Source organism: Streptomyces sp. NPDC054849 (assembly GCF_053610945.1).
The window spans coordinates 1-57,671 of sequence record NZ_JBSGZI010000025.1 but is presented as its reverse complement, the minus strand read 5'-3'; the positions used below and the strand labels follow the sequence as shown (position 1 = coordinate 57,671).

Genomic DNA, 57,671 nt, shown 5'->3' with positions numbered 1-57,671 from the left:
GTCCGATGATGCTCTCCTGGACGAGGATCGGGTCACCGTCCGAGATGCGGTAGCGCTGCAGGAGCGAGACGTCATCCTTCCAGTCGGTACGGACGGCCAGCTGATCTCGGACGAACTGCTGGTTGGGGACGTCGTCGAAGGTACCGAACCCGCCCGGCCGGGTCTGGCCTTGCGAGATCACCATGTTGAACTCCTCGCCCGGCTTGGCGAAGCGCGCGAGGATCGGCGACCCCTCGAGGTGCGGGGGTTCACGCCTGGCCGGGGGAAGGGCCTTCTGTTCCTCACCCTTCTCCGGGCAGGGGCTGAGACCCAGCGGGTCCGCCCACACGAGCGGGTTGGTGACGTAGGCGACCGGGTTCGGGGCCGGCGCGAGCCCCAGCGGGTCACCCGTCAGGTAGCGGGCCGTCTCCGGGTCGTAGGTGCGGAAGTAGTTGTGATGGAGGCCGGTCTCCGGGTCGTGGTACTGGCCCGGAAAGCGCAGCGGGGTGTAGGCGGAGGCGTCCCGGTTCCAGCTCGTCGTGCCCCATACCGTCGAGCGGGTGCGCCAGGCGACCTCGCCCTGCTCGTCGATCAGCTCGGTCGGCGTGCCGACCAGGTCGGTGACGATGGCGAAGAACCGGCTGTCGATCTCCTCCTGCGAGACCTGTGAAGCCCTGCGTATGGACTCCACCTGGGTGAGCGCGTGCAGGCCGGAGTGCGTCCAGCTGAGCGTGACCTCGTGCGGGTTGCCCGCGGAGCGCGTCGTCTGCTCGATGAGGGTAGGGCCGTCCCACGTGAAGACGGTCTCCTCCACGACCTGGTCGAGCCCGTCCGGCTGCGCCGATGCTTCACGTGAAGGATCGGTCGACGCGAGCCGCTGCTTCGCGGCACGGCGGCCCAGCGCGTCGTAGCGGTAGCGCCAGCGCGTCCCGTCCGGGGTGGTCACCTCCGTGAGCCGATCGTCCGCATCCCACGTGTAGTGCCATGTGTCCGGCTTGCGGGAGAGCCGGGTCTTCTGCCGCAGGATCACGCGGCCCTGGGCGTCGTGCTCGTAGCGGACACGGCCCGCGCGGGTGATCCGCGTCCCGGTGTAGGCACGTTCACCGGTGGCCTCCGCGCCCAGCTGCTCCGGCCAGGCGGCCGAGGTCTGGTTGCCCGCCTCGTCGTAGGCGTAACGCTCCGACCAGGAGGCGGCGTTCACGGCCGTGACCCGGGAGGCCGCGTCCAGGGTGAAGGTCCGCGGCCCCGTCGCCTCGTCGTCGATCGCCAGCAGATTGCCGTCGGCGCGGTAGCTGTAGCCGCGGCGCAGCAGGGTGCGCTGGTCCGAGCCGGTGACGTGCCGGGTGGTGAGCCGGCCCACCGCGTCGAAGGTGTGGTGCAGCGCCGTGCTGTCGCCGATGCGCCGAGTCAGTTCACGCCCTGCCGCGTCCCGCTCGAAGGTCAGGGTCCGGCCCGAGGCGGTGATCTCGGTGCAGTGGCCGCCCGCGTCGTACGTCCAACGGGTCTCCGCCCCGGTGGGGGTGGTCATGCCGACCGGCCGGCTCAGCTCGTCGTACGCGTAGCGGACCGTACGGCCGTCGACCTGCTCCTCGACGAGCCGTCCGTGCCGGTCACGGATACGGAGCAGCCGGGTGCCGTCGGAGGAGACCGCCGCCGCCGGCAGGTCGAAGACGTCGAACTCGAACGTCGCGGTACCGGTGGGGGAGGTCTTGCGGATGATCCGGCCGAGCACGTCCCGCTCGTACGCGATCTCCTCGCCCAGCCCGTTCACGCGCGACCGCAGCCGCCCGGTCGGGTCGTAGGAGTAGGTCAGCGTCAGGCCGTCGAAGTCGGTCTCAGAGGTCAGCCGCCCCGCCGCGTCGTACACGTACTCCCAGGTCAGGCCCTGGGGGTTGCGTACGCCCGTCACCCGCAGCAACGCGTCGTAGGTGTACTCGTACCGTACGCCGTCGGGCCCGGTCCGGGCCGCGAGCAGGTCGAAATGGGTGTACTCGAAGCGGGTCACCCCGCCTGCCGGATCGGTGTAGGCGGTGCAGTTGCCCTCGCCGTCGTACGTCCACACCGACTCGGCGCCGTCCGGGTCCACCCGGCGGGCGGGACGGCCCTCCGGAGTCCACTCCACGGTTGTCACCCCGCCGAGCGGGTCGGTCACGCGCACTGGGCGGCCGAAGGCGTCGCGTTCGAACCGGGATGTAGCGCCGAGTGGGTCCGTGATCGTAACCGGCAGACCGGCCGCGTCGGTGGTGAAGCGGGTGACGGCGCCCAGCGGGTTGGTCACCGTGACGACGTGGCCGCGTTCGTCGTAGCCGAAGGTGGTGACGGCACCCGCCGAGGTGGTGAGCGAGGTGCGGTTGCCGCGTTCGTCGAAGGCCTGGCGGATGATCGTGCCGTCGGCATTGGCCACCCGTACCGGCAGGCCCAGTTCGTCGTACTCGGTGCCGGCGGTGCGGCCGTCGGGACGGATCGAGCGGGTGATACGGCCCGCCTCGTCGTATTCCTGGAGGGAGGTTGCGCCCAGCGGGTCGGTACGGCTGATCACACGCCCGGCGCTGTCGTACCGGTAGCGGGTGACGGCACCGAGGGGGTCGATTTCGGCGACGACCCGGCAGTGGTCGTCGATCACATAGCGGCGGGTGTGTCCATCGGCGGTGGTGACCGTGGTGACGCGGTGGCCGGTCTCCGGGTCGCGCGTGTCGTAGGTGAGGGTGAGGGAGAGGTGCCCCTCCGTACCGCCTTCCGCGATGCAGCGGTCCCGGTCGTCGTAGGCGTAGTCGTAGCGGCTGCCGTTGGTGTCGGTCCAGGAGGTGATCCGTCTGCGGTCGTCATAGGCCAGCTGCAGGGGCAGGCCGGAGGAGTTGGTGACCTCCGTCAGGTTCCCGTCGGTGTAGCCGTACGTCAGGACGCGCGGGCCACCGGTCAGATGGAGGGCGGTGATGCGGCCCTCGGCGGTGTCGAAACGCAGATGGTAGCCGCTGGAATGGGCTATCCCCAGTGGGGTGCCCGCGTGGTCGTACTCGAAGGTGATGAGGTTTCCGTTGCGGTCCTCCAACTGGGCGATCGGCGCGAGACCGGCCCCCTCACCGTCCCAGCCCGCCGCCGGCGAGAATCGGCGGATCCGGCCGGTCGCCGGGTCGGTCAGCGTCCAGTCGCCGTCCGGTGTGCGCTCCAGCGGATGGCGCGGCCCGGTCGCCGGAAGCACCGGGAGGCCGGGCGCCGGGTGCGGGTAGGCGACAAGGAGACCGTCTTCAGAGACCAGGACGACGCCCTCGGCATCGATCTCCAGGTGCTGGTCGATGGTGGAGGCCCACGACGGGCCGAACCAGCGGCCGGCCGTATACCCGGACTCCGCACGGCGCGTGAAGAGCAGTGGGAGCGTGCCAGGAAGGACCAGGTCGGTCTGCGGCAGGTACATCCGCCCGGTGGCGAGGTCGACCGGGTCGGTGGGGCCCTTGGTCTTGTCCCCGTCCGGGGTCTTGTGCACGTCCGGGCTGTCGCTGTCCAGCCCTTCGCGGCCAGGCCCCGTGGGTACGTCGTCGGCGAGTTTGGCGACCGACGCCGTCTTCTTGAGTGCGCCCAGGCCCTTGGTGCCAACGAGTTCGGGGATGAGTTTGCCGATGCCCTCGCTGGGGTCCTTCATGAACTCGTCGAGCATCTTCTTGCCCGCGCCCATGGGGTCGTTGGCCACCACGGCCAGGCCGGCGACCGTCGAGTTGAGGCTGGTCAGGTACTCGGCGGGGTGGGTGAGGTTGTACGGGTCCATCGGATTGACCGAGCGGACGAAGTTGGCCAGACCCGCCGTTCCCTTGATGACGCCGCCCGCCAGGTGGGTCTTGGCGAGGTCGAGGTAGTCCATGCCGTCTTTGAGCTGCTCTGCGTACGAGGGCTTGGGCGGGGCGGCGTCGCGGGCCGCGCGGACCGCAGTACGGGCCGTCTCGGCGACCTCGTTGCGCTGCTTGCGCGCGGTGTCGAGCTTGTCCTGGGCGGCCTTGGCCAGCGGAACGCCGGGGTCGGTGAATTGGTCCGACGGCCGCGGCGGCAGCGTGTCCTTCTTCGCCTCGACCGCGTCCTTGTAGTCGTCGATCGACTTGTTGTAGGCGTTGCGCGCGTCCTGCGAGACCTTCTTGGCCTTGTTGTACTCCTCCAGGGCCTCCTTGGCCTGGCCCTGTGCCCACTCCACGGTGTCCGCGAAGCGGCCCATCGCGTCACCGGCCTTGCCGAAGGCGTCGGCAGCCTTGAACCAGCGCGGCGGCTCCTTGGCTATCGCCTCGCGGAACGCGTCCGCCGACGCACCTTTCAGACCATCACCTCCCAGGCCCTTCAGCCCGTTGCCGACCATGGTGAAGGAGGACTTGAAGTCGTTCAGGTGCGAGACCTGCGCGCGGATCTTCGACACGCTGCCGTATACCAGCTTGTTCGGGTCCTCGGTCTGACCCAGCTCCAGCTCCGCGACGTCCGCACCGAGCTGGTTGGCGGCCGACCGGCTCTTGTCACGAATCCAGTCGCCCGCCTGGTCCAGACCGACGTCCTCCGCCACGTCGGCGACCTTGTCGCCGGTCCACTCGATCGCATCACCGACGTCCTCGGCCCGGTCCTCGACCCAGTCCTCCGCCGAGTCCGGTACGAAGTCCCTCCACCCCATCAGTTACCGCCGCCGCCGGCCTGGTCCAGCAGGTCCTTCAGTGAGCCGATCCTCCCGCTGGTGGTCACCTTGTCGCCGGTGTCCGACCAGGTCTGCTCGATGTCCTGCCGGCTCTTCTCGAAGGACTCCGCGCTGTAGTCCGGCTTGTAGACGTCCGCCCGCCAGATGTCGTCCCAGCTCTTCTTCTCGATCTCGTCCTCGCTCGCGTGCGGATTGCCGTACGCGGCGTTCGCGATGACTTTGAACGACCCCTCGAGGTACTGTTCTTCCTCCCACACCGTGCCCGCCGCGATCCCGAGGTTGCCGGCCAGCGCGCTGGCGTTCTGCACGAGACTGCGCACGCCCCATTCCCAGCGCTCGCAGAAGTCCTCGAAGTCGGTGGCCAGACCCATGTGCCCGGCCTCCATGCCCGTCATCGACAGATCACTGAAACCGGCGCCCTGGGAGGCGCCCGCCGCGTCGGAGGACTCGCGCAACTCGGCAATCGCCTTGCGCAGACCGTCCTGGACGTTCTTGACCGCCGCCGGCGAGACCTCGAGGTCCCCGTCACCCGCCATCAGACGGCATCCGCACGGTCGGGCTCGGCATCCACGGCGTACGCATCGGGCACGATGCCCACGACGGGCGGGAACAGCATCGAACCGGCCTCGTCCGCCACATCGACCGCCACACCGGTCGGGCCGTCGACCGTGGGAATCACCGCGTCGACGAGGCGGGCACCGAGGATGGAGAGGTACTCCCATTCGTGGGCGTTGGCACCGGCCCCGCGTGCCTCCGCGAAACGGGCCAGGGCTTCCTCGTCCGTGAAGGCGTAGATCCAGCGGACACCTCCCTGCCAGCCCGACATCAGACCGGCGTCCTCACCCTCGGACAGCGGCACGAGCAGTGCGGTGCGGCGGAATTCGCCGAGCAAGCGGCCCGAATGCCCCGATCCACCGCGCACGGCGGATATTTCCTCGGCCAGTCCCATGAAGCGCCCCGTTCTCCGAGGGCACCCGGCTCGGCAGCCCCCCATTCGCACTACGCTACCCAGGTGGGCAGCTCTCACCGAGCGCCGCCCCCTCCTCTGTACGATCGCCGTGCTTCGCGGCACGACCTTCGTCCCCGAGTCGCGCCGGGCCAGGAGACGGTTGACCTGTCCGAGGCGTTCCGTTCCTACGACCTACACCGCTGCCCACCCCAGCCCGAGGTCGGACAGCGCCTGGAGCTTGTCGGTGCTGGTCGGGGGCTGTTTCGAGGCGTGCGGCCACTGTCATGAATGCGGTAGGCGGGCCGCTTGGATGGTGGCGGGTGCTCCGAGGCGGTGATTGTCGGCGTGTTCCGGTGGGTGCGACGGGGATCGAGTGTTGGCGCGTCAAGCTTCCTGGGCTAGTGCCCCTGCTGTCCTGAGAAGAATGCATGCGTTCTGATCGCCGTGTGAGACGACCGCCGGGACGCCACCGGCGGGCAGCCAGGTCCCGACCCGGATGCGGGCGCGGCCGGACTCCCCGCCGATCTCGAAGGCGAGCGGCACCTTGCACTGGTAGAGGCTGACCGGCAGGTCCCGGGTGGGAGGTGCGGCGGCGGGCCCGTCGGTGCCCCGTCCGCGGGTGTCGGGGCGCACGGCCTCGTCCTTTGCGCCGCCGTCCGATGCCGTTGACGCGCATGAGCTCGCGCAGGACCACGGGGGCTCGGTGAAGCGGGTTCCGGGGCCGGGCCGGGGAGGCTCGAAAACCGCGCTGGAGGTCGTCGGGGTCCTCGGCGGTGAGTTCTTCGATCCCCATGGTCGATGTCCCTCGGTGCCCCTCGTGTCCGTGGGCCCCTTGGTGCCTCGCCGGCCCTCGCCAGCCTTCGCCGGCCCTCGCCGGCGCTTCGCAGCCCCGGGTGGGTCACTGCCTATGGCGGCCAGTCCGGCGGCGGCCCCGTGGGTGCGGTGAAGATTTGGAAGGCGACCCAAACGATCCACAGCGCGATGGCGGCCATGAAGACACCGGCGATGACCAGGAGGACCTTGGGGATCCCCTTGGCGGTGACGACCGCGCCGGTGGTCTGGTTCTCGACCCGCTTGACGCGGAAGGTCCCGGCTTTCATCGTGCCCTGGGCCCGCACCCAGTCGCCCTCGCCGAGCGCGCCCTCGAAGGTGAGGCCGCGCATCTCCACCGGGACGAGAGTCACCCGCTGGCCCGCGGCGTCGTAGCGCTCCACGCGGAAGGTCCAAACCGACTCGTAATCCGACTGTCCGCGCCGCTCGTTGCGCATCTGGAGGTTGCTTACCCGGCCCTCCACGGTGTGCCCCGCCGGTACCATCAGCTGGCGCGGCATGTCCTCGCGGCGCGGCGGGTCCTGACCACGGGGCGGGTCATGGCTGCCGGGCGGGTGGTCCGGGCGCGGCGGGTACGTCCCACCGACAGGTCCGCGGTCCGGGTTCCAACTGCCCCCCTGCGCGGTGTTCCCGCGGGGCGGATCGGCCGGGACGCCGAGGAGGGTACTGCCACAGCCGGGGCAGAACCGGGCGGCGGGCGGGGACTCGACCCCGCACTGACCACATTTCGCCGTGAAGTCGCCCATGCCGGCACCTGCCCCGTCCGACCCCCGGGCCCCCTATCGGTTCGGCACCATTCTATTCCCCGGCCGCGCCCGCCGCGCGAGCTGTCCCGCCCGCCCCCCGGTGCCGCCCGGCCGTTGCCCTTGAGTCTCCTCAACGGTCCCTGACCGATCAGCCGTTGATCACGGCGGGCCGGGCATGCATCGTGGGAGCCACGCGTCGGGCGGAGTTCCCTCCGCCGATCGGCGCGTACCTCACTTCCAGCTGCCTCCCGTCGTCGAAGGACGACATGACCGGCTGCCTGGCCTCATGGGACGCGCTGCGCGCTCCCGCTCTGGGACGACGCCCCGCCCGGTCGCGACCAGCACCAGCGCCTCGGCGTAGGTGCGGCAGGGTTCGGCGCACCTGCCGATCAGCCGTCCGCCCGGCGTTCCCCGGGGGGTGTGGACGTCGGTTCAGTGGTCGTACTTCCTTCGAGGACCTCGCGGGCGAGACTTTCATCCTCGTGGCCGGGTCCGCCCGCCGTCTCCCGCCCCGCCAGGGGGTGGCCCGCGGCCACGCACAGGTAGCGCGCACCGCGCGTGACCACGGCGCCGACCGTCAGATCCGGCTCGACGCCGAGCAGGAGCAGGCCAACCCGTGCACATCGTTCCTGCCGCGCGCCCGTCTGGCCGGTTTATCGTCGGGCAGTGCATGACGACCACTGCGGAGCAGATCGCCGGCGAGACGGCGGCTCTGGACCTGATGTGCGGCTACCTCACTCCGGATCCGGAGTGAGGCAGCGGCAGCGCTGAAGGCCGGGACGGTGTGTACGACGACGGCCGCGTACATGCGGCAACATGCCTCCGAGCTGCTGCGCGATGCCGTGCTCGCTGATCCCGACTTCTCGCCGCACCGGCGCGCGGTAAGAGGCCCGCGGGGATCACGTGGCTGGAGGGCGACGCGGACACGCGCCGGGTCGCGGTTGTCGGCCACGGGCGGCTACACCCGCGACGGCTACTGGAACGGCATCACGGTCGTCGACCTCGACGCGGGCGCCAGCCCTCTGTACATCGCCGTCCTGTGAGCCCGCTCAGGCGGAGCGGCCGCGGCGCAACCAGCGCCGCGGGGCGGGCGGTTCGGCGGCGGGTTCCGCGGGCGGTGCGGCAGCCGGTAGGGATGCCGTGAAGGGCGGCAGGGAGGTGAAGCCGTCGTGCAGGACCACGGTCGGAATGATCCGCGCGAGCGTCGTGCGTACCTGCGTGAGCGGATGGTCGGGGAACTGCGCGTCCCACTCCTCGCCGTCGGCCACGTGGTGCGGGAGCCCGCCCGCGATGTCCGCTCCATAGGGATGAGGGGTGAAGTACCGTTCCGGCCCGACCTGGTTGAGGACGCCGGCCTCCCGCATCCCGGTCATCCGGCCCTCGCCGGCCTGGACCTTCACCACCGTGCTGCAGCCGGCCTTCGGCACCGTCCAGGAGCCCAGGAAGACCTGGCCCTGCCCGTTCGGCCGCCGGACCTTGACCAGCTGCCGGACGGCCGGGACGGAGTCGACCTCACCGATCACGGCCTCGATCAGGCCCCCGCCGGCCTGGGCGACGGATCGGGCGAGCCCGTGCCGGAGGAGGTCGGGGCGGTCGAGCGGCGCCGGGAGGTCCGGTACGAGGTCGAAGAAGTGGACCGACAGGACGAGGCCCCGCTCGTCGGTCCACACGCCCGGTTCCCGCTCGGTGAAGCCGGTCAGGTCCATGCTGGTGATCGGAGTCATGACGGACATCATCACCGTAGCCGAGCGCATGGCCTCATGCGGGTCCGGTGCCCGGTGCCCCGGCCCCGCCGCCCGCGCGGATCGCGGCGAGGGCGGCGGCGTGCAGGGCGGCCGGGGCCCCGCGATGGGGCAGGGGGCTGCCCGTGAGGGTGTACCACTCGTCGGCGTCCTTGTACTGCACGTCGAACCGGACCAGCTCCCCGTCCGCCACGGTGGTGCGCAGCGTGAGAGGACCGGTGATGACGCCGACCTCGTCGGTCATGGCGCCGCCCGGGCCGGCGAGCACCTCGTCCTGCCACTGCTGTTCGTGCCGTCGGCTCATGAGGTACAGGTGTCCAGCATCGTGGTGAGCATCTTCTTCTCCGGCTCGGTGACGGTCAGCTCGTAGGTCGATTTGACGGCGGTCCAGGCCCGCCCGTACTGGCACCAGCTCGCGCGCTCCGGCGGCTGCCACAGGTCGGGGCTCTGGTCGCCCTTCGAACGGTTCGAGGACGCGGTGACCGCCAGCAGCTGAGGGTGGGTCAGGTCGTTGGCGAAGGCCTTGCGTCTGGCGGCGTCCCAGCGGGCCGCGCCGGAGCGCCAGCCCTCGGCGAGCGGCACCATGTGGTCGATGTCCATCTTCTTCGCGTCGGTGACGACCGCCCCGTCGTACAGGCTCTTCCAGGTCCCGGAGACCGCCTGGCACTCGGCGTCCCGCGCCACGTCGGCTCCGTCCCGCTCGAGCACCGTCTCGCGGGTGTCGCACTTGTCGCCCTGCTCCGACCAGTGCGTGAACTTGGCACGGCTGTAGCCGGCCATGGTGCCCGCCGGAGCGACCTTCAGGGCGGCCAACTGCGTACGGGCAACGGCGGTCGTCACCATGCCGGGCAGCACGTCCCCGCCGGCGGGTGCCCCGGCGGGCGGGGCAGCGGACGGGACGGCCTGAGTGGCCGACGGCTTCGCGTCCCCGCCGCCCGGCGCGGCCGGATCGGAGCAGCCGGCCGCGGCCGCCAGCAGCAAAGCCGCCAGGACCGCACCAGACCTGCGTATATGACGTCCCATAACCCACCCCGAGCCGGTACCGCTTCGCGCGCTGTCCCGGAAAGGCTACCCAGAACCGGACATTCAAGGTACCGAGGGCCCTCCGGCGGGCGTTGTCAGTGGCCCTCGCTAGTCTCCCGACATACCGCAGCTCACGGGGGGTCTGGCTCCCCCTGTCCGGGCTGCGTGAAACCGAACGGGACAGGCGGAGGGGCACGGCTGATGGCATGGCTGGCGGCGGGCGAGGGGTACGAGATCGCCCTGGTGGAGGGACGGGTGGCGGCGAGGTCCGCCACCGGCCGGACGGCGGGACGGCAGTTGAAGACGCTGCCCAAGGCGCTGAAGGACCATCCCGAGGTGGACCGGCTGCGACGGCTGGCCGAATGGCTCGACCGGCACGCCGCCGCCTGCATCGCCCAGGTCGACAGCTGGATGGTGTCCTCGCTGCCGGTGCCGACCGAACTCCTCGCCCGGGTCTGGCCGGACGAGGCCTGGCAGAGCGCCCTGCGCGACCTGGCCGTCGTCGGCGACGACCCGGACGAAGTGGGCTTCCTGCGGGACGCCACGGCGTCCGGTGAGCTGAAGGTGGTCAACCTCGACGGCGAGACCGTACGGCTCTCCCCGCGCACGGTGACCCTGCCCCACCCGGTGCTGCTGCCGGACCTCGACGACGTACGGGAGTTCGCGGCCGAGCTGGGCATCGTGCAGCAGGTCGAGCAGATCCACCGCGCCACCTGGCGCAAGCCGGCCGAGATCGGCGCCACCGCCACCGAGGTCCGCGACTACGCGGGCGGGGTCTTCCCCACCCGCTTCAGCCTCGCCGCCCGGGCGACCGGCCTCGGCTACCGGGTCTCCGGCGGCTACGCCACCTGCAAGGTCCGGGACTCGGGGTCCGCCGCGGAGGCGGCGGTGTGGATCGGCGAGCCCTACTACGAGGACGAGATGACGACCGGTGCCCTGAGCTGGCACGACGAGAACGGCCGGGCGCTGCGCCTGACGGCGGTCGGACCCGTGGCGTGGTCCGAGGGAATGCGGATGGCCGCGGCACTGTACGCCGGGCGCAAGATCGAGGAGGGCAAGGACGCGTGAGCACCAACCCGAGAGACACCGAGATGAACCAGGCCGAACTGCTGCTCCAGGCGGGCGCCGTACTGCCCCACGGCACCACGGGCGCCGGACCCGCCGCCGTCGCACTGACCGCCCGCTCCTACCGCCACCCCGGCCTCGGCGACGACCGCGTCGTCGTCCGGCTCGCGCCCGCCGAACTGGGCGCCGCCGAGGACCTCGCCGCCGGCTTCCTGGGACTCGTACGCGACGAGGGCGAGCCGCCCGTCGTGGGTCTGAGCCGGCGCCAGGCACTCGGCTTCCCCGAGTGGGTCCTCGTGCACCACCCCGAGGACGGCCACCACGCCCTGGCCGTGGTCCCCGAACTCGACCGGATCGCCCGGCAGGCCAAGACCAAGCCCAAGGCAGCCCTCGACGCCTGCCTCGAACTGGCCGGCCGCCTCGCCGCGTCCGTCCCGCACTTCCTGCCCCTCTTCCACGAGCAGGCGGCGCGCATCTTCCTCGCCGTCGAGAACACCACCTACGCCGCCCAGCTGTTCGGCCGCGCCCGCACCGCCGAGGCCCAGCACGGCCTTGCCATCGACGAGGACCGCCTCGACTCCGTCTTCCTCGAATTCGCCCTGGCCGGCGCCCTGCCGGTGAAGGTACTCACCGGTTACGGCAAGGCGCTGGCCGGCCGCGTCGCTCCCACCGAGGCCTACGAGCGCTTCCGCCGCCTGTGCGTACGCCGCACCGCCGGCGGCCTGCCGCCCTCCGCCCAGGCCGCCGTCGAACTGCGCCGCCTCGCCCGAGCCGCGGGCCTGACCGGCACCGAGGCCGAGCAGGACTACCTCGCGGAACTGCTGCCTCTGCCCGCCACCCTGCGCGCCGCGCTCGGCTGGTGGAAAGCCCACCGCAGCGCTCTCGTGGCCCTCGCCCGCCGCGTTCCCGCCGTACGGGGCACGCTCCTGGGGCTGACCCCGCCCAGCGGCGACGGAGGGGAGCTCACCGACCTGTGGCTGGACATCCTGGAGGAGTCCGGCGCCACCGCCGGACTGACCGGTGAGGACCTGCCCTCCGAGGAGCGCTGCGCCGACGGCACCACCGGGTGGCTCGAGCGCTTCCACACCGCCCGCCACGCCGGCTGGGGCCGGCGCTGCACGGCGCCGGTCCTCCTCGACGTCGTCGAGCGCTGCGCGGAGCAGATGCGCACCGAACTCGCCCGGCCCGGCCGGGAAGCGGGCCTGCGGGTGGGAGTCCAGGACGCCGACCTCCTCGACCTGCTGCTCGCACTCGAGCTCCCGGTCGCCGACCCCGCCCCCCAGGGCAGGAACAACCGGTACGACGCGCTGAACCTGTCGGGCTGGGCCGACTCCGAGCAGCGCCGCGACCTGCGCGCCCTCGCCGCGGACGAGCGGTTCCACCCGGCCTTCCGGCAGGCGCTCAACGCGCTGGGCGACGGCGGCGCCGACATCGTCCGGTGCGTCGCCGCCTCGGCCGGCGGCCGCCCCCTGCTCGCCGAGTGGGTGCGCGGTGTCGCCCGCGACTCCACCGCGGCGGGCCTGCCCGGAGTTCCCCAAGCCATCTCGCGCCTGGCCTGGCTGCCCGCCGAAGCCCTGGAACTCGCCCCCGGGGAAGTGGCCGCCGCGGCCGCCGCCGACCTGGCCGAGACCCTCGCCCGCACCCTGCGCGGCGGTCTCTTCGAAGAGCTGGTCTGGCCCTCCTGGGAGAGCGCGGTCGCCGAACTGGCCCCGGACAAGAACCGGAGCGGCCTGAGGGTGCAGGAGGCCTGGCCTTACCTGATCGTCGCCAACGCGGCCCAGGTCCGGGTCATCGACGCCGACTCCACCGTCCTCACGCACGACGTGCGTGTCCCCGCAGGCCAGCAGAACCGGTACGCATGCCACTACGTCGACGGTGAACTGCTGGTCTTCTGGGTCGACTGGAGCACCAACGAGGTCCAGGGCTACTGGCACACCTCGCCGGGCACCGTGCTCACCCTCGACGCCCGCCGCACCTACTGGTCGCTGCGATCCGAACACCTCAGCATGCCGCTCCCGGGCGGCGGCCGGGCAACCGGCGGTGGCGTCCTGCACCGCGGGGACACGAAACTGCCGGACGAGCGGCCCCTGCTGTCCGACGGCACCTCGTACTGGGCGTGGCAGCCCCGCGACCAGACGAACGAGAGCGGCTGGCGCGAGTACGACCCCGCCACCGGGACCCACGGCCGGTTCTCCCTGCCCGGATTCCTCGCCGACGCCCTGCACGGGCACCCCGACGACTCCCGGACCGCCGGGCACTCCAGCCTGCTGCGGCCCGTGCCCACCGTGGCGGGCTCCGTACTCGGCGCACCCGCCGGCGGACTGCTCGGCTGGCGTGTCGTCCGCATCCCCGGACACGGCTGGCAGGGAACGGACACCGGCGGCCGTACCGTCACCGTCCCCGAGGGCAGCGACAGGCCCGTGGCGGCACTCACCTTCCCCGGTGACGAGCGCCCGCGCGCCCTGACGCACCGCTGGCGCGAACTGAGCATCAGCGACCCCGACGGAGTCGTCACCGCCCAGTCGCGCGGCGACAGGCACAACGCTCCCTTCGCCACCGGCAGCGTGGACCTCCCGCCGCTCGACTTCTGGTACGCGCTGCGCCCGCGCGACGCCGAGGGCTCGGCAGCCCTCCGCACCGCCGACCGGGAAACCGTCGCCGCGCTGCTCAAGGCGGCCGCCGCGGCCGAGAAGGTCACCGACCTGCCCGGCCTGGTGAGTGCGGCCCTGCCGCAGGTCACCGCCCCGGAGCTGATCGGCGGCATCATCGAGGTACTGCGCTTCACCCTCATCCAGCAGAAGGCCCTGGACGCGATCGCCGCCCGGCTCCACCAGGACACCGCCCCCGCCGAGCGGCGCGAGCAGGGGCCCAGCGACCGGCTCCTCGCGGACGCGCTGAACGGGCTCATCGGCTCCGGCTACTACCACTGGGGCCCCGAGGGCGACTGCGCCCACCAGATCCTGAGCGAACTCGGCGCCGCCTGCGCGCGGACCGACGCCCCAGCGGTGCCCGGCAGGCTCCACTTCGACGCGCCCGCGCTGCCGTCCTACACCTTCCCGTGGACGCAGCTGCTCGACCAGCCCGCGGCCGTCGCCTACCGCGCCGTCGCGGCCTCGTCCACCGACGAACAGCGGGCGGCCCTCGTCACCCTGCTCGGCGCGGTGGACGCCCTCGGCCTGGCCTCCGCCGAGGGCTCGGCCGACCGCTGGCGCAGGGTGGTGATCCACCTCGACCGGCCGCACCTGACCGCGCCCGACGGCCTCGAACGCAACTCGTACCACCGCAGCATGCTCCCGCTCGGCGGCGGAGCCGTCCTCATGCTGACCGAGCACAGCCAATCCGTGCCCGACGGCCAGGAATACGGCGCCCTGTTCCACGACCCCACCGGCCGCTTCACCGTCCCCGGCCCCTACACCGCGCGCGGCGACGCACCGCTCGGCGACCGCGTCCGCGGCGCCCACTGGCTGGCCTCATTCCTCGACGCGGCCGCCGAGCACGGCCCGGCGCCCTTCCGCCCGGAGGCCGCGGAGGAGTTCGCCCGGCTCACCGGCGTCTCCGGCGCCCTCGCCCGCCTGGTGCTCGCCGGGCTCCCGCACGTCGACAGCCACGGGCGCAACTTCCTGCCGGCCGAACTGCGCGCCGCCCTCGGCGTCAAGGCCGCCGACGCCGCGTGCGCACGCGACGAACTCAAGAACCTCGACGCCGACGTGCGGCGTGCTCTGGTCGCGGCCCTGCTGCCCGCCGATCCGGCCCGGCTGTGGAGCGAGGGCCCCGACGTGGCCGCCGCCGCGCAGGTGTGGAACCGGTGCGTGGGCCGGCGTACCCCCGTACCCGACTGGCTGGCCACGGAGGCCGCGCGCGCCGTCCGCGGCGGATGGCCCGCGCACCGGGTCCTGGCCGCACTGCTCGACCCGGCGGCCTCCCGTGAGCTCTCCGTCGACGTGGCGTGGACCGTGAAGGGCGACCACGTGGAGCCCCGCGAGCCGGCCACCGGCGCCTTCACCGCTCCCGTCCTGACCGGAACCCTGGCCATGGCCGCCTGGCTGGCACACCGGCTGCCCGCCGGCGACCCCGTACGAGCGGCCCTGCCGCCCGTACTGACCGCCGTACGGCAGCGGCTCGCCGCACCCGAACTGCTCCTGGAGATCGGGCACTACACCAGCCTTCCCCACTTCAGGAAGGCGGCGGGCACCCCGACCGAGACCGGCGAGGGCTACGAGCGCTACGGCGCGGTCGTCATGGCCACCCACGACGACCAGCCCAAGCCCGCACTGCGCCCGGCGCTGCTCGACTCCACCGGCTCCGACCCCTACCTGCCGGCGTTGCGCGGAGACGACCAGCGGCCCTCCGGTGTCGAGTCCGCCCTGCGGACCGCCCACGACCCGCGCTTCGCCGCGCTGCTCGCCGACCCCGGAGCGCCGGCGGCGGGAACGGTCGGCAAGGACGGCACCTGGTGGCCGCAGGACCCGACCCGCTCCGTTCCCGAGCTGGTGGAGGAGGTGAGCGCCGAGTACGCTCTCGGCGCCGACGCGGCCGCCCTGTACCTCGCGCTGCTCGCCATGCCCGACCCCACCGACCGCAACATCGCGCGGTGGACGGGCTGGAAGCCCGCCCGGCTCAAGGCCGCCCGCGCCGCACTGGCCGCCACCGATCTGGTGGTGGAGGCAGGGCGGAGCCGGGCCGGACGCACGCTGTTCCTGCCGGGCGGGTGGACCGACCTGTCCTCCCCGACGCTGCCGGTGGAGCAGTGGAAGCTTCCGATGTACGGCCTGACCGCCGGCGACCGGCCGCTGCTGGGAGTCCTGGTGCCGGCCGAACCGGCCGCGGAGCTGTACCGACGGGCCTGGCAGCGGGTGCGCGAGGGCGACGTACCGCGCTTCGCGGAACTCAAGGTGAAGCGCACCCGGACCCGCCGCCGCTGACGTCAACCGTCCGCCTCCGGCGCGGCGCACCCCACCGCGGGTGCGCCGCGCCCTCCGGACCACCTCGCCGTCCACAGAGCCACACAGCCACAGAGCCACACAGCCACAGCCCTGAGCCCAGAGCGCACAGCACACATCCAGAGGAACCTGATGACCGTCACCGCACCATCCGTACCCGCCTCCCGGCAGGTGCTCCCCGCCGAGGAGCGGTACGCCGCCGAGCTCGACTTCCTCGCAGCGCAGGACCCCGGCCCCCGGCCCCCCGGCTGGGCGCTGACCCCGCGCGCCGTCGTCACCTTCGTCTGCGGCAGCGACGGAGCCGAGCTGGCCCTGCCCAAGCGCCGCGCCGGCCTCCCCGCCAAGCTGGCCATCGCCCCCAAGTTCGTCGGCGAGCGCGCCCTCGTGGAGCGTTGCGTCGTCACCCTCGCCGGAGAGCGCGGCCTGCTCCTCACCGGCGAGCCCGGCACCGCCAAGTCGATGCTGTCCGAGCTGCTCGCGGCGGCCGTCAGCGGCACCAGCGCCCTCACCGTCCAGGGCACGGCCGGCACGACGGAGGACGCCTTCCGCTACGGCTGGAACTACGCGCTGCTGCTGGCCCAGGGGCCGAGTTCGGGAGCGCTGGTCGACTCGCCGGTGCTCTCCGCCATGCGCACCGGGCGGGTGGTCCGCGTCGAGGAGATCACCCGCTGCCTGCCCGAGGTGCAGGACGCCCTGGTCTCGATCCTGTCCGACCGGCGGGTCAGCGTGCCCGAACTGACCGCCACCGAGGACGCGGTGGTCTCCGCCGCCCCCGGCTTCACCGTCATCGCCACCGCCAACCTGCGCGACCGCGGCGTCTCCGAGATGTCCGCCGCCCTCAAGCGGCGCTTCAACTTCGAGACCGTCGCGCCGATCGCGGACGCGGACGCGGAAGCCACGCTGATCCGCCGCCAGGCGGTCGCCGCCGTCCAGCGGGCCGGCGCCGCCTTCGGGGTCGACGACGCCGTGCTCGACGCGCTCGTCACCGTCTTCCGGGACCTGCGCTCGGGACGTTCCGCAGAGGGCTGGGACGTGGAGCGCCCCGGTACCGTCATGTCCACCGCCGAAGCCGTGCAGGTGGCCGCCTCCCTGGGGGTCGCCGCCGCGTACCTGCCGGGCGGGGACGTACTGGACCTGCTGCCGGGGCACCTCCTGGGGGTGGTCCGCAAGGACGACCCCGCCGACCACGGCCGCCTCCTCGGCTACTGGGACGGCCCGGTCCGCCGCCGGGCCGAGGACGGCTCGGCGATGTGGCGCCGTCTGTGGGACCTGCGCGGGAGCCTGCGTTGACGCACACCGACCCGCGTGCCGCGGTGGACGCCCTCGCCGCGGCCCGTGAGCCCTACCTGATCGGGGTGCGCCACCACAGCCCCGCACTGGCCGCGGTGGTCCCCGCCCTGCTGGACGCCTCGGGCGCCGACCTGGTCTGCGTCGAAATCCCGGCCGACTTCCAGCCGTGGCTGGAGCAGCTGGCCGACCCGGAGACCGTCGCCCCGGTCGCCCTGGCGGGCACGGGCCAGGACGGCCGGCTGGCCTTCTACCCGTTCGCGGACTTCTCCCCGGAACTGGCCGCGATCCGCTGGGCCCGCGAAACGGGCGCGTCCGTCGTCTGCTGCGACCTCCCGCTGACCGACCGGGGCTGGACCGCGGAGGCCTCCCTGTCGGCCCCCGCCCCCGGCAGAACCGGTGCCGCCGGACCGGACACCGGCACGGCACCGGACCCGGACCAGGCGCCCGACGCGCCGAGCGTCCCGGCAACGGACCCTGCGGCGGGCACCCGCACGGATTCCGGTGCGGCCCCGGGGCCGGAGGCGGTCGTGGACCGGGTCGGGGATTCCGGCTCCGGTACGGACTCGGGCCCGTCTTCCGACCCGGAACACGAGGCGCGGCGGCGTTCGTTCGCGGAGGCACTCACCGCCGCCGGAACCGGCCGCGACGGCGACGATCTGTGGGACCGTGCCGTCGAGGTTCTCGCACCGGGCTGCTCCCCGGAGGCCGTACGACGTGCGGCGCTCGGCGTCGGCTGGGCGCTGCGCGCGGACACGACCGCCGTCCCGGCGACGGACCTGGCCCGCGAGGCACACATGCGGAGCGTGATCGCGGGCGCCGTCGGCGCGGGCCGTCGCGTGGCCGCGGTGATCGGCGCGTTCCACGCGCCGGCGCTCCCCGGAATCGATCCGGCCGATCCCCATACTCATACCCATCCCGCTATCGATTCCGCCGCCGACTCCGAGCCCGCCTGCGGCGCTGGCACGGCCCTCGGGCCGCATGCGGCGTGCGTTCCGGGGACGGGGACGGGGACAGGGACGGGGACCGAGGCAGGGGCCGCGTCAGGCACGCGCCCCGCCGCCGCCGACACCCCGGCCGTGCCGGGACCCCGGCACGGCCGAATCATCGCCTCCGGCGAGCCTCCTGCCGCGGCGCCCGGGCGTGCCGGCGAGCCTTGCGGCACAAGCGCCTCCGGTCCGGCGTCCCCGGGGGCCGGTGAGCCGTCCCGCGTGGGCGCGGCCCGTACGGCGATCCCAGACTCCGGTGAGCCGTCCCGCGCGGGCGCCTCCGGCACGGCCGGCGTCGGGTCCGCCCCGGCGGGCGGAGCCGGCGGGGCCGGCGCGGACGTGGACCGGCCCGTCACCTCCTTGGTGCCGTACTCCTTCGACCTGCTCGACTCCCGCTCCGGCTACCCCGCCGGAATCCGGGACCCCCTCTGGCAGCAGGCCGTCATGGAAGCCGGCGGTGACCCCGGTCGGGTCCGGGAGGCGGCCTCCGTCGCCCTCACCCGGCTCTGCCGGGAGCTGCGCCGCGCCGGGCACACCGCCGGCACCGGCGAGGCCGCCGAGACCCTGCGGCTCGCCTGCGACCTCGCCGTCCTGCGCGGGCTCCCCGCACCCGGCCGCGGCGAACTCCTCGAGGCCGTCACCACCGTCCTCGGCCAGGGCGAACCGCTCGGCCGCGGCCGCGCGCTGGCCCGCGCCCTCGAGGCCGTGCTCGTCGGCACCGCCCGCGGGCGGATCACCCCGCACGCCCCCCGTTCCGGCCTCGGCCCCTCCGTCGAGGCCGAGCTGACGGAACTGCGGCTGCCCGGCCCCGACGAGCCCGCCGCCCGCGAGATCCGCCTCGACCCGCTCCGCTCGGCCCTCGACGGCCGCCGCGAGGTCCTGCTGCAACGGCTCCTGGTGTGCGGCGCCTCCTACGGCGAGCCCCTCACCGTCGCCGCCACCGGCGACGGCACCGCCCTCGGCACCAAGTGGCGGCTGTCCTGGACGCCGTCCGTCCCGGCCCGGCTCGACCTTGCCGGAGTCCGCGGTGTCACCGCCGCCCAGGCGGCCGCCGGAACACTGCGCGACACCGCCCGCCGCGCCGCCGCCGACGGCGGCCCGACCCCGGCGCAGATCCTCGCAGGGCTGGCCGCCGCCGCGCGGTGCGATCTGCCCGCGCTGGTCGGCGTACGCCTCCACGAGGCGGCCACCGCCCTGCCGCAGACGGCGACGCTGCCCGAACTCCTCGACGCCATCGACCTCCTGGAAGCCCTCCACCGCGGCCACCTACCCGGTACCTCCGCCGCGTCCCGGGCCGCTTCAGCCGCCCTCACCGGTGACCTCCTGGAGGCGGCCGTGCGCTCCCTGCCCGGCCTCGCGGGCAGCGACGACCCGGCCGACGCGGCCGCCCTCGTGGCCCTCGCCGACCGCGCCGCCGCCCACCACCTCGGTCTGCGCACGGACGACGCCCTCGCCGCCCTGGCCGCCTCCGCGTCCCCGCTGATGCAGGGCGCGGCCCTGGCCGTACGGGTCCTGCTCGACCTCGACGCGGCCGCCGAGCTCGGTGGCCGCGCCGCCGGATGGATCGACGGCGCGGGCACCGCCGACAGCCGGCGCGCCCTGACCCGGCGGCTCGCCGGAGTCCTCACCGCCGCCGGCCCCCTGCTCCAGTCCTCCCCGGCCGCCCTCACCCCGCTCCTCGACCGCGTCGAGCACCTCGCCGACCAGGACTTCCTCGACCGGCTGCCCGCTCTGCGCGGCGGCTTCGACGCTCTCTCGCCCGCCGCCCGCGACCGGCTGCTCGACACCGTCACCGAGCGGCTCGGCGACCGGTTCGACCTCACGCTCGACGCGTCGCCCGCCCTGCTCGCCCTCTGGGCCGCCGCCGACGCCGCCGGACTCGCCGCGCTCAAGGCCCTCCCGCTGCCCGGGACGGGCGCACCGGCCGCCGCGGCTCCGGAAATCCCCGACGCCCCCCGCCCTGCGGCCCCCGAAGCCGACGGCCGGCGGCTCGCCCCCGCCGACCGCTGGCGGCTGCTGCTCGGCCGCGAGCGCGACCGGCTCCCCACCGGCGCCCGCCGCTACGCCCACGCACTGGACGAGCTGTACGGCGCCGGGCGCGGCGAAGGAGCCGGCGACCTCGACGGAGGCCAGGGACCGGGCCGGGGCGGTGGCCAGGAGGCCTCCTTCCCCACCGCCCGGGAGTGGTCGCAGGAGCTGGAAGCACTGTTCGGCGCCGACGTACGGGAGGAGGTGCTCGCCGGAGCGGCCGAAGCGGGCCGCACCGACGTGCTGGCCCAGCTCGACCCGGCATCCGTACGGCCCTCCGTGGAACTGCTCAGCTCCGTCCTGTCCCTCGCCGGCGGGCTGCCGGAGGCCCAACTCGCCTCGCTGCGCCCCCTGGTCAGACGACTGGTCGACGAACTCGCCAAGGAACTGGCCACCCGACTGCGACCGGCCCTCTCCGGCCTCGCCACCCCGCGCCCCACTCGCCGCCCCGGCGGCAGACTCGACCTGGACCGCACCCTGCGCGCCAACCTCGCGCACACCCGGCGCCGGGCCGACGGCAGCGTGGTCGTCGTACCGGAGCGGCCCGTCTTCAGCACCCGGGCGAGCCGCGAGGCCGACTGGCGGCTGGTCCTGGTCGTCGACGTCTCCGGCTCCATGGAGGCGTCCGTCATCTGGTCGGCCCTGACCGCGGCCGTGCTGGGCGGCGTACCGACCCTGTCCACCCACTTCCTCGCGTTCTCCACGCAGGTCGTGGACCTCACCGACCGGGTCGACGACCCGCTCTCGCTGCTCCTGGAGGTCCGCGTCGGCGGCGGAACGCACATCGCCGCCGGTCTCGCGCACGCCCGCTCCCTGATCACCGTCCCGAGCCGCACCCTTGTCGTGGTGGTCAGCGACTTCGAGGAGGGCGCCCCGATCGGCGGGCTCCTCGGGGAGGTCCGCGCGCTCGCCGCCTCCGGCGCCCACCTGCTGGGCTGCGCCGCGCTCGACGACGCGGGCACGCCCCGCTACTCGGTCCCGGTCGCGCGGCAACTCGTGGCGGCCGGCATGCCCGTGGCCGCCCTCAGCCCCCTCGCCCTCGCCCGCTGGGTGGGCGACCGCCTCCGTGGAGAGTCCCGTTGAGCACCGAACTGCCACCCGTCGCCCCCGAGGTGCTCGCCGAAGCGGTCGAGAACCTCACCGCCCGCCTGCGCAAAAAACTGGACGATGCCATCGCGGGCTGCACGGCGGCCGCCACCCGCGCGGCGGACGGAAGCGTCACCGTCCGCTTCGGCGAGGACGCCGTCGTCACCCTGCGCCCGGGTCCGGCGGGCACGGTCACCGAGGCCGGACTCGCCACGTGCACCTGCCTGTTGGCGCCCCGCTGCCTGCACCGGGCCGCGGCCCTGGGCGCCGCCCCGATCGCGGACGCGGCGCCGCAGCCGGACCCGGAGCCGGAGCCGGCCACCGCGGCCGAGTCCACCGGGCACGCCGATCCCACGGCCCACGCCGCGCCGGCCGCGCCCGCGCCGTCGCTCACCGAAGCCCAGCTCGGAGCAGCGGCCGCCCTCTGGCAGGTGGCCGCCGAAGCCCTCGCCGCCGGCGTCACGGCCGGGGGAGCCGTGGTCCAGGCCGAGCTGCTGCGCGCCGCGCACACCGCCCGCCTCGCCGGGCTGCCGCGCGCCGAGGCGGCCGCCCTCCGGGTCGTACGCGGGCTGCGCGCCGCCCGGGAACGCCGGGCCGCCCAGCGTCTCGCGGCCCTCACCGAAGCCTTCCGCGAACTCCTGCACACCGCCGGAGTCCTGGCCTCCGGCTCGGCGGACCCCGCGCTCACCGGCACCGCCCGCCGCGCCTACGCGCAGGGCGGCAGCCTCCAGGTACTCGGCCTGTGCCGGGAACCCGTGCTCTCCGCCACCGGATACGGCGGAGTGGTCACCCACCTGCTGGCCCCCGACGGCGCCCGCTACTCGGTCGCCGACGTCCGCCCCGGCGGCCTGGCCCGCGCCCGCGGAGCCGGCCGCGCCTCCGTCGCCCTCGGCGGCGCCACCCTCGACCACGCCGGACTCGCGCGCGGGGGTCTGCGTATCGTCGGCGCGACGGTCTCGCCCGAGGGGCGGCTCGGCGCCGGACGCGGGGTCAGGGCGACCCCGCTGCCCGGCACCCCCTGGACCGAGCAGCCCGCGGCGGCGCTCTTCGCCCGCCCGGCGGCCGAGGCCGTCGCCGAACTGCTGGCCGACCCGGACGCAGCCGAATCCGCGCTGCTCGGCTGCGACGTCACGGTCGTCGGCGCGGCCGGCGAACACCTCCTCGTCCGCGAGACGCGACCGGACGCGCCCCTGCTGCGGCTGCTGCCCGCCCACCCGCACCCGGAGCTACGGCACACGGAGAACCTGCGCCGCATCGCCTCGTACCCCGGCCTCCTGCTCCGCGTGCTCGGCCGCCCCGACCTGGACCGCGCCGCCACGCTGCGCCCCGTCGCCGTCGGCCCGGTGCCCGGCGCGCCGTACACGCTGCGGCTGCCCGAGGAGTGGCTGGGCCGCGCCGACCTCGGCTACGACCGCCTCCAGGGCGTGCACTTCCCGCCGCGTGACGCGGCCCCAGAACCGGTCCCGGCAGCCGACGGCCCGGACCCGCTCGCCGACTCCCCGCTGTGGCGAGTGCGCCGCCTGCTGGAGACCGGAGTCGCGGGCGGCCGCCGCGCCGTCGCCGAGGCGGCCCGCGGTGCGGCGCCGCTGGCCTCGGCCTCCTACGGCCCATTGCGCCGGGCCGGGCTCACCGCTGCGGCGGATCTGACCGCCGCGCTCGCCGCCGAGGCCGACCGCCGCCCCCGCGACGCCTTCGGCCGCCTCGCCGACCCCTCGCCCGACGGTTACGCGTGGGCCTGGCTGGCCGCGGCCACCCACCTCGCCGCGGCGGAACGCTCCCTGGTCGCCGCGTCCTGGGCCGCTACCCCGAGCGGAGCCACGCCCGCAGCGCGGTGAAGTCGGCGTCGCCCAGCCCCCGGCCGGCATCGACGCGGTGCAGCAGCGCCCGGCCGGAGTGGCGGGCGGCCACCCAGGCGCGGTCGGCGCCGGTGATCTCGTCGTCGACCCAGATGAAAGGCCGTCCGCCTGCGTGGTCGAGGAGGGCGGGAGTCTTCCAGTGGATCCCGCCCCGCCCGTCCTCGTCGGACGGCTCCGGCCAGTCCATCACGGCCAGCTCCGGCAGGCCGAGCCGCGGCGCGACGCTCTCGTTGGCCTCCGCCCCCCAGGTCGTGGCCCACACCAGCTCGCACGCCAGCGCCGCCAGCCGCGGCCCGAGCGTGGGATCGACCCGGGCGAGCAGGGGATTGGCGTCGTCCCCGGGCGGATAGGGGCCCGCCCCGAACGGGATGAGCGGACCGTCGACGTCGAGGTAGAGGAGGGGACGGTCGGCCGTGGAACCGGTCATGACGCCACCGTAGTCCTCCAGCGCGCGGGGCAGACGAACCCCTCGTGCCGGCGTAAGGAGCAGTCCCGTACGACGTCGAGGAGGTCGTCGGCCGCCTCCGGGCCCGGGTCGCCGCGCTGTTCGTCGGACGGCGGCACGAGGTCTACGGCGAGAAGGGGACCCTCACCGTCCGCACCGGCGAACGCACCGTCGTCACCGAGAAGTGGTGCCCCCCGGCCACCGCTCGTCCCAGAGCGCGCAGTGGTGTGCGGCCCGCGCGTCCACGGTACGGATCCCGTCCGCTCCCGGCGCCAGCGAGAGCACCGAGGCCGCCGACCGGTCGCGCGGCCAGGCCGGGGCGCCCGGCGCCGCGGGAACGCCGGTGCGGGCGAAGCCCGTCCAGTAGGCGGTCATCCGGTCCGCGAGCTGCCGCTGAGGGCCGGTCAGGGGCGCCATCGTGAACAGGTAGGGCAGTTCGAAGCCGTGGGACGCACCGTACGGCAGCCCCGGAGCCTGCGGGAGGCCGGTGAAGTCGGGTGCGTTCCGGTCGCTGAACCGGTAGGTGTACGCCGGCACGTGCCGGCCCAGCGACGCGGCGTCGCGCAGCGTCGGGCAGATGAACGACGCATCGGTCAGCACGGTGGCCCACGCCACCGCCGGGGTCGGGTACGCCGCCGCCGGATAGCGGGCCTCGACGGCACGGGCGGTCGAGGCGTCGAAGGACAGCTCCAGCCGGGACCGGTACGCGTCTTCGTCGCCGATCGGATGGGCCGCCAGCGTCTGCGCGAGGAAGAGGCGCACCTCGTCCTGGGTGGCGCCCTGCAGCACCGGCACCCGGTGGAACCGCCCGGCCTCCAGCGCCCGCCGCGGCTCCAGCGGCAGCGTGCTGTTGCCGTAGGACACCAGGGAGAAGCGTTGCATCAGTTCGGCGGTCGCGAGGGAGCCGGTGTCCAGCCGGCGCAGACAGTCCAGCACACCGGTCGGCCCGTCGCAGCCGAGCCGGGCTGCCGCCAGGGTGCCGTCCGCGACCGTTCGCCGCTCGGGCACGAACGGCTCGTACGTGCCCAGGCCGGGCAGCAGGGCCCGCGGCGGCATCGTGGTCGAGCACGAGCCGCTCTGCACGATCGCCTTGTGGAACAGGCCCGCCGAGGCCGGGGACGTGAGGTGCGCGCAGACGCTGAGGGCCCCGGCCGATTCACCGAACACGGTGACGTTGCGCGGGTCCGCGCCGAAGCGCTCCGCGTTCGCCCGTACCCAGCGCAGGGCCGCCCGCTGGTCCGCAAGGGCGAAACCGGGGGCCCCGCCGAGCTCCGGATGGCCGAACAGGCCGAACACGCCCAGCCGGTAGTTGACGGTCACGACCACGGCGTCGCCCTGGACGGCCAGGCGGTCGGGCCGGTAGAGATCGCCCGCACCGCTGAAGAAGCCGCCGCCGTGGAACCAGACCATGACGGGGCGCAGCCGCCCTCCGGCGCCCCGGCCCGGAGGAGCGGTGACGTTGAGGTACAGGCAGTCCTCGGAGCCGTTCGGCCCGCCGGGCCCGACCGCCGGCAGCTGCACACAGCGGGAACCGGCGGCCCCGGCGTCGCGCACGCCCTGCCACCGGGGCGCCGGCTCCGGGAGCCGCCAGCGCAGGGGGCCGGTCGGCGGAGCCGCGAAGGGGATGCCCTCGAAGGTGCTGTACGCGCCGTGGGACCGGCCGCGTACCGGCCCCCGGTCGGTGTCGACCACGGGATGATCCGCACCGGCGGCAGCCCCCACCAGCATCAGTACGACGGGCAGGAGGAGCGCGCACCTGCGTCGGACCTTGCGAAAGTCGGGCACGGCCGACGCCCTTTCCCCGTGGGGCGCGGCGGGAGACACCCGTTTGCGCGCCCCGAATGGCGCAGTGAGCGGAAGTGGCACTCAATGTAACAAAGCGTGCGCTTCCCATGACGCACGATGACCGGCGCGCGATGTGTAGACCCGCGCGTCGGCGAACGGAGCTTTCCATGAATGACCCCATCATCCTCGCGTCGGCGCAACACGAAGACCGCCGTGAGACCCCCGACCCTCACATACCGGACGAGCCGAACACACAGCCCCTGCGGACCCTGCTGGAGACGGCGGCCACCTGCCGTCCCGTCGAGGAGGTCACCGCATTGGTGAGCCTCCTCAAGGAGGGCGGCCGACTGCCCGACGCCGGGCACGACGCGCTGCGCGCGGCCGCCGTCACCCGTCCCGTGCAGGACGTACGACGGATGGTCACCCTCCTGGGTGAGCACCCGCACGAGGTGGTCGAGGCGGACATCACGCTGCGCGCCGCCGCGGTGGGACGGTCCATCGAGGACGTGGCCCTGCTGGTGGCCATCCTCGGCAAGGACGACCCCGGCGCCCCGGAGCAGCAAAGCCACGCCGGGTCCGCCGGGTCCGCCGGGTCCGCCCGGCCCGTCAAGTCCGTCGCGTCCGCCGGGCCGGCCGGCCCGGACGAGGAGCCCTTCCAGGAGCCGTACGAGCCGTCGTACGAGCCGCCGTACGCGGCGCTCCACGACGCGCCGTACCAGAAGCCGCCCCGCCGTCGGCGCACCGCACCCGGCGACGGCGAAGTGGCCGGCTCCCCGGTCCTGCGCCACGTACTGCGCTGGCCCGTGGCGATCGCCCTGCTGGTCAGCGGCGCTCTGCACCTGCCGGACGACCTGACGGCCCTGCCGTCCGCGGCCCCCGTCGTCTACCTGCCCCTCCTCGTCACCGTGCTCTGCCTGGGAATCGGCGTACTGGTGGCGCTCCGGGACACCACGGCCGTGTGGCGGGCCGGCGCGGCCGCCGCCCTGGGCGTCGTCGCCCTGCACGTGCTCGGCGGGTCGGCCGGCTTCGACCCGCTGGAGGCAACCGTGGGTGGTCCCCCGGCCTGGGCGGGCGTCACCGTCGTGCTGAGCGCGGCGGCCGCCGCGGTCCTCGCCGGCCTGGCTCTGAGGAACCGCCGGGAGAGCTCGGCCTGACCGGCCTGCGCCCCCGCCCCACCGGCACCCCGCGCCCTGTGCGCGGGGTGCCGTGTCACGCGAGCAGGTTCACCGCCCCCGTGAACACGCGCGGAAGCCGGGCGGCCGCCGGGACGATCCGGCGCGCGAGCCGCGGCCGGTGGCGGGCCCACAGCAGCGAGGTGGTGAGGGCGCGGTAGCTGCGCGACAGGTCCCGCCAGGCCTGCTCGTAGGCCTGCGGCCGCCCCGCCCGTACACAGCGCACCAGTTCGCCCGCCGCCGTCACGGCCAGGGTGACGCCCTCACCGGTCAGCGCGTCGACGTACCCCGCCGCGTCCCCCACGAACAGCACGCGCCCCGCCACCCGTACCCGGGCCCTCTGGCGCAGCGGCCCGGCCCCGCGCACCGCCGTACCGGCATCGGCGGCCAGCCGCGCCGCCAGCAGCGGGAAGCGGGCGAGCTGGACGTCGAACGGGGCCTGCTCGCTCGTGAGGAGGGCGACGCCGATCCGGTCGGGCGCCAGCGGGGTGACGTAGGCCTCGCACCGCGCCGACCAGTGCACCTCGACGAGGTCGCTCCAGGGTGCTACCTCGTAGTGGCGGCGCAGCCCGTAGCGCGCCGGCCGCCGGGGTGCGAGCGGCGCCGACAGGCCGAGCCCGCGCCGGACGGGGGAGTGCAGGCCGTCCGCGGCGACGAGGTACCGGGCGGTGAGGCCCGCCGCGCTGACGTGGTGGACGTCCTGGCGTACCTGGTCGACGCGTTGCCGCACGACCCGTACGCCGAGCTGCGCGGCGCGTTCGGCCAGCGCGGCCTGCAGCACGGTGCGCCGGGCGCCGAGGCCGGGGCCGGACCGGAAGAGGCCCTCCGCCTGACGGCCGCTCACGCCGTCGACGTAGCGGATGCCGTGGAACGGCTGCCCGGCCACGGGCACACCCAGCTCCAGGAGGCGCCGTACGGCGCCCGGCATCAGGCCCTCCCCGCAGGCCTTGTCGATGGGGGTGGGCCTCGGCTCCACGACCACGACCTCCAGCCCGGCGAGGGCGCCGTGGATGGCGGTGGCCAGCCCGGCGGGACCACCGCCGGCGATCAGCAGGTCGATCACGACATGCTGCCCGCCGACGGGACGGAGGAGGGCGCGCGCAGCCGGCCGCCGTCCGTCAGTGCGGCGTCCTCGCAGCCGATCCGCACCCGCAGCAGCACCAGGTTGAGCACGGTGAAGCCGACCGCGGTCGCCCAGGCCGTGTGCACCAGCGGCAGCGCGATCCCTTCCGCGACCACCGCCACGTAGTTGGGGTGGCGCAGCAGCCGGTACGGTCCCGCCTCCACCAGCGGCAGTCCGGGCACGACGAGCACCCGGGTGTTCCAGCGCTTCCCGAGGGTGGCGATGCACCACCAGCGAAGGCCCTGGGCGGCCACGGCGACGGCCAGGGCCGACCAGCCGAGCAGCGGGACGAACGGACGGCCGAACACCCAGGGTTCCACCACGCAGCCCACCAGCAGCGCGGTGTGCAGGGCGACCATGGCCGGGTAGTGGCCGCGGCCGTACTCGCGGCCTCCCCGCGCCAGGCTCCACGCGGTGTGGCGGCGGGCCGTCACCAGCTCGGCGAGGCGTTCGGCGGCGACGAGGCCGATGAGCAGCAGGTACGGGGTCAGTGAGCTGAGGGAGGTGAGGGAGGTCGGGACGTTCAGCGAGGGGAGCGAGGTCAGGGAGGTCGGGGAGGTCGGGACGACGTTCAAGAAGTTCATGGAGTTCACCCGGGTCACCAGCGCAGGAGGACGAGTTCGGAGGCGAAGCCCGGACCGAAGGCGAGCATCAGCCCGACCGATCCGGGAGGGGGCGGTCCCGCGCTCTGGACGCCGTCCAGGATGTGCAGGACCGAGGCGGAGGAGAGGTTCCCGACGGCCGCCAGCGACCGGCGACTCGCCGCGAAGGCCGGCTCCGCCAGGCCCAGCGCGTCCGAGAGCGCGTCGAGGATCTTGGGGCCGCCGGGATGGCAGATCCACGCGTCGACGTCCGCGGGCTTGAGGTCGTGGGCGGCGAGGAAGGTCTCGACCTCCTCGGCCACGTGCAGCCTGACCAGGTCGGGCAGTTCGCGGCCCAGCACCATGCGCATGCCCCAGTGGCCGATGTCCCAGCCGAGGAGGTGTTCGGTGCCGGGGTAGAGGCGGCTGCGGGCCGCCACCACCTCGGGTCCGGCGGCGAGGGCGTGCAGGGGATGGTCGCGGCCCACCGCGACCAGGGCGCCCGCCCCGTCGCCGAAGAGCGCCCCGGCCACCAGGTTCGCCGGCGAGGTGTCCGTGCACTGGAGGGTCAATGAGCAGAGTTCGGTGGACAGCAGCAGGGCCGCGTGGCCGGGCCGACCGGTCAGATGGTCGTGGAGATGGCCGACCCCGGCGGCGCCGGCGGCGCAGCCGAGGCCGAAGAGCGGCATCCGCCGCACGTCGGGCCGGAGCCCGGCGAGCGTGGCGAGGCGGGCCTCCAGGGAGGGCGTCGCGAGCCCGGTCACCGTGGTCGACATGACCAGGTCGAGCTCGCCCGCAGCCAGGCCGGCGTCGGCGAGGGCGAGTTCGAGGGCCCTGGCGCCGAGCTCCAGGGCCGTCTCGACGAAGAGGGCGTTGGTCGTGCCGAAGTCGTTCGCCGGCCCGTACCGCTCCAGCGGGAGGGCGAGATGACGGCTCTCCACGCACACCGAGCCGTGGACCCGACGCAGCAGGGCGGTGTCGGAGCCGGGGGGCAGGAAGCGGGCGAGGGCCTGCGTGATCTCGGATTGGAGGTGGCGATGGGGCGGGAACACGCTGCGCACTGCCAGAACACGTGTCATTGATTCACCATAGGAAATAACTGACACATCGTTATGAATCAGGCTAACCGGGCGCGGCGCCGCTAGCGTGTCGCCGTGCCCGTGCGAACCACGCAAAACGCCGAGAACGCCGAGAACGCCGAGAACGCCGAGAAGACCGAGAAGACCGAGAAGACCGAGAGCACTGCAGACGCTCAAAAGGCCCGGATCACCGAGAGCGGCGCGTCCGGATCCACGGTCAGAGGCCTGCTCGCGGCCTGTCATCCGTTGCCCGCGGCGGCCGTGACCTTCTTCACCGCCGCCCTGGCGGCCGCCGCGGGCCGGAGTCTGCCGGGGGCGGCCCTCACCGTGGGTGCGGTGGCCGCCGGACAGCTGTCGGTGGGCTGGTGCAACGACCGGGCAGACCTGCGGCGCGACCTGGCCACGGGGCGACGGGACAAACCACTGGTCGCCGGTACGGCGTCACCCGCCGCCGTGACCCGGGCGGCGGCCCTGGCGCTCCTGCTCTGCGTCCCGCTGTCGCTGGCCTGCGGGCTGCTCGCCGGCGCCGTGCACCTCGCCGGCGTGGCGGCCGCGTGGGGCTACGACCTCCGGCTGAAGAGCACGGCCGCCTCCTGGGCCCCGTACGCCCTGGCCTTCGGCCTGCTGCCCGCCTTCGTCACCCTCGGCCTGCCCGGCGCGCCCTGGCCGCCGTGGTGGCTCACGACCGCCGCGGCTCTGCTGGGCGCGGGCGCGCACTTCGCCAACGTGCTGCCCGACATCGACGACGACCTGGCCACCGGGGTCACGGGGCTGCCGCAGCGGCTCGGCGTACGGTGCTCGGCCGCGCTGGCCGGCGTGCTCGTCCTCGGCTCGACCGCGGCCCTGGTCCTGGGACCGCCCGGGCGGGTGACGGCGTACGGCTGGATGCTGCTGGCCGCGACGACGACGGCGCTGCTCCTCGCGTCCCGCCGACCCGCCGGACGGCTCCCCTTCCTGGCCACGATGTCGGTGGCGGGCGCGGATGTGGTCCTGCTGGTCCTCGAAGTCCGCTCATAGGGCGTCCACGGCCGGGTCCGGCGGGGTGCCGAAGGGGTCGTGGACGGCGGGGCTCGGAACCGGGCGGCCGTACGCTCCTGACGGGTGGTCAGTGGCCCCCATGCGTGGGGGCCGGTGACCAGGGACCAGGGGCCACCGCCCGGAAACGCGCAGGCGCGCCCGGGCGAGGTGCCGGCTCCGTCAAGGGGCCTGCCGGGTGCGGGTCCAGCTCAGGAGCCGGTCCGCCGGCCAGGTGTTGATGACGCGCTCGGCCGGCACATCGCATTCCGCGGCCCGTTCGCATCCGAGCATCTGCCAGTCCAGCTGGCCCGGGGCGTGCGCGTCCGTGTCGATCGCGAAGTAGGTTCCGGCCGCCACGGCGAGCCGGAGCAGCCGCCGGGGCGGGTCCAGCCGCTCGGGCCGGCTGTTGATCTCCACGGCGGTCCCGGCTTCCGCGCAGGCCGCGAAGACGGCCTCGGCGTCGAACTGCGACTCCGGACGGCCCCGGCCGGTGACCAGCCGCCCCGTGCAATGGCCCAGGACGTCCATCAGGGGATTGCGCACGGCCGCCAGCATCCGCCGGGTCATCGCGGGCGCGTCCATCCGCAGCTTCGAGTGGACCGACCCGACGACGAGGTCGAGCCGCTCGAGCAGCTCCGGCTCCTGGTCCAGCGACCCGTCGTCGAGGATGTCGCACTCGATCCCGGTGAGCAGCCGGAAGGGTGCCCAGGTGTCATTGAGTTCGGCCACCACCTGCAGCTGCTCGCGCAGCCGCTCCGGGGAGAGGCCCCGCGCGACCGTCAGCCGCGGGGAGTGGTCGGTCAGCACCGCCCATTCGTGGCCCAGTGCGGCCGCCGCCCGGCCCATCGCCTCGATGGGGCTTCCGCCGTCCGACCAGTCCGAGTGCACGTGGCAGTCCCCCCGCAGGGCCGCCCGCAGTGCCGTGGCGGCGGGCGTGGCCGGCGGCCCCTCGGGGAGTGCGGCGGCCTCGTCCTCCAGTCTCTGCAGATAGGCCGGCACCTCACCGCCGAGGGCTTCCCGTACGACCTGGGCCGTCTTGGGGCCGATGCCCTTGACGGTCTCCAGGGAACCGGCGCGGATCCGGTCGGCCACCTCGTCCTCGCCCATCCGCTCGAGCGCGGCCGCGGCCGTCCGGAAGGCCCGTACCCGGTAGGTGGGGGCCTGGGCGCGCTCCAGCAGGAAGGCGATACGGTCCAGCGCCGCAACCGGGTCCATCACACACCTCCCGCTTCCGGACCCAGTGTCCGGCGGGGGAGGCGTCTACGCCTCTCCGGCCTCCCGGGGGACGGCGGCGTCGAGGGCGGCGGTCAGGCGGTTCAGCCGGACCTGGAGGTCGACGACCTCCGCGAGCTCGAAGCCGGTCGCGGCCGCGATCCGCCGGGGCACCTCCGCCGCGCGGACCCGCAGTGCCGCGCCCTCCGCGGTCAGGTGGGCGTGCACGGAGCGCTCGTCCGCGGCGCTGCGCTCGCGGCGCACCAGCCCGGCCGCCTCCAGGCGCTTGAGCAGCGGGGACAGCGTCCCCGAGTCGAGCCGGAGGTGGTGTCCGATCTCCTTGACGGGCAGCTCGCCGTGTTCCCAGAGCACCAGCATCACGAGGTACTGGGGGTATGTGAGCCCCAGGTCCTTGAGGACGACGCGGTAGAGGCCGCCGAAGGCGCGGCTCGCGGCATTGAGCGCGAAGCAGATCTGGCCGTCCAGGCGCAGGAAGTCCTGGTCGGAGTGGGTGGCGGTCGGCTGCTCGGTCATGACGACGAGTGTACCGGGGATGAGTTTGCGAGGCATTGAATTGTGCACAACTGAATTGCGTGCTCTACTGGTGGAGCGCGGTCGACCACCGGCCGCCACCCGGTTCATTTCTGCGAGAGGAACTCTCATGGACGCGCTCTACACCGCTGTCGCCACCGCCAACGGCCGCGAGGGCCGCACCGTCAGCTCCGACGGTCAGATCGACCTCGCCCTGGCCATGCCCCCGGCGCTCGGCGGCAACGGGCAGGGCACCAACCCCGAGCAGCTGTTCGCGGCCGGCTACGCGGCCTGCTTCGCCAGCGCGCTGGGCCTGGTCGGCCGCCAGGCCAAGGCCGACACCAGCGAGGTCTCGGTCACGGCCGAGGTCTCCATCGGCAAGGACGGCGCCGGCTTCGGCCTGGGGGTCACCCTGCGCGTCGAGCTCCCGGAGTCCCTGGCCGGCGAGACGGGGGCCCTGCTGGTGAAGCAGGCGCACGAGGTCTGCCCGTACTCCCGCGCCACCCGCGGCAACATCGACGTGGACCTCGTGATCGAGTAAAGATGCCGGACGCCCGGCGGGCGGCGACCATGGAGGAGCACCGATTCTTACGGGGGCCGCACGCCGGGGAGGCGTCAGTGGCACACGCCTACGCAACGGACGTCCTGGTCGCCGGCGCCGGCCCGGTCGGACTGACCGCCGCCGTGGAGCTCCGCCGGCGCGGAGTCTCCTGCCGGATCGTCGAGCGCCTGCCCGCCCGGCTGCCGTTCGCGAAGGCCGTCGGCATCCAGCCACGCACCCTGGAGATGTGGGACCGCATGGGACTGGTCCGCGCCGCCCTGGAGGCGGCCGTTCCGATGCGCGGGCAGTTCACGTACCTGGGCGGCGTCGAACAGGCCCGACTGGACTTCGCCGTGCCGCCCGAAGTGCCCTACGGATTCGCGGCACTGCCGCAGTACGAGACCGAGCGCATCCTCGACGAGCACCTGGCCCGCTTCGGAACCGCGGTCGAACGCGGCACCGAGCTGGTGTCGTTCGGCCAGGACGCCGACGGGGTGACCTGCCGGCTGCACACGCCGTCCGGCGCGGAGGAAGAGGTACGGACCCGGTTCCTGGTGGGCTGCGACGGCGCGCACAGCATCGTCCGCAAGGGGCTCGGGCTCAGCTACGAGGGCGGCGCGTTCCCCGAGGAGTACATGCTCGCCGACGTGCGGGTCGACTGGGACCTGCCGGCCGGGTACGGCGTGCGCTCCATGCACCTGGACGGGGACGGCAAGGTCGACGACGTGCTGGTGTGCATACCGCTGCCCGGCCGCGGCCGCTACCGCATGTCGATGATGGTGCCGCCCGAACTCTCCACCGCGCGCCTGGCCGGGGGCGCCTCCGACGGCGTCACCCACGGCCTGCAGACCGGCCGGGCCCCCGGACTCCCGGACGTTCAGACCGTCCTGGACCGGCTCTCGCCGAGACCGACCACCGCCTCCGACATCCGCTGGGCCTCGGTGTTCCGCATCAGCCACCGGATCGTCGACCGGTACGGCGACGGCCGGGTCTTCGTCGCCGGGGACGCGGCGCACATCCACCCGCCGACCGGCGCCCAGGGCATGAACACCGGTATCCAGGACGCCTGCAATCTGGCCTGGAAGCTCTCCCTCGCGGTCGACGGCGCCGCCCACCCCGGCCTCCTCGCCAGCTACGACGCCGAGCGCCGGCCGGTCGGCGAGGAAGTCGTCGGCCGAACCGTGCGGCACGCCGCCCGGGGCGTCGAATCCGACCCGGAGGACCCGGCCACCCTGATGCTGCGCGAGGCCCAACTGCTCGTCGGCTACCGGGGAAGCCCGATCGTGGACCCTGCCGGCGAGGGACCGGGGCCCGGGCCGGGTGACCGGGCGCCGGACTGCGGCGGCCTCACCGGGCAGATCGCGGCCTACCCGATGCGCCTGTACGACCTCCTGCGGGAGCGCGGACACGTCCTGTTGCTCTACGGAACCGGGAGCGGTACGGATTCCGGGGCCGCCCTCGACGAACTCGCGCGGACGGCACGGGAGTCCTCCGGCGGCCGGGTGGAGACCTGCGCGATCCTTCCCGCCGACTCCCGGACCGACGACCCGGCCGGCGAGGCGGGCGTGCTGCCCGCCTACCGCGACGCCGCGGGCGAGTTCGCCCGCCTCTACGCGGCCGACCAGCCGACGGCTTTCGTGATCCGGCCCGACGGGTACCTCGGCGCCCGTCTCTCCCCACCCGCCGCGCAGCAGCTGGCCGTCCACCTCGCGGCCGTCTTCTCCGCGAACGGCGAGGCCTGACCGTCACGGCCGTCCTCGTCCAGGGCCGGACGGTTCAGGGTCGACCGGTCGGGCGAGCGTTCAAGCGCAGGGTCAGGTCGAGTCGATCTGTCGGGCGACCGGTCGGGCGATCGGCCCGGACTCCGGCCAGGCCGGACCGGAGTCAGGGCCGGACGTGGGCACGGGCCGCCTCCCGGCGCTGACGCTTGCCCAGCGGAGCCAGCGACAGGTCCTGGGCCTGCGACCTCAACTGCTTGAAGCCGTACCCGCGCTCGGCGAGCCAGCTCTCCGCCGCCAGCTCGGCACGGGCCGTCGCATCGAGGATGTCCTCCTCGGCCTCCCCGGAGTCCAGGAAGCGGAAGGTGAAGAAGAGCCGGGCCGCGACGTCGTACGTGAGATGCCCCTCGGCGGTGAACTCCGCGTGCAGCATGTCGTGCTCGGGCGCGGCCGCGAGCAGCTCGGCCCGCTGGTCGTCGGTCAGACCGTCGAACGAGCCGCGGACGGTGATACGGAAGGTACGAGTGCTCATCCCCGGAGCCTAGATCGGGCACTGTGCCCCCTGCATCCGGATATCCGCCGGTCCGGCCCCGCCCGTCCGCCCGAGCCACCGGCGAAACGCCCGGAGACACGGCCGCCGACCCCTTTGAGCCATGGCCGGGACCCCGTTTTGGATTGCCGGACGATCCTCAATACGATCCGGCGATGATCACTAGAAAACGGCTTGCGGCCGGGGCGTGCGGCCTGCTCGCCGCCCTGGCCGTCGGGCTCTTCCCGGCGAGCGCCACCGCCGCCGACGGACCGACGGCGAAGGAACCCCCCAAGGTCGATCTCGTCCTGGACGTCAGCGGCTCCATGCGCGCCAACGACATCGACGGCCAGTCCCGGATGGCCGCGGCGAAGCAGGCCTTCAACGAGGTCATCGACGCGGTACCCGACGAGGTGCGCCTCGGCATACGCACCCTCGGGGCCGACTACCCCGGCGAGGACAGGGCGCTCGGCTGCAAGGACACCAAGCAGCTGTACCCGGTCGGGCCGCTCGACCGGACCGAGGCGAAGACCGCCGTGGCGACGCTCGCCCCCACCGGCTGGACGCCGATCGGACCCGCCCTGCTCGGTGCGGCCCAGGACCTGGAGGGCGGCAACGCCACCAAGCGGATCGTGCTCATCACGGACGGCGAGGACACCTGCGCCCCGCTCGACCCGTGCGAAGTGGCGCGTGACATCGCCGCCAAGGGCATCCACCTGGTCATCGACACTCTCGGCCTGGTCCCGGACGCCAAGACCCGGGCCCAGCTGACCTGTATCGCAGAGGCCACCGGCGGTACGTACACCTCGGTGCAGCACAAGGCGGAACTCTCCAGCAGAGTGCGCCAGTTGGTCGACCGGGCCGCGGACCCGGTGGTCAACCCGGTGGCGACCGAGGGTGCGAAGCAGTGCGAGGGCGCCCCGCTGCTGAAGGCCGGCCTCTACAGCGACCGCGAGACCTTCGGCGAACACCGCTGGTACCGGGTGGACGTCTTCCCGGGCCAGGAACTGCGCGCCTCGGTGAGCATCGGCGCGGACCGCGCCGTCAACAACGACTACGGCGTCCTGCTGCGCGCCACGACCGTCCACGGGCGCGAGATCGTGCGCGGTTCGGAGGCGGGTGACGGACGTACCGACGTCCTCTCGACCGGGCTGCGCTACCCGAAGGCCGAGATCGACGGCGTGGACGCGGACTCGGACTCGGACGCGAAGCCCGTGCCGGAGACCGTCTGCCTCCAGGTCGGCAACTCCTTCTCCGCTCCCGCATCCGTCAAGACGGCTCCGGGCATGCCGGTCGAGCTGACCATCGACGTGGTGGACGGACCCGACGGGGCGTCAGACGTCGCCGCCTTCGGTCTCGGGCGCGGCTGGTGGCTGCTGGCCGTCCTCGCGCTCACCGGGCTGCTCGCCGGTCTGGTGTGGGGCTGGATCTCGCGCTGGCGCATCTCCGTCTGGAGGACCAACTGATGCGTACCGTAGGCACACTGACGGCCACCCTGCTGGCCGCGGCCGCCGCCCTCACGGTGGCGGGTACGGCCGTGGGCACGGCCGTCGCGGACACACCCGCGGCGAGTCCCAGCCCGAGCCCCGGCTCCGGTGAGGGCGGGAGCGAGGCCGCGCCGACCGAGGCCGGCACCAGCTTCCGCACCGCTGCGGCGTTCCGCCCGGGCCAGCGGGCCACCGCCGGCGCGTCCAGCGGCGACTACCTCTACTGGGTGCTTCCCCTCGACGCGCAGCAGCGCGCCACGGTGAAGGCCACGGTCACGCTGCCCCAGTCGGCCACCCGGCACGGCGCCTCGACCTGGCAGCTCGACGTGTACGACGGACTGCGCCGCCGGCAGGCGTGCACCTACGGCACACAGAGCGCCGCCGCGGGCAAGGAAGCCGCCTCGGTCGAACTGTCCTGCACCCTGCGCACGGTTCGCGCCGGCGCCGAGCCGTGGGCCAACGATCCGCTGCCGGGCAGCTATTACGTACGCCTGACGGTCGTCGACCTGCCGGAGGAGGACTTGGGCCTGCCGGTGCGTGCGGCCGTCGAGGCGGATGTGAAGGAGACCGGCGGCGTCCACGCGGTGGACGACACCCTTGCCACGCCGCTCGTCGCGGGGACGGTGACCGCGTCCCTGCGCGAGCCGGAGGACGGCTGGTCCGGCGGCTGGTGGTCGGACCGCTGGATCTGGACCGCGGCCGGCGGAGTGCTCGGAGCCCTCGCGGGCGTCTTCGGGTACTCCCTGACGCGCGGCGCCGGCCGTCCGACCCGGGTCCCGCCCGGCGCCTGAGCAACCTGACTGCCTGAGCCGGGTCTGTGAAGACAGACCCGGCTCAGGCGGACGGTCGCGGCCCCGCGGGACTCCCGTACGGCCGCGACCGCCGGGGGCCCGGCCGTACTAGCCGAGACGGGTCAGGCGCGTACCGAACGACGGCTCGGCCAAGGCCCGCTGGACCGCCACCGGCACGCTCTTGGCCCCCTCACCCTCACCCACCGTCAGAACGGCGACCTCGGACCCGGCCTTCGCGGTGTGCGGCAGCGGCGAGGCTCCGGCGGCGAGGGACAGCTTCAGCTGCTGGCCCGGTACGCCGATGACGTTCAGGTCCTTGGTGGCCACGAGCGGCGTCCGACCGCCGAGACCGTCGTCCACGTACCCCACCGTCTCGCCCTTGCGGACGACCGGGGCCGACGCGAGCGCCGTCCGTACCGCTTCGATGATCTTCCTGCTGTTCGCCTTCACCAGCTTCAGGCTGTTCATGGCGTCCGGGTCCGGGCCCTCCACGCGCTGCTCCATCAACGTGCCGAGGATCAGCGGGGTCTCGTCGCCGACCGACTTGTACGCCGCCCACATCAGGGCCCCGCCGGCGGGGGTGCTGGAGCCGGTCTTGATGCCCCGGATGCTGAGGCCCTGCACCGTGAGCAGGTCGTTGTTGTTCTCGATCCGCTGGGGGAGCCCCTTGATGGTGGCGCTGGGCAGGGCGACGATCGCGCGGAACGCCTCGTCCTTCATGACCGCCTCGGCGAGCTTCAGCTGGTCGGTGGCGGTGCTGACGGTGCCCGCGTCCAGACCGCTGGGGTCCGTGTAGACGGTGTCCTTCATCCCGAGGTCCCTGGCCGCGGCGTTCATCTTCTCCACGAACGCGGCCTCGGAGTCGCTGCCGGTGTCCCAGCGCGCCAGCAGGCGGGCGACGTTGTTGCCCGAGGGGATCATCAGCATCTTGAGCATGTCCTGCTGGCTGAATTTCGTACCGGCGGTGAGCCCCACGATCCGGGACTCGCTCTCGGATGTACCGTCCGCCACGGTCTTCGCGTCGACCGTGACGTCGGGACCGGGGTCGGTCTTGCGCAGCGGGTGACCCTTGAGGATCACGTACGCCGTCATCACCTTGGCGACACTGGCCGTCGGGACGGGCTTCTGCTCGCCGAAGGTGCCTATGTCGCCGGAGCCGGAGATGCGGACGGCTCCCTGGCCCTTGGCGGGCCAGGGGATGGAGAACCGCCCGTCGATGGTGTGGTCGCCGGCCTTGGCGGCGACGATGTGCGGGGTGGGCAGGGGGCGCAGCAGCTGGGCGCCGACGGAGGCGCCGACGAGGAGGAGCAGGATCGGCGTCCACACCTTGACGCGGCGCAGCGCGGTACGGCGGGGCGTCTCCGGCGCGGGAGCGGGCTCGGCGACCTTCCCCTCGGACGGGGCCGGCGGGACGTCGAGGTCCTTGAGGGCGACGAACTGACTGGTCCGCTCGGCGTCCGCCTCCCGCGCCGCCCACGAAGGCACGCTCCGCGGGCGCAGAACCTGCGTATCCTCCGCCCCGGCACCTCCTCCGCCGCGACCACCGGCGGCGGCCTCAGTCCGGCCTCCGGCTCCGTCCGGGGCCTTGCCACCGGCGGCGGCCTCAGTCCGGCCTCCGGCTCCGTCCGGGGCCTTGCCACCGGCGGCGGCCTCAGTCCCGCCTCCGGCCCCGTCCGCGTCCCCGGCCACGGGCTGAACGCCGGTACCGGCCTTGGCCTCACCCTTGGGCCCTGCTCCGGCTCCGGCTTCGGCCTTGGCCTTGGCCTTGGCGTCGGGATCGGCTACCCCTCCAGGCCCGGCTTTGAACTCTTCCTCGGTCTCCGCCTCTGCTTCGGTCCGTGCTCCGGCGGGACCAGCTCCGGTTGCCGCCTTGCCCTTGCCTCCGCTCCCGTCAGCGGCTCCGGCTCCGGCCTCGGTGGTTCCGGCTCCGGCCTTGCCTCCGGCTGGGGCCCGGCCCCGGGCCCCAGCCCCAGCTTCGGTTACGACCTCGGCTCCGCTTTCGGCCTCGGTATCGGCGTCGGCTTCCGCCTGAAGCGGGCTCTCGCTCTCGGTCTGGGCCTCTGGTCGTGCTTCGGCTTCCGCTCCCGCCCTGTTTTCGGGCGTGGCTGCGGTACCGACCCGGGCTCTGGCCTCAAGCGCGGCCTCACCCTGGGCTTGGACCTCGGGTTGTGCTTCGGCTGCGGCTCCAGCCCCGGCTTCGGGCGTGGCTTTGGTTCCGGTCTCAGCTTCGGCTCCGGCCTTGGTTCCCTGGGGCCGCGCCGCGGCTTCGGTTCCGGTCTTGGCTCCGGCCTCGGCTTCGGTTCCGACCGGGGCTCCGCCTACGAACTCGGCCTCGGTTTCGGCCTCGGCATCGACGTCTGCCTCAAGCGCGGTCTCGGTCTTGGCTTGGCCCACGGGTCGTGCCTCGGCTGCGGCGCCAGCCCCGGCCTCGGGCGTGGCTTTGGTTCCGGTCTCAGCTCCGGCTCCGGCCTTGGTTTCCTGAGGGCGCGCTCCGGCTTCGGTTCTGGCCTTGGTCTCGGCCTCGGCTCCCGCATTGGGCGTGGCTCCGGTCCTGCCCTCGGACTTGGCAACGGCTTCGGCGTCAAGTGCGGCCGTGCCCTTACCTTCGGCCTCGGGCCTGGCCTCGACCCCTACTTCGGCCTTGGGCCGCGCCTCGGCCCCGCCCTCGGCGCCAGCCCCCGCCTCGGCCCGAGCTCCCGACCCGGCCTTGATCTCGGCTTCAACAGAGTCCCCGGCCTTGGCATCGGCCTTTGCCAGGGCTTCAGCCGCGGCCCCGGCCTCGGCCCCCGCCCCGGTTTCGGCCCTCGCCTCGGGTTCGGCCTTGAGCGTGGTCTCGGCCTCGGCCTCGGACCCAACCTCGGACCCGACTTCGGACCCGGACCCGGCCTCCGACCCGGCCGTTACCTCGGGCGTCGTCCCAAGGGCAGGCTCGGCTTCGGTCTCCGCCTCAGGTTCCGCCTCGGCCTCGGCCGTCGGGCCGGACTCCGGCGGGGTCCGTACGGCGTCGGCACGCTCCGTGCCGTCCGTCGTGTATCCCGGGGCGTCGGGCTCGCCGGCGGGCCCGTCCGCAGACGCCGCCCCGTCCTTCGTGCCGTCAGCGGCGATTCCGGCGACCTCGGTCGCCTCCTCGGGCTTCGCCTCCGGGACGGCGGTCCCCTCCGCGATCTCCGGCTCGTCCGAGGAACCGCCCGCCATCCTTACCGCCTTCATCCCAGCCCCGCCCTACCACTCTGCTCACACCGTGCCGATTCCGTGCGGCGACACCCCCGTCGGAGCCCCGCCGCATCGCTAGATGTCCCCAGCACACCACCCGTTCCCGGAGCCTGATCCTGTGACAGTTCGGTCATATTCGGTGAGTACGCCTACTCATGACCGCGCCCCCGCACCCACCGACCATGGACCACACCAGCACAGCACCACACAGCACCGCACCGCACACCGCACCGCACCGCACCTCCCGAACGGGGTCGTCCATGCTCAGCCGAATCGCCGCCGCCCTCGTCCCCGCCTTCGGGCGGCTGACCGTCACCGCCGACCCCGGTCCGCGGCCCGGCACCGGCGCCATCCTGGTGGCCAATCACACCTCCCTCGCCGACCCGGCCGTCGTCGTCGCCGCGCTGCGCCGGTACGGGATCGAGCCGGTCATCCTGGCCACCGGCGGCCTGTGGCGCGTACCTCTGCTCGGCTCCGCGCTCCGGCGCGAAGGGCACATCGCCGTCCACCGTGGCACCGCCCGCGCCGCCGACTCCCTGGACGCCGCGGCCGTCGCCCTCGCGTCGGGCCGCAGCGTGCTGCTCTACGGCGAAGGGCGGCTGCCGCTGCGCCGCGACGCGGGGGAGACGGCCCCGGCGCCCTTCCGCAGCGGCCTGGCCCGGCTCGCCGCCGCGACGGGAGCTCCCGTCGTGCCCGTCGGCCAGGCAGGTGCCCGCCGCCTGTGTTCCGGCAGCCGTGCCAAGCAGCTCGCCGGAGTCTTCACCGCCCCGGTGCGCAGGCCCTGCCTCCACGTCCACATCGGCTCGCCGCTGCAGCTCCCCGCGCGGGTGCCGGAGGCGACGGACCAGGCCCATCAGGCCGTCACCGCCGCGTGGCGCACCGCCGCGCTCGCGCTCGGAGAGACCGGTCGGGAGCCTGCGCCCCTCCGGGAGCGGTAGCCGCCGCGCGATCCGGCGGGCCCGGTGACCGGCCTCAGCGGGTGCTGTGCCCCAGGACCACATGGGCCGCGACCTCCCGGTCGGCGTCGGTGTCGATGAAGGACACCACCACCGGGCTGCTGCCCGTGGGTCCGCCCGCCGTCGCGCGCAGCCGGTAGCGCTCGACGCGCACGACCTCGCGGGCGAGCGGGCTGCCGCCCGTGAACATGGACGGCGGCTTGAAGTCGTTCGCGATGCGGAAGGCAGCCGGACGCCAGGTGGCCGACGCCCGGTCGAAGCGCTCCAGCAGGAAACCGGGACCGCTGCCCGGCAGGTCGCCGGGCTCGCCGACGAGGAACTCCATCTGGAAGGCGACCACTACGTGCCCGTACGCGGCGGAGTTCCCGTTCCGCAGGGTGACCGTGAACTCCTGCGGGGCGCCGCCCCGTACCAGGGCGAGCCGGCCGCCCCGGGTCTCGACGGCGACGGTCAGCCGGGTCGGGGCCGGGGGCGGCGTCGCGGCCCGGGTCGTCGGCGGGGCAGCCGGGGCGGAGGACCCGGACGGAGAGGCGGATGCGGACGTGGACGTGGACGCGGAGGCAGCGGCCGAGGGGGAGGCGGCGGCGGACACCCGGGCGGAGGCCGCAGCTGGGACCGTGCCGCCTTCGTCCCCGCACCCGGTGGACCCCGTCAGCAGGACGGCGGTCACGGCGGCGGCGCTCAGGCCCCTGCGGGGCCCTCGGAGTGCGGGCATGAGATCGGTTCCCCCTGCGTGGGCGTCGGCATCGGCGTCGGCGTCGGCGTCGGCGTCGGCAGGAACGTAACAAGCGCCGGCGCGGGCGGACGAGGTCGATCACGCGTCGGGGCGGCGACGGTTCGGTCACGGTGGCCGCCCGAGGGCCCGTCAGACGAGCGGCTTCTCGAAACCGAAGGTCGCCACGGACATCCGCTCGCGGAAGTAGAAGCGGTGCGCCTCGGTCCGCTGGGTGCCGGATTCGAGCGTCAGGGCGGTGCAGCCGGCGGCCCGGGCGTGCTGTTCCAGGTGCGCGAGCAGTGCGTGGCCCACACCGGTGGAACGCGCGGCTGAGGCCGTGACCAGGTCGTCGACGTAGAGCATGCGGACCATGGAGGTGTTGGCGACGGTCCGCCAGCCCGCCGCGCCCACGCACGCACCGTCGGCGTCGTACGCCGCGGTGAAGCGCAGACCCTGGCCGTGCCCCTCCGCCACGACCCGGAGGAAGAGCTCCTCGGTGAGGTGCGGACGAAGCTCCAGCAGCACGGGCAGCAGGTCTGCGGTGAGCCGCGCGTCGCCCGGCTCAAGGTCGATGATCTTCACGCGGCCAGCGTAAGGGCCCCCAGGGCAGCATCGCACCCCTCCCCTCGGGTCCCGCCGGCGCTCGTGCGCAGCCGTATCGCGCGGCCACGGCCGACGTGTCGAAATGGGAAGGACAGCTCCGACGTCCCATGCGAGAGGCTCCCGATCACGGAGTCAGTAAGTAGCACAGAAGGAGTGGCACCCCATGAAGTACATGCTGATGGTTCTCGGGAAGCAGGACGACTACGACGCCATGTCCGGCAAGACGAGCGGTGGCGGCCCGGCATGGTCCGAGGCGGAGCTGAAGGCGATGTACGACCACATGGGCGCCCTGAACGCCGAGCTGGTCGAGTCGGGGGAGTGGGTCGACGGACAGGGCCTCACCGAACCCCGCCAGGCCCGCCTGGTGACCGTCGGCGCCGACGGGGCCCCCGTGATCTCCGACGGCCCGTACGGCGAGGCCAAGGAGGTGCTCGCCGGCTACTGGATCGTCGACGTCCCCGATTTCGCCCGGGCCGCCGAGATCGCCGCCCGCGCCTACGCCTGCCCGATCCCGGAGGGCGCGCCGAACTATCCGGTCGTCGTCCAACCGGTCGACACGGGCTCCGGAACCGAGATGTGACCACGCCGTCCACGCCCGCGAGCGAGGACCTGCTGCGCCGGCTGGCGCCGCAGGTCCTCGGCGCGCTCGTCCGCCGCTACGGACACTTCGACGCAGCCGAGGACGCCGTACAGGAGGCTCTGCTCGCCGCCGCCCGGCAGTGGCCGCAGGAGGGCCGCCCGGACCATCCGCGCGGCTGGCTGATCCGGGTCGCCTCCCGCCGGCTCACGGACCAGCTGCGCAGCGAGGACGCGCGCAGGCGCTGCGAGGAGACGGCCGCCGCGCTGACCCCGCGCGACGAGTTCGTGGCGCCGCCACCGGGAGAGAGCCGCGCGCCCGCCGAGGACGACACGCTCGCCCTGCTCTTCCTCTGCTGCCACGCCGAACTGGCCCCCGCGTCCCGGATCGCCCTCACCCTGCGCGCCGTCGGAGGCCTCACCACCGCCGAAATCGCCCGTGCCTTCCTGGTGCCCGAGGCCACCATGGCGCAGCGGATCAGCCGGGCGAAACGGCGGATCAAATCCTCGGGTGCGCCGTTCGGTATCCCGTACGACGGGCCGGACCCGGACCAGGCGCAGGACCAGGACAGGGAGCCGGGCCAGGACCCGGACCGGGGCCCGGACCACGCCGAGCGGCTGGCCGAGGTGCTGCAGGTGCTCTACCTGATCTTCAACGAGGGCTACACCGCCACCTCGGGCCGCGACCTGCAGCGCGCCGACCTCGCCGCCGAGGCGATCCGACTCACCCGCGCCGTCCACGCGCTGCTGCCGTCCGACGGCGAAGTGGCCGGCCTGCTCGCCCTGATGCTGCTCACCGACGCACGCCGTGCCGCCCGCGCTGCGCCCGACAGCAGCCTGATCCCCCTCGCCGAGCAGGACCGCACCCGCTGGGACCGTGCCGCCATCACCGAGGGGGTCGCCCTGGTCAGCGACGCCCTCACCCACACCCGGCTCGGCCCCTACCAGCTGCGCGCGGCGATCGCGGCCGTCCACGACGAGGCGGCGAGCGACGAGGACACCGACTGGGCGGAGATCCTCGCCCTCTACGAGGTGCTGATCCGCCTGGTCCCCGGCCCCGTGGAGCGGTTGGGCCACGCGGTCGCCGTGGCCATGGTGCACGGCCCGCGCCGGGCCCTCGCGCTGATCGCGGCCCTGGAAGACGACGACCGCCTCGCCGGCCACCACCGCCTCGAAGCCGTACGGGCCCACCTGCTGGAGATGGCAGGCGACCGCGCTGCGGCGCGCACCGCCTACGCGAAGGCCGCCGGCCTCACCCTCAGCCTTCCGGAGCGCCGCTATCTCCAGTTCCGGGCCGCCCGGATCGCGGAATGACCAGGGATGTCCGGATGACGGACATGGTCAACAACGGTCGGACCCCCCGTTTACCCTTGATCACGTGAGCCCGACCCCTGACGACCATCCCACTGCCGAACGTTCCCTCGCCGAGATCAACGCCGACATCCGCCGTCTCTTCGCCCGAGCCGAGGGCCGCCTCTCCGACGCGGAGCGGATCCGTCACGCCACCCTGCTCCAGGAGTGGGCCGCGGCGATAAGGGCTTCGGTGGTCCCGGCCGCCTAAAGGTTGTTGCAGAAGGTCCGTTTCGGACAGGCAGGAGTGAGGCTCGGCCCTCTGTTTCACCGGGCCATGGCGAGGTTGTGCATGGTGGCGATGGCCTGGACGACATGGTGGAGTCCGTCGCCCTTCTGGCGGCAGTCTTGAAGGATCTTCCAGTTCTTCATGCGGGCGAACGTGTGCTCGACGCGGGCGCGGACTCGGCAGTGTTCGGCGTTGTCCTCCTCCTGCCCGCGCAGGAGAGCCGCCGGCCCTCACCGCTTTCACGGCCGTTTGGAGCAGCAGGTATGGCGGCGCCTGCGGGTGCGGGCGACCGTATTGCAGCACCGGCACGCGTCGCGTCCCGTCGAGGAGTGTCATGTCCGAACGCAACACTGCCTGGCGCAGGATGGACGATGTGGGCCTCGCCGCATGGTTCGGCGGATCTTTGATGGGGGCGGTCGGCCTCAAGGGGGCCGCCGAGGGTCACAGCGACGGCTGGGGTGACAACGCGCGGATCGCCGGCACCGCCTGGGCGAAGTGGACGCCGGTCAGCGCGGTTGCGATCGGCGCGCATCTGATGGGCGGCAGCGGGCTGCTCGCAGCGCGTCCGGGGTCGCCACCCAGCAGGGGTGGCCGCGTCCACTGCCAAAACGGTGCTGACCGGCGTCGCCCTGGCCGCCACGGCCTACGCCCGGATGCTGGGCAAGAAGATCGAACTCGCCAGCTCACAGGACCCGCAGGACGCTGAGGAGGCGGCCGCTTCCTTCGACGCGGGTAAGGCGGAACCCCACCTGTCCTCCGCACAGGGGGATGTACCGGCGGTCACGGGCGGTCTGCTTATTCTCAACGCACTGCACGGGAGCAGCAGCGTCCCGACCAGCAGGCGCAAGGCATGTGGCGCCGCGCCCACTCCCTGTCCCCGCACCTGCCCTCCGGCGACTACCGGCACCACCTGTGGGGCTGAGGCCTGACCTTCCCGACGCTGCGAGTGAGCGCAGTCGTGTCCGCCCAGGCGGGTGGGCTGGGTGCGCGGTGCTTTGCGCGGTCGCATCCTGAAGATGTGGACAGCGTGCCCATCGTCGTGCACCGGTGCCATCCTTCAACGGGTGACCGGAGTGCGACCGCGGAGGTGAACCCCCGAAACCACCGAACGCTCGTCTGCCCAGGTCAGACACCCCGGGAATGCGGGGACCGTCCGGCGGGGCGTCAGCTTCCGTCCGTCAGGCTCCGGTCGAGTACGCCGACGAGCCGCGCTCCCGCGCGGTCTGTCCCGCGGCGCCCCCGCTTCGCACCTCCCGAGGCCGCCTCCAGCCGCAGCCGTGCCGTACGTCCGCGCAGTGTCAGCGTCATCAACTGGTTGCCGAACCAGGGTCCGCCCTTGCGCTCCCAGCGGACCGCGGGTCTCGCGACCCGCCCGTGGCGGGCGAGGAGATGCCCGATCCCATTGCCGAACCGGCTCCAGCCGAAGCGGAATCCGGCCCTTATGGCCGCGGGTACCGAGTTGTGCAGCGGTGAGCAGGTGAACTGGAAGACGCGGGAGCGCGGCTGTTGCCCGGTGCTCCAGACGGGCTCCGCCACATACGCATGGTGCACGTCCCCCGAGAGCACGCACACCGTCGCCGGGGCGTCGGCGGCCCGTCCCACCTCGGCGACCGTCTCCGTCAGCTTCTCGAACGACGAGGTGAACGCCGCCCAGTGTTCCAGGTCCGCCCGCCGGCGCAGCCACTCGCCGAAGCGCGCCCAGCGCGGCCCGCGTTCGCCCCGGCAGAGCGCCGCGTGCCAGCCCTCCGCGAAGTGGACCATCGGGGGCAGCAGCCACGGGAGCGAGGTCCCGACCAGCAGGTGGTCGACGCCGTCGAGGTCGTCGAACGCCTGCGTCCGCAGCCAGGCCGCCTGCTGGGTGTCCAGCATCGCCCGGTTCTGCTCCTCCAGAACCCGCGCGGCCCGGGTGTCGACCATCAGCAGCCGGGTGCGGCCGAAGTCCCTGCGGTAGCTCCAGCGCACCGTCGCCGGGTCGGCGTCGGCGCGTTCGGCGAACGCGCGCAGCACCTCCGTGCCGTCGTCGGCCGCCAGTACCGCCGCGTACAGCTCGTCCTCGGCGAGCTCGGCGGTGGAGAGGTTCCCCAGGTGCTGGTAGACCCAGTACGACATCAGGCCGCCGGTGATCCGCTCGTGCCACCAGGCCGTCGCCCGCATCTCGGCCACCCAGGCGGCGCTGGTGTTCCAGTCGTCGATGACGTCGTGGTCGTCGAAGATCATGCAGCTGGGCACGGTCGAGAGCAGCCAGCGCAGTTCGGGATCGCCCCAGGACTCGTCATAGAGGTGGGTGTACTCCTCGTAGTCCGCGACCTGGTCCGGCGGGGCGGCGGAACCGGTGCCGGCGGCCCGCCGATGCCGGGCGATCCACGCGCGGGTGTCGGCGGACGTCTCGTCGGCGTACACCTGGTCGCCGAGGAGGAGCAGAACGTCCGGACGCTCGGCCTCCGGGTCGGCGGCGAGCCGGGCGGAGAGGGTGTCGAGGACGTCGGGGCCCACCGGATCGGATTCACCCACGGCAGGCGCTGCCCACCGGCACGAGCCGAAGGCGACCACCGCGCCCGTCGCCGGGACCGGCGGCGTGTGGATGGTGCTCGGCGGCTGGGGCGAGTCCGCGAGGGGCCACACCCGCTCGCCGTCGAGCAGCACCTCATACGCTGTGGCGGACCCAGGGGCGAGCCCGGTCACGACCACCAGGGCGTAATGGTGGCCCATGACGCAGAACGTGGGAGCCGAACCACCGCCGCCGCCCGGACACCGGACCTCCGCCGTGCACGCCCGGTCGGTCTCAACCCACACCGTCGCGCTCGTGCCCGACTCCCAGTCCACGTGTCGCAGGAGCGGGCCCAGCCTCAGACCGGCCATCGCGAATCCCCTTCCGGTGCTCCGCACGGTACGGAACGGCCGCTCTGTACAGTACTGAACGACGGCGGAAACGGCGCCGTAGTGCCGCCCGGCCGCCCCGCGTCGGGCCTGGTGGACACGGGAGCAGAGGGTCAGCAGCGACGGCCCGCGCCTGGACCCGTACCGCCGCCCGCCGTCTGTCCCATACCACCTGGACGCCTCCGGCTGGACCGTGGAGGCGGACATCCCGGGCTACCCCATCCGGCCGTATCCCGCTGCAGGCGTCATGCGTCGATGATCACCGGGATGATGAGGGGCTTGCGCCGGTGGGTGCGAAACGCCCAGGAGGCCACGGCACGCGCGATGAGTTGTTCGAGCTGCACCGCGTCGCCGACGCCTTCCGCCGCTGCGGTGGCGAGGACCTTTTCGATCACGGGGATGACTGGGGCGAACGTGGTGTCGTCGTGTTCGAATCCGCGGGCCAGGAAGTCGGGGGCCTCGGCCAGCGCGCCCGTGTTGGCGTCGACGATGGCCACGACGGTGACCACGCCCTCTTGGGCGAGGGTGACCCGGTCCTTGAGGGATGCTTCGGTGGCACCGCCGACCGCCATGCCGTCCACGTACACGTTTCCGGCCGGAACCTTGCCGGTGATGGAGGCGCGTCCGTCGACGAGGTCGACGACGACGCCGTCCTCGGCGATGACGACCCGGTCGGGGTCGACTCCCGTGGCGATGGCCAGGTCGGCATTGGCGCGCAGGTGCTTCCACTCACCGTGCACGGGCATCACGTTCCGGGGCTTGACGATGTTGTAGCAGTACACGAGCTCACCGGCGCTGGCGTGGCCGGAGACATGCACCTTGGCATTGCCCTTGTGGACGACTTTCGCGCCCCAGCGGGTCAGCCCGTTGATGATCCGGTAGATGGCGCTCTCGTTGCCGGGGATCAGAGAGCTCGCGAGGAGGACGGTGTCGCCCTGGCCGATACGGATCTGGTGGTCGCGGTTGGCCATGCGCGCCAGGGCCGCCATGGGCTCGCCCTGCGAGCCGGTGCAGACCAGGGTGATCTTGTTGTCCGGGAGCTTCTCCAGTTCCCTCATGCTCACGATCAGGCCGGAGGGGACCTTGAGGTAGCCGAGTTCGCGGGCGATGCCCATGTTGCGGACCATGGACCGGCCAACGAAGGCGACCTTGCGTCCGTGCTGGTGGGCGGCGTCCAGTACCTGCTGGATGCGGTGCACATGGCTGGCGAAGCTGGAGACGATGACCCGGCGCGGGGCGGTACGCATGACCTGCTCGATCGCCGGGTTCAGCTCGCGCTCGGAGGTGGTGAAGCCCGGCACCTCGGCATTGGTGGAGTCGGTGAGGAAAAGGTCAACGCCCTCCTCGCCGAGGCGGGCGAAGGCGCGCAGGTCGGTGATGCGGTCGTCCAGGGGGAACTGGTCCATCTTGAAGTCACCCGTGTGGAGCACCATCCCGGCGCCGGTGCGGATGGCGACCGCGAGGCCGTCCGGGATGGAGTGGTTGACCGCCACGAACTCGCAGTCGAAGGGGCCGAATTTCCTGCGGTCACCCTCGCGGACCCGTACCGTGCGGGGCTTGATGCCGTGTTCCTTGAGCTTCGCCTCGAGGAACGCCAGCGTCAGCTTCGAGCCGGCGACGGGAATGTCGGCCCGCTCGCGCAGCAGGTACGGCACGCCCCCGATGTGGTCTTCGTGGCCGTGTGTCAGCACCACGGCCACGATGTCGTCCAGCCGGTCCCGGATGGAGGTGAAGTCGGGAAGGATGACATCGACCCCAGGCTGGTGCTCCTCGGGAAACAGCACGCCGCAGTCGACGATGAGCAGCTTGCCGGCGTGCTCGAAGACGGTCATGTTGCGGCCGATTTCGCCCAGGCCGCCCAGGGCGGTGACCCTCAGCCCTCCTGCGGGCAACGGCGGGGCGGCTTTCAATTCGGGATGCGGGTGACTCATACCTTGACGTTACCGGAGGGTCTTCGTCGAACACGTCCCGGTTTGGGCAGCGGATGCGTGGCTGACGCCTCAGGGCTTGCCCACCCCCTGAGGGGCTTGCCCAGATTGTATGGGCCGGTCACGAAGTGGCTTGCCCAGCCGTGAGCGACTGGCTGACGGACAACCAGCCCGCCGGCGCCATCGTGGCGACCAAATCCTGGCCGCGAGCGGGACCGGCCCAACTGCTCGCGGCACTCCAACCGCCACCCGGCCCGCCACCCGGCCCGCCACACGGCCCGCCACCCGGCCCGCCACACGGCCCGCCCCCCGGCCCGCCACACGGCCCGCCCCCCGGCCCGCCACACGGCCCCTCGGGCCCCGTTGTCACAGCCGGCGGCTACCTTGCAGCACGCACACTCAAGGCGGGCGCAGGAGCGAGGAGCGGCAATGGTCGTCGAGGTGGGGTACGCGCAGGCGTGGGATGTGGAGGCCCGTGCGCCTTGGCGGCCGATATCCGCTGAAGAGGCCTGGGAACGGGATGCCGCCGGGCTTCCGTACGTCGTGGTGTACCGGGAGCCGGGCCGGGAGGCTCCGCTGGAGGTCCGGCTCGTCTCCTGGCGGGACCACTACGTCGGGCTGTGGGTCTACGACGCCCAGGGCCGCCGCACCTACGACCTGGACCTGCGGCTGCTGGACGACCCGTCGCGGCTGCTGCGCCGGTACACCGTCGGCCGGCACTACACCGGTCCGCAGATGCCGGAGTTCGACGAGGACTGCCCGCGCACCACCGTGGACCTCTTCCCCGACGGGAGGGGCCAACGGACGGAGGAGCCCCAGGGCAAGGCCGGGGGTACATACGTCACCTCCCCCACCCTCCGCGACGACGAGCGCTGGATGGACCGCCCGCCCTTCGGGCAGTGGCCGCTGCTCTCGACCCAGGTGCACCGGCTCGTCGAGCCGCCGACCTTCGAGGCGGCCGAGTGGGGAGAGGCGGACGAGCCCGGTGATGCGGATGCCCCCGCCACCTGCTGGCGTCCGCCACGCCCCGCGCAGCCCGGGCCGATCAACGAGCTGTTCCGGCCCGGGGTGCGCGTGACCGACGGGTACCACCCCGAGCAGACCGTCGTGGAGCCGCGCCGGGTCGCCACCCTGCGCGTGCCCAGCGGGCTGCTGGCCGTCTCCGGCCCGGACACCGACGACGGCGACCGGCCGCGCATCACGGTCCCCGTCCCGCCCGGGGAGTACGTTATCGACGAGGCGCGGGTCCGCTACAGCTACCACTGCGAGTGGCGGAACACCGAGGTCACGACCACGGCCCCCACCGCCGTCCGCCTCCTCGTCAGCGAGGCCCCCGCCGCGACCTGGGAGATGGCCCTGGGCCCGGACGACGATCCCCGGCTGTTCATCGAGGAGCAGATAGCCGGCTTCGACACTGATGGCGCCACCGGCTGCTTCGCCGACGCCGGGGCCTGGAAACCGCTCGTCGCGCTCTTCGAGCGGGGGCTGATCCAGGGAGAACCGGAGCTGCACGGGTACGAGGACATCGACGACGGTTCCATGTTCATGCAGCGCACCTGGGACGAGACTTCCGGCGGCGAACTCATGGCCTTCGCCACGACCGGGGACGGCACCTATCCCGTGTGGGTCGGCCGTTGCGACGCCGGTGAGGTGGTCGCCGTCGTGGTGCTGGTGGAAGGGATGCCCGAACTGCTCCCGGAGCGGGACAAAACCACCGCCGATGCCTGAGACGACGTACGTGCCCCTTGAGGAGACCCGGGACGCGGCGTCCCGCTTCGGTGGTCGCGTGCTGTCCCGCGAGGAGGCGCGCCGGCGTGGCAGGCCGGCGTCCTCGACTCCTGGGCGTACGACGAGCACGGCCGCCGGACGCTCCGCGGACCGGCATCGACCCATCACGGCGCACAAGGCCGGCGGAGACGACACGGACTTCAGGCGGCGGCCCCTTTCCGCGCCGCCGTCACACAGCCGAACACCGTCGCGCAGGACGTGCAGCGGCGGTGTCCGCGAGGCCGCCGGACAACCGGCAGGATGGGCCTGACTCCCGGGTACCAGACGCCCAACTGCCCATCCGATCCGGCAGGTCACACCATCCCTGCGACGGTTGGCATCGTGGCCCAGCCCTCCCCCCATACCCTCAAAGACCCGGGCCGAAGCCGTGCAGGGCTGCCGCCTTGTCCTCAACATCCTTCCCCGGTTCCCGGCGTGAGCGGGCCGGCGTCGACCCGTAGGTCGTCAATGAGGCGCAGGGCAGCGGCGCGGGGGCCGGGCTGGTCCAGCCGATCGGCGATGACCAGAGCCTCCCCGGCGAGGGCTGCCGCATGCGCTGGGGCACCTCGGTCGCGTCGGACGACGGCGAGGTCCAGGCAGGTCAGCGCCACGTACGGCCACGCGCCGAGGGCCCGGTTGCGGACCAGCGCCTCGCGCAACAGCTTCTCGGCGTCCTTTGCCGGGTGGCTGGCAGCCAGGGCCAGGCGGCCGAGTTCGCGACTGACCGTACCGGAGAAATAGGCCGTGGGCGTGCCGAGCGCTCCCGGATACGGCTGGAACAGCACGAGCTGGTTGTACACCAACTGCGCCCCCTCGGCATCGCCGACCACATCTCCATGGGCAGTTCCGCTGGGTCGCCGAGAACCAGGGCCAGCTGCTGACACAGCACGTAGTTCATACTGATTGCCGTACGGTCTCCGCTGGCCAGGGCGAGTTCGCCGGCCTCCTCGTTGCAGCGGCGGGCGTCGGCGAACTGTCCTTTGTGCGCGGCCCGTGCGGCGGTGACGCGCAGCAGGTCCTGGATGCGCCACTCGTGGCCGAGCACCGCGGCGAGCGGGTCGCCGAGCTGCTCGGCGCGGGACACGGTCAGCTCACCCAGGCGCAGGCGGTCGGCCATGTCGTCCGGATGGGCCCAGGTCATCTCCATGGCGCGAGCCGCGTCGAGTGCGGCGCGCAAGTCACCGGTCGCCTCGGCCATGGCGAGGGCGGTTCGGGCGTGCTCGGCCGCCGCGTCGAGCAAGCCGAGATCGGCCGAAGCGGTGGCGAGCTGGGCGAGCAGCCGGGCACGCACGGCGCTCGGGAGGTCCTCGACGGCCAGCGCCGCCCTGCACAGTTGGCTGATCGCTTCTGAGGCCTTCGGGAAGGTGACGCCCTGCAGCACCAGGGCGACCTCTGCGAGCAGGGCGGGCTGGTCGGTCGCGTTCGCCGCGTCGGCCGCTTCGGTGCATTGGTCCAGGCTTTCGTCGTACTTCCCGGCAAGGTACTCGGCGCGGGCGAGCTCGATGAGCGCCGGGGCGCGCTGCGGGTCCATCGGGGCGAGTACGGCGGCGGCGTCCGCCATGTGCCGGGCGGCATCGGTGTAGGCGTGTCCTTCGCGGGCCTGAGCCGCGGCGATCCGGGACCAGTGCGCGGCGGCGGCACGGTGGCCGGGCTCCTTGCCGGCCCGTCGCCAGTGCGCCGCGATGCGTGCCGCCTCGGTGGGATCCCCGGCCTGTTCCAGTGCCTGCGCGGCGGCTCTGTGCAAGGCGCGGGCGACAGCAGGGCTGGTTCGGCCGAGTACCTCGTCGCGTACCAGATCGTGGGTGAAGCGGTAGACGCGTCCGGCGTCGGTGGTTCCCACCCCGGTCAGAACACCGGCGTGCCACGCCGCCGCCAGGGCCTGGGCGACGACGGTCTCGTCCAACTCCGTCAGTACCGAAGAGAGCTGCGGGGCGTCCAGCCGCTCGCCGAGCACGGCTGCGGCGCCCACGATGTCCCGCTCAACGGGGGTCAGCCCGGTCAGCAGCCCGCTGACGACGGTATGGAGGTCGCCTGCATGCGTGCGTAATGCCGAGACGAACAGCGGCAGCCCGCCAGCACGCCGGTACGACCTCGCCGCGTCCGTTTCGCCGACGCACTGGGCGACCTCGTCCGGGGTGAACGGGGCCAGCCGCAGCGTGGCAGCGCAGTGGCCCAGGTCCGCCAGCGCTCCGGTGGCTTCCTCGGGTCCTGGCTCCCGGAATGTACCGAGCACGAACAGTCCGCACTCGGCCACCTCGCCCGTCACCTGCCGCAGCAGGTCAAGGCTGGCGGTGTCGGCCCAGTGCAGATCCTCCAGCAGGATGAGCAGGGAACGTTCGGAGGCCGCCGCGACCAGCGACTCGCTCATCCGGACCAGCTCCTGGAACTGCGCTGTCGCCGCGCTGCCCGGCTCTGTCACAGGCCACGGCTGCCGCACGGTCGCCGCCCCGGCTTCCGCAGGCGGTGTGGCGGCACGCTGCGCCGGTATCCCAGGAGTGATTCCCGCCAGGCGCAGCGCTTTCCGCCAGGGCCACAGTGGTGGCGCTACCGCATCTCTGGCGCAATAGCCCCGTACGACGGTGAAGCCTGCGGAATCGGCGTGGCGGCGCAGCGCCTCGGCCGCAAGGGTGCTCTTGCCGATGCCCGCCGGGCCCGCGAGCAGCACGACGGATCCGGTGCCGCGCGCCGCGGCCTCGATCCGCTCTCCCAGGGCCTCGAGTTCATTCGCGCGCCCGACGAAGTCTTCCCGCTCCGGCAGCATCCCGCACGAGCGCACGCCGAGGTCCTGCCTGTCACGGTCCGGTGGTGGACCGGATCCCGCCGATGCCTGGTCGGGACCCACCTGCTCGGCCCGCTGGTCCTGGGCGGGGGAGTGCTGGGCCGGGGGCGGGGGTTTGGGGGCTGGCGGGGAATTGCGGGCGGACCGCAAACATCGCATTCACCGAGATCCGGTTCCCGGTCCGCCGCACGATCGGGGTGCGGCCCCGTTCGCCCCAGGTGCGGCCGCTGCCGGCTGAGTACGGTCGCCACATGGACCGGCTCGTCGTCCTCGGCCACGGACGGCGCCTACGCAAAGCTGTGGCAGCACCAGTCGGGCGGTTTCCTCGACGAAGCCCCCGCGGGTGCCGACCTGCCCTGGACCGGAGCACGGCCGGGGGTTGTCGCGTGGCGATCAACGACGGATCGGCTTTACATGATTGTGGGGGCGCCCTCCGGACGGTACGCGCTCAGACCTGGTGTGTCGTTGAGGTGCATCCGTCGTGGGGGCGGCCCCTTCTCGAATGCCCTTACGTGCCTTCAGGCGACTCACCCAAGGAGTCTTCATGCCGAACGCGAACGGTCCGCACACAGCTGTATCCAACCAGCCCGAGGAGCTGACCACCGTCGTTACGGAACAGCCGATCTTCGAAGGGCCCTCCGAGGGTGTGCAGGGCAGTCCCACACCCTTCACGTCCGACGGCCTGGAACAGGTCGGCCACACCCGCAGCCTGTTCGAAGAGGTGTCGGCCGAGAGGTGGGTGGCGCCCACGGCACCGCTGTCCGACATCGGGGAGGCCTCCTTTGGGCCCCTGGACATGCTGGAGACGGTGCACGGTCCGGACGACCGGGTCCAGATCACGGACACCACGAGCTATCCGTGGCGGGCCCACGCTTCGCTGCTCATCACCGCAGCCGACAACTCTCAGTGGATCGGCACCGGTTGGTTCATCGGGCCACACACGCTGGCCACCGCAGGACACGTCGTGCACATCAAGAACAGCGGCGTGCCCGGACGCGACGGCTGGGTCAAGAGCATCCAGGTCATGCCGGGTCGCAACGGCACCTCGCTGCCCTTCGGCTCTGTCACCAGCACGAACTTCCGCTCTGTCACCGGCTGGACCAACAGCGGCGACGAGAACTTCGACTACGGCGCCATCATCATCCCCACCGAACTCGGCGCCACCACCGGCTGGTTCGGCTTCGGCGCCTGGCCGGATGCCGATCTGCTCAAGATCTCCGCCAACATCTCCGGATACCCGGGCGACAAGCCCCCGGGGACCCAGTGGTACGACGGCCGGGGCATCAGCTCGGTGAACCCCCTGAAGGTCTTCTACGACATCGACACCTTCGGCGGACAGAGCGGCAGCGCCGTCTACCGCATCCACAATGGCGGTCGCTACGGCATCGCGGTCCACGCCTACGGCGGCGCGACGGTCAACTCCGGGACCCGCATCACCAAGGCCGTCTACGACAACCTGCTGCTCTGGAAGGCGTGACCCGGCCTATGAGCGCAGACGGCGGCCGCCGTACGTACCCGATCAGCGGAGCGGTGCTCGACGCGCACGGTGATCCGGTGCCGGGCGTCGCCGTCGCCATCGCCGACGGGCCCGGGCCCTTCCCCGACATCGCCGCCCTGACCGGCGCCGACGGCCGGTTCTCGTTCTCCGTGTCCACCGAGGGCGTCTACACGGTGCAGGGCACGGCGACGGACGGAAAGAGCGCCCAGGCCTCGGTCGAGGTCAGCGCCAGGGGAACGACCCCGGCCGCGACCTCGGCCTCGGCCTCAGTAGAGCTTCGGCTTGGTTGAGCCTTGGCGACCTCCTCCTTGCCCCGCTCCGGGGCAGGGTGCCGTCACCACATGCGGGGAAGGCGCCCGGGGAGGCGCTTCGGGGTGGATCCCAGAACCCAAACCGTTTCTGATCAATATGACGCCTCCTGTAGCGCCACTCCCGTGCTCTTGCACAGGTCCAACACCCTGGAGCGCAACGCCGTCACGCCAGCTGGCACCCGCGCACCGAAGTGACCATGGAGCCCCGCTCCGTCTGACCGCGCTCGTTCCCGTACGTGCTACTGCGCGGGCGCCTGCCGTATGCCGGCCGACCGGCCCGCTCGGAGTGTCCAGGGCCTGCAGGCCGGAAGGCTCATGTTCGGGGCCCGTCCGGGAGAACGGGCCCCGAACGGTACTTGGCCCGCTTCTAAAATCGAACGATTGTGCCATTGTCTGACGTGTTGTCAGTGGATGTCCCTAGAGTGGGCTCCACAACTGGCAGAACGGCAACAAGGAGCGATGGCATGGCAGTTGAGCGGATCTGGCTGGATGTTCCGTTCGCGGAAAAGGACGAGGCCAAGGCGGGCGGAGCCCGATGGGATGCAACCGCCCGGCGCTGGTATGCGCCGCGTGCCGGGATGGCTGACCTTGGGCGCTGGACCCCCGGTGCGGACATCCCAGAGCTCTTGCCGGGTGAAGACCGTTCGCTCGGCAGCGGGTTGTTCGTTGATCTTGTGCCGAGCAGCTGCTGGTTCACCAACGTGCGGTCCTGCGTCGCCCAGAAGGACTGGGACCGCCTCCGTCGGATGATTTATGACCGTGCCGGCAACCGCTGCGAGGCGTGCGGGGCGGGCGCGGACCGGGAGGCAAAGCGTTGGTTGGAGGCGCACGAGCGGTGGACCTATGACGATGCCACCCGGGTGCAGACCCTGAAGCGGCTGATCTGCCTGTGCACCGATTGCCACACGGTCACGCACTTTGGTTTCGCTCAGATCCGCGGGCTCGCGCCCCAGGCCCGCGCCCACCTGATGAAGGTCACCAAGATGACCGGCTCCCAGGCCGACGTTCACATCGCTTCGGCATTCGACGTCTGGGAGGCCCGGTCTCGCATTACGTGGAGGCTGGACCTGAGCATGCTCACGGACGTGGGAATCACCCTGGCCCCGCCTCCGGACGCGGCCGCCCGCGCCGATGTGGCTCGCAGGACCCTTGCTGATGAGGGCGGTGCGGGTCCGTCCAGCGGGTTGCCCCGGCAGTCGGGCGCCGGTGCATGGACGGAGACCCGCAGGAGCCGGTAGCGCCCTTCCTGCGGGTTCGGCCGCCGGTCTGCGGCCGAACCCGCAGTTTCAAGGGAGCCTGGGCAAGCCCTTCCGCCGCGGGGCTTGCCCAGACCTCCGGCTAGGGGCCCTCCTGCCGCGGTCGCAGGACGTCGGCGTAGACCCGGGCCGGCACCGGGCTCGCCGGGATCCCGACGCACGGTGGCCAACGCCTGATGTGGCCCAGCGCTTTTCCAGCGCGGCCATGACGGCCTGGTCCCTCCGGTGATGTCCAGCCACCAGGCCGGGGCTCCGCGTTGTGCTGCTCGTCGATTGGCTTCATGAGGCGGTGGTGGAAGCGTGGCGGTTCGCCGGCGACCCCGGCTCCCCCCGTTATCTTTTTCGCGGTCCTGCAATGGGGCCGCTGGCCTCCGGGCCCGGTATGACTGTGTCCCTAAGAATGTAAGGCGGTCCGGGAGGA

General features: G+C 73.2%; 43 protein-coding genes and 1 pseudogene (1 of these 44 running past the window's edge). 21 read left to right on the top strand and 23 right to left on the bottom strand.

The features are described 5' to 3' along the window. The 5 genes from ACWGIF_RS14245 to ACWGIF_RS14225 all read right to left on the bottom strand — a co-directional run. Positions 1 to 4,618, bottom strand: the 5' portion of a protein-coding gene (locus ACWGIF_RS14245; RefSeq protein ID WP_453496083.1) for a putative T7SS-secreted protein. It extends 119 nt beyond the left edge of the window; the window shows 4,618 of its 4,737 coding nt (coding positions 1-4,618); its start codon is at positions 4,616 to 4,618; the stop codon falls past the left edge of the window. Then, the gene (locus tag ACWGIF_RS14240; protein ID WP_453496080.1) at positions 4,618 to 5,175 is read right to left on the bottom strand and encodes a hypothetical protein; all 558 of its coding nucleotides are present in this window, start codon (positions 5,173 to 5,175) and stop codon (positions 4,618 to 4,620) included. The genes ACWGIF_RS14245 and ACWGIF_RS14240 overlap by 1 nt, the downstream gene beginning before the upstream one ends. Beyond that, complete coding sequence (locus ACWGIF_RS14235; protein WP_453496077.1) at positions 5,175 to 5,588, bottom strand: hypothetical protein; 414 nt, start codon at positions 5,586 to 5,588, stop codon at positions 5,175 to 5,177. The genes ACWGIF_RS14240 and ACWGIF_RS14235 overlap by 1 nt, the downstream gene beginning before the upstream one ends. A 384-nt stretch (positions 5,589 to 5,972) precedes the next feature. Next, entirely contained in the window at positions 5,973 to 6,221 is a 249-nt protein-coding gene (locus tag ACWGIF_RS14230; protein WP_453496074.1) for a hypothetical protein, read from the bottom strand. Between the two features lie 272 nt (positions 6,222 to 6,493). Continuing rightward, positions 6,494 to 6,919 carry a hypothetical protein gene (locus ACWGIF_RS14225; RefSeq protein ID WP_453496071.1) on the bottom strand — a complete coding sequence of 142 codons (426 nt, stop codon included), beginning with the start codon at positions 6,917 to 6,919 and terminating at the stop codon, positions 6,494 to 6,496. Between the two features lie 862 nt (positions 6,920 to 7,781). Here ACWGIF_RS14225 and ACWGIF_RS14220 point away from each other — a divergent pair. Continuing rightward, a complete protein-coding gene (locus tag ACWGIF_RS14220) occupies positions 7,782 to 7,919 on the top strand; it encodes a hypothetical protein (RefSeq protein WP_453496068.1) in 138 nt (45 codons plus the stop codon). A 295-nt stretch (positions 7,920 to 8,214) separates the two neighbouring features. On the opposite strand, the gene ACWGIF_RS14215 is transcribed toward ACWGIF_RS14220, so the two are convergent. From ACWGIF_RS14215 to ACWGIF_RS14205, 3 genes are read right to left on the bottom strand one after another with little or no spacing between them, the layout of a single operon-like run. Then, complete coding sequence (locus ACWGIF_RS14215) at positions 8,215 to 8,889, bottom strand: hypothetical protein (protein WP_453496065.1); 675 nt, start codon at positions 8,887 to 8,889, stop codon at positions 8,215 to 8,217. A 34-nt stretch (positions 8,890 to 8,923) separates the two neighbouring features. Beyond that, complete coding sequence (locus ACWGIF_RS14210; protein ID WP_453496062.1) at positions 8,924 to 9,211, bottom strand: hypothetical protein; 288 nt, start codon at positions 9,209 to 9,211, stop codon at positions 8,924 to 8,926. Then, complete coding sequence (locus ACWGIF_RS14205) at positions 9,208 to 9,930, bottom strand: HNH endonuclease family protein (RefSeq protein WP_453496059.1); 723 nt, start codon at positions 9,928 to 9,930, stop codon at positions 9,208 to 9,210. The genes ACWGIF_RS14210 and ACWGIF_RS14205 overlap by 4 nt, the downstream gene beginning before the upstream one ends. Positions 9,931 to 10,131: 201 nt before the next feature. Between ACWGIF_RS14205 and ACWGIF_RS14200 the strand changes: the two genes are divergently transcribed. The 5 genes from ACWGIF_RS14200 (at position 10,132) to ACWGIF_RS14180 (ending at position 23,160) form a co-directional block, all read left to right on the top strand. Beyond that, positions 10,132 to 10,998, top strand: a complete 867-nt coding sequence (locus ACWGIF_RS14200) for a DUF4132 domain-containing protein (RefSeq protein ID WP_453496056.1) — start codon at positions 10,132 to 10,134, stop codon at positions 10,996 to 10,998. 23 nt (positions 10,999 to 11,021) lie between these two features. Next, entirely contained in the window at positions 11,022 to 15,917 is a 4,896-nt protein-coding gene (locus tag ACWGIF_RS14195; protein ID WP_453496181.1) for a DNA-binding protein, read from the top strand. Positions 15,918 to 16,067: 150 nt separating this feature from the next. Continuing rightward, entirely contained in the window at positions 16,068 to 17,225 is a 1,158-nt protein-coding gene (locus ACWGIF_RS14190; protein ID WP_453496053.1) for an ATP-binding protein, read from the top strand. After that, positions 17,222 to 21,322, top strand: coding sequence for a DUF5682 family protein (locus ACWGIF_RS14185; RefSeq protein ID WP_453496050.1), 4,101 nt, complete (start codon positions 17,222 to 17,224; stop codon positions 21,320 to 21,322). Before ACWGIF_RS14190 ends, ACWGIF_RS14185 begins: the two co-directional genes overlap by 4 nt. Next, positions 21,319 to 23,160, top strand: a complete 1,842-nt coding sequence (locus ACWGIF_RS14180) for a hypothetical protein (protein WP_453496048.1) — start codon at positions 21,319 to 21,321, stop codon at positions 23,158 to 23,160. The genes ACWGIF_RS14185 and ACWGIF_RS14180 overlap by 4 nt, the downstream gene beginning before the upstream one ends. Here the strand turns inward: ACWGIF_RS14180 and ACWGIF_RS14175 are convergent. Then, positions 23,126 to 23,608, bottom strand: coding sequence for an HAD domain-containing protein (locus ACWGIF_RS14175; protein ID WP_453496045.1), 483 nt, complete (start codon positions 23,606 to 23,608; stop codon positions 23,126 to 23,128). The two genes, ACWGIF_RS14180 and ACWGIF_RS14175, sit on opposite strands and share 35 nt — an antisense overlap. Positions 23,609 to 23,800: 192 nt before the next feature. Continuing rightward, the gene (locus ACWGIF_RS14170; RefSeq protein WP_453496042.1) at positions 23,801 to 25,411 is read right to left on the bottom strand and encodes a carboxylesterase/lipase family protein; all 1,611 of its coding nucleotides are present in this window, start codon (positions 25,409 to 25,411) and stop codon (positions 23,801 to 23,803) included. A gap of 167 nt (positions 25,412 to 25,578) precedes the next feature. Between ACWGIF_RS14170 and ACWGIF_RS14165 the strand changes: the two genes are divergently transcribed. Continuing rightward, positions 25,579 to 26,565, top strand: a complete 987-nt coding sequence (locus ACWGIF_RS14165; RefSeq protein ID WP_453496039.1) for a hypothetical protein — start codon at positions 25,579 to 25,581, stop codon at positions 26,563 to 26,565. Between the two features lie 55 nt (positions 26,566 to 26,620). On the opposite strand, the gene ACWGIF_RS14160 is transcribed toward ACWGIF_RS14165, so the two are convergent. The 3 genes from ACWGIF_RS14160 to ACWGIF_RS14150 form a co-directional block, all read right to left on the bottom strand. After that, complete coding sequence (locus tag ACWGIF_RS14160; RefSeq protein WP_453496037.1) at positions 26,621 to 27,646, bottom strand: NAD(P)/FAD-dependent oxidoreductase; 1,026 nt, start codon at positions 27,644 to 27,646, stop codon at positions 26,621 to 26,623. After that, on the bottom strand, positions 27,643 to 28,197 hold the full coding sequence (locus ACWGIF_RS14155; RefSeq protein ID WP_453496178.1) for an isoprenylcysteine carboxyl methyltransferase family protein: 555 nt from the start codon (positions 28,195 to 28,197) through the stop codon (positions 27,643 to 27,645). Before ACWGIF_RS14155 ends, ACWGIF_RS14160 begins: the two co-directional genes overlap by 4 nt. A gap of 107 nt (positions 28,198 to 28,304) precedes the next feature. Continuing rightward, positions 28,305 to 29,366, bottom strand: a complete 1,062-nt coding sequence (locus ACWGIF_RS14150) for a type III polyketide synthase (RefSeq protein WP_453496034.1) — start codon at positions 29,364 to 29,366, stop codon at positions 28,305 to 28,307. A gap of 75 nt (positions 29,367 to 29,441) precedes the next feature. On the opposite strand from ACWGIF_RS14150, the gene ACWGIF_RS14145 reads away from it, so the two are divergent. Further along, positions 29,442 to 30,383: a UbiA family prenyltransferase gene (locus ACWGIF_RS14145; protein ID WP_453496031.1), complete on the top strand. Its 942-nt coding sequence runs from the start codon at positions 29,442 to 29,444 to the stop codon at positions 30,381 to 30,383. Positions 30,384 to 30,563: 180 nt separating this feature from the next. Here ACWGIF_RS14145 and ACWGIF_RS14140 read toward each other — a convergent pair whose 3' ends face one another. Together ACWGIF_RS14140 and ACWGIF_RS14135 are read right to left on the bottom strand one after the other, a co-directional pair. Next, complete coding sequence (locus ACWGIF_RS14140; RefSeq protein WP_453496028.1) at positions 30,564 to 31,598, bottom strand: PHP domain-containing protein; 1,035 nt, start codon at positions 31,596 to 31,598, stop codon at positions 30,564 to 30,566. Positions 31,599 to 31,643: 45 nt separating this feature from the next. Next, complete coding sequence (locus ACWGIF_RS14135; protein WP_453496025.1) at positions 31,644 to 32,129, bottom strand: MarR family winged helix-turn-helix transcriptional regulator; 486 nt, start codon at positions 32,127 to 32,129, stop codon at positions 31,644 to 31,646. 127 nt (positions 32,130 to 32,256) lie between these two features. Between ACWGIF_RS14135 and ACWGIF_RS14130 the strand changes: the two genes are divergently transcribed. Together ACWGIF_RS14130 and ACWGIF_RS14125 are read left to right on the top strand one after the other, a co-directional pair. Then, positions 32,257 to 32,667, top strand: coding sequence for an organic hydroperoxide resistance protein (locus tag ACWGIF_RS14130; RefSeq protein ID WP_030770995.1), 411 nt, complete (start codon positions 32,257 to 32,259; stop codon positions 32,665 to 32,667). Between the two features lie 77 nt (positions 32,668 to 32,744). Then, positions 32,745 to 34,409, top strand: coding sequence for an FAD-dependent monooxygenase (locus ACWGIF_RS14125; RefSeq protein ID WP_453496022.1), 1,665 nt, complete (start codon positions 32,745 to 32,747; stop codon positions 34,407 to 34,409). Between the two features lie 142 nt (positions 34,410 to 34,551). Here ACWGIF_RS14125 and ACWGIF_RS14120 read toward each other — a convergent pair whose 3' ends face one another. Further along, on the bottom strand, positions 34,552 to 34,917 hold the full coding sequence (locus ACWGIF_RS14120; protein WP_453496019.1) for a DUF6204 family protein: 366 nt from the start codon (positions 34,915 to 34,917) through the stop codon (positions 34,552 to 34,554). A 173-nt stretch (positions 34,918 to 35,090) separates the two neighbouring features. Here ACWGIF_RS14120 and ACWGIF_RS14115 point away from each other — a divergent pair, with 173 nt between their 5' ends. Both ACWGIF_RS14115 and ACWGIF_RS14110 read left to right on the top strand, forming a co-directional pair. Beyond that, positions 35,091 to 36,380: a VWA domain-containing protein gene (locus tag ACWGIF_RS14115; RefSeq protein ID WP_453496016.1), complete on the top strand. Its 1,290-nt coding sequence runs from the start codon at positions 35,091 to 35,093 to the stop codon at positions 36,378 to 36,380. Next, positions 36,380 to 37,192, top strand: coding sequence for a hypothetical protein (locus tag ACWGIF_RS14110; protein WP_453496013.1), 813 nt, complete (start codon positions 36,380 to 36,382; stop codon positions 37,190 to 37,192). The genes ACWGIF_RS14115 and ACWGIF_RS14110 overlap by 1 nt, the downstream gene beginning before the upstream one ends. 108 nt (positions 37,193 to 37,300) lie before the next feature. Here ACWGIF_RS14110 and ACWGIF_RS14105 read toward each other — a convergent pair whose 3' ends face one another. After that, complete coding sequence (locus ACWGIF_RS14105; protein ID WP_453496010.1) at positions 37,301 to 40,387, bottom strand: serine hydrolase; 3,087 nt, start codon at positions 40,385 to 40,387, stop codon at positions 37,301 to 37,303. Between the two features lie 278 nt (positions 40,388 to 40,665). On the opposite strand from ACWGIF_RS14105, the gene ACWGIF_RS14100 reads away from it, so the two are divergent. After that, positions 40,666 to 41,343 carry a lysophospholipid acyltransferase family protein gene (locus ACWGIF_RS14100; protein WP_453496007.1) on the top strand — a complete coding sequence of 226 codons (678 nt, stop codon included), beginning with the start codon at positions 40,666 to 40,668 and terminating at the stop codon, positions 41,341 to 41,343. A gap of 34 nt (positions 41,344 to 41,377) precedes the next feature. Here ACWGIF_RS14100 and ACWGIF_RS14095 read toward each other — a convergent pair whose 3' ends face one another. Beyond that, a complete protein-coding gene (locus ACWGIF_RS14095) occupies positions 41,378 to 42,076 on the bottom strand; it encodes a hypothetical protein (protein WP_453496004.1) in 699 nt (232 codons plus the stop codon). Positions 42,077 to 42,226: 150 nt separating this feature from the next. Next, positions 42,227 to 42,658, bottom strand: coding sequence for a GNAT family N-acetyltransferase (locus ACWGIF_RS14090; protein ID WP_453496002.1), 432 nt, complete (start codon positions 42,656 to 42,658; stop codon positions 42,227 to 42,229). Positions 42,659 to 42,842: 184 nt separating this feature from the next. Here ACWGIF_RS14090 and ACWGIF_RS14085 point away from each other — a divergent pair, with 184 nt between their 5' ends. The 3 genes from ACWGIF_RS14085 to ACWGIF_RS14075 all read left to right on the top strand — a co-directional run bounded on the left by ACWGIF_RS14085 (position 42,843) and on the right by ACWGIF_RS14075 (position 44,816). Further along, a complete protein-coding gene (locus ACWGIF_RS14085) occupies positions 42,843 to 43,259 on the top strand; it encodes a YciI family protein (protein WP_453496000.1) in 417 nt (138 codons plus the stop codon). Further along, the gene (locus ACWGIF_RS14080; protein WP_453495997.1) at positions 43,256 to 44,569 is read left to right on the top strand and encodes an RNA polymerase sigma factor; all 1,314 of its coding nucleotides are present in this window, start codon (positions 43,256 to 43,258) and stop codon (positions 44,567 to 44,569) included. Before ACWGIF_RS14085 ends, ACWGIF_RS14080 begins: the two co-directional genes overlap by 4 nt. Positions 44,570 to 44,633: 64 nt before the next feature. After that, on the top strand, positions 44,634 to 44,816 hold the full coding sequence (locus tag ACWGIF_RS14075) for a hypothetical protein (protein WP_453495994.1): 183 nt from the start codon (positions 44,634 to 44,636) through the stop codon (positions 44,814 to 44,816). Between the two features lie 56 nt (positions 44,817 to 44,872). Here the strand turns inward: ACWGIF_RS14075 and ACWGIF_RS14070 are convergent. Continuing rightward, positions 44,873 to 45,064 (bottom strand): annotated as a pseudogene (locus ACWGIF_RS14070) (transposase family protein); the annotation flags it as partial. Positions 45,065 to 45,421: 357 nt separating this feature from the next. On the opposite strand from ACWGIF_RS14070, the gene ACWGIF_RS14065 reads away from it, so the two are divergent. Further along, on the top strand, positions 45,422 to 45,763 hold the full coding sequence (locus ACWGIF_RS14065; RefSeq protein WP_453495991.1) for a hypothetical protein: 342 nt from the start codon (positions 45,422 to 45,424) through the stop codon (positions 45,761 to 45,763). A 235-nt stretch (positions 45,764 to 45,998) separates the two neighbouring features. Here ACWGIF_RS14065 and ACWGIF_RS14060 read toward each other — a convergent pair whose 3' ends face one another. After that, positions 45,999 to 47,693 (bottom strand): alkaline phosphatase D family protein, encoded by a 1,695-nt coding sequence (locus tag ACWGIF_RS14060; protein WP_453495988.1) that lies wholly within the window; start codon positions 47,691 to 47,693, stop codon positions 45,999 to 46,001. A gap of 263 nt (positions 47,694 to 47,956) precedes the next feature. Continuing rightward, entirely contained in the window at positions 47,957 to 49,642 is a 1,686-nt protein-coding gene (locus ACWGIF_RS14055) for a ribonuclease J (protein ID WP_453495985.1), read from the bottom strand. A 426-nt stretch (positions 49,643 to 50,068) separates the two neighbouring features. On the opposite strand from ACWGIF_RS14055, the gene ACWGIF_RS14050 reads away from it, so the two are divergent. Continuing rightward, positions 50,069 to 51,367 carry a DUF4241 domain-containing protein gene (locus tag ACWGIF_RS14050; RefSeq protein WP_453495982.1) on the top strand — a complete coding sequence of 433 codons (1,299 nt, stop codon included), beginning with the start codon at positions 50,069 to 50,071 and terminating at the stop codon, positions 51,365 to 51,367. Between the two features lie 640 nt (positions 51,368 to 52,007). On the opposite strand, the gene ACWGIF_RS14045 is transcribed toward ACWGIF_RS14050, so the two are convergent. Then, entirely contained in the window at positions 52,008 to 54,182 is a 2,175-nt protein-coding gene (locus tag ACWGIF_RS14045; protein WP_453495979.1) for an ATP-binding protein, read from the bottom strand. 547 nt (positions 54,183 to 54,729) lie between these two features. On the opposite strand from ACWGIF_RS14045, the gene ACWGIF_RS14040 reads away from it, so the two are divergent. The 3 genes from ACWGIF_RS14040 to ACWGIF_RS14030 all read left to right on the top strand — a co-directional run bounded on the left by ACWGIF_RS14040 (position 54,730) and on the right by ACWGIF_RS14030 (position 57,232). Continuing rightward, positions 54,730 to 55,662, top strand: a complete 933-nt coding sequence (locus ACWGIF_RS14040; RefSeq protein WP_453495976.1) for a trypsin-like serine peptidase — start codon at positions 54,730 to 54,732, stop codon at positions 55,660 to 55,662. A gap of 8 nt (positions 55,663 to 55,670) precedes the next feature. Next, on the top strand, positions 55,671 to 55,973 hold the full coding sequence (locus ACWGIF_RS14035) for a carboxypeptidase-like regulatory domain-containing protein (RefSeq protein ID WP_453496175.1): 303 nt from the start codon (positions 55,671 to 55,673) through the stop codon (positions 55,971 to 55,973). A 485-nt stretch (positions 55,974 to 56,458) separates the two neighbouring features. Next, positions 56,459 to 57,232: a DUF5710 domain-containing protein gene (locus ACWGIF_RS14030; protein WP_453495973.1), complete on the top strand. Its 774-nt coding sequence runs from the start codon at positions 56,459 to 56,461 to the stop codon at positions 57,230 to 57,232. Positions 57,233 to 57,671 lie beyond the last annotated feature (439 nt).

Bases quoted from the DNA above. Each gene is read 5' to 3' on its own strand.
- ACWGIF_RS14085 (WP_453496000.1), top strand. From the start codon at position 42,843: ATGAAGTACATGCTGATGGTTCTCGGGAAGCAGGACGACTACGACGCC.
- ACWGIF_RS14195 (WP_453496181.1), top strand. From the start codon at position 11,022: ATGAACCAGGCCGAACTGCTGCTCCAGGCGGGCGCCGTACTGCCCCAC.
- ACWGIF_RS14050 (WP_453495982.1), top strand. From the start codon at position 50,069: ATGGTCGTCGAGGTGGGGTACGCGCAGGCGTGGGATGTGGAGGCCCGT.
- ACWGIF_RS14200 (WP_453496056.1), top strand. From the start codon at position 10,132: ATGGCATGGCTGGCGGCGGGCGAGGGGTACGAGATCGCCCTGGTGGAG.
- ACWGIF_RS14105 (WP_453496010.1), bottom strand. From the start codon at position 40,387: ATGGCGGGCGGTTCCTCGGACGAGCCGGAGATCGCGGAGGGGACCGCC.
- ACWGIF_RS14040 (WP_453495976.1), top strand. From the start codon at position 54,730: ATGCCGAACGCGAACGGTCCGCACACAGCTGTATCCAACCAGCCCGAG.
- ACWGIF_RS14060 (WP_453495988.1), bottom strand. From the start codon at position 47,693: ATGGCCGGTCTGAGGCTGGGCCCGCTCCTGCGACACGTGGACTGGGAG.
- ACWGIF_RS14135 (WP_453496025.1), bottom strand. From the start codon at position 32,129: ATGACCGAGCAGCCGACCGCCACCCACTCCGACCAGGACTTCCTGCGC.
- ACWGIF_RS14115 (WP_453496016.1), top strand. From the start codon at position 35,091: ATGATCACTAGAAAACGGCTTGCGGCCGGGGCGTGCGGCCTGCTCGCC.
- ACWGIF_RS14215 (WP_453496065.1), bottom strand. From the start codon at position 8,889: ATGACTCCGATCACCAGCATGGACCTGACCGGCTTCACCGAGCGGGAA.
- ACWGIF_RS14165 (WP_453496039.1), top strand. From the start codon at position 25,579: ATGAATGACCCCATCATCCTCGCGTCGGCGCAACACGAAGACCGCCGT.
- ACWGIF_RS14140 (WP_453496028.1), bottom strand. From the start codon at position 31,598: ATGGACCCGGTTGCGGCGCTGGACCGTATCGCCTTCCTGCTGGAGCGC.
- ACWGIF_RS14150 (WP_453496034.1), bottom strand. From the start codon at position 29,366: ATGACACGTGTTCTGGCAGTGCGCAGCGTGTTCCCGCCCCATCGCCAC.
- ACWGIF_RS14055 (WP_453495985.1), bottom strand. From the start codon at position 49,642: ATGAGTCACCCGCATCCCGAATTGAAAGCCGCCCCGCCGTTGCCCGCA.
- ACWGIF_RS14205 (WP_453496059.1), bottom strand. From the start codon at position 9,930: ATGGGACGTCATATACGCAGGTCTGGTGCGGTCCTGGCGGCTTTGCTG.
- ACWGIF_RS14190 (WP_453496053.1), top strand. From the start codon at position 16,068: ATGACCGTCACCGCACCATCCGTACCCGCCTCCCGGCAGGTGCTCCCC.
- ACWGIF_RS14110 (WP_453496013.1), top strand. From the start codon at position 36,380: ATGCGTACCGTAGGCACACTGACGGCCACCCTGCTGGCCGCGGCCGCC.
- ACWGIF_RS14175 (WP_453496045.1), bottom strand. From the start codon at position 23,608: ATGACCGGTTCCACGGCCGACCGTCCCCTCCTCTACCTCGACGTCGAC.
- ACWGIF_RS14225 (WP_453496071.1), bottom strand. From the start codon at position 6,919: ATGCCGCGCCAGCTGATGGTACCGGCGGGGCACACCGTGGAGGGCCGG.
- ACWGIF_RS14100 (WP_453496007.1), top strand. From the start codon at position 40,666: ATGCTCAGCCGAATCGCCGCCGCCCTCGTCCCCGCCTTCGGGCGGCTG.
- ACWGIF_RS14235 (WP_453496077.1), bottom strand. From the start codon at position 5,588: ATGGGACTGGCCGAGGAAATATCCGCCGTGCGCGGTGGATCGGGGCAT.
- ACWGIF_RS14030 (WP_453495973.1), top strand. From the start codon at position 56,459: ATGGCAGTTGAGCGGATCTGGCTGGATGTTCCGTTCGCGGAAAAGGAC.
- ACWGIF_RS14120 (WP_453496019.1), bottom strand. From the start codon at position 34,917: ATGAGCACTCGTACCTTCCGTATCACCGTCCGCGGCTCGTTCGACGGT.
- ACWGIF_RS14210 (WP_453496062.1), bottom strand. From the start codon at position 9,211: ATGAGCCGACGGCACGAACAGCAGTGGCAGGACGAGGTGCTCGCCGGC.
- ACWGIF_RS14130 (WP_030770995.1), top strand. From the start codon at position 32,257: ATGGACGCGCTCTACACCGCTGTCGCCACCGCCAACGGCCGCGAGGGC.
- ACWGIF_RS14035 (WP_453496175.1), top strand. From the start codon at position 55,671: ATGAGCGCAGACGGCGGCCGCCGTACGTACCCGATCAGCGGAGCGGTG.
- ACWGIF_RS14240 (WP_453496080.1), bottom strand. From the start codon at position 5,175: ATGGCGGGTGACGGGGACCTCGAGGTCTCGCCGGCGGCGGTCAAGAAC.
- ACWGIF_RS14095 (WP_453496004.1), bottom strand. From the start codon at position 42,076: ATGCCCGCACTCCGAGGGCCCCGCAGGGGCCTGAGCGCCGCCGCCGTG.